This window comes from Mesorhizobium sp. WSM4817 (assembly GCF_055811135.1).
This window is the reverse complement of the sequence record NZ_JBVVQQ010000025.1, coordinates 57,541-115,211: the sequence shown is the minus strand read 5'-3', so window position 1 is coordinate 115,211 and position 57,671 is coordinate 57,541. Positions and strand designations below refer to the sequence as shown.

Annotated in this window: 49 protein-coding genes and 4 pseudogenes (2 of these 53 only partly in view); 24 read left to right on the top strand and 29 right to left on the bottom strand. The window is 59.3% G+C overall.

Annotated elements, in window-relative coordinates; translation table 11 throughout:
* The 3 genes from AC0L2K_RS27755 to AC0L2K_RS27745 all read left to right on the top strand — a co-directional run.
* Nucleotides 1-124, top strand: the 3' portion of a protein-coding gene (locus AC0L2K_RS27755; RefSeq protein ID WP_023800356.1) for an ATP phosphoribosyltransferase regulatory subunit. The gene continues 998 nt to the left of window position 1, outside the view; 124 of the gene's 1,122 nt are visible here — the last part of the coding sequence; its start codon lies off the left edge, out of view; the stop codon is at nt 122-124.
* Complete coding sequence (hisG, locus tag AC0L2K_RS27750) at nt 121-822, top strand: ATP phosphoribosyltransferase (RefSeq protein WP_023800357.1); 702 nt, start codon at nt 121-123, stop codon at nt 820-822. The genes AC0L2K_RS27755 and hisG overlap by 4 nt, the downstream gene beginning before the upstream one ends.
* A 198-nt stretch (nt 823-1,020) precedes the next feature.
* Complete coding sequence (locus AC0L2K_RS27745) at nt 1,021-2,793, top strand: AMP-binding protein (protein ID WP_473532894.1); 1,773 nt, start codon at nt 1,021-1,023, stop codon at nt 2,791-2,793.
* Nucleotides 2,794-2,951: 158 nt separating this feature from the next.
* On the opposite strand, the gene AC0L2K_RS27740 is transcribed toward AC0L2K_RS27745, so the two are convergent.
* Both AC0L2K_RS27740 and AC0L2K_RS27735 read right to left on the bottom strand, forming a co-directional pair.
* Nucleotides 2,952-6,101 (bottom strand): efflux RND transporter permease subunit, encoded by a 3,150-nt coding sequence (locus tag AC0L2K_RS27740; RefSeq protein ID WP_473532893.1) that lies wholly within the window; start codon nt 6,099-6,101, stop codon nt 2,952-2,954.
* Complete coding sequence (locus AC0L2K_RS27735; RefSeq protein ID WP_473532892.1) at nt 6,098-7,264, bottom strand: efflux RND transporter periplasmic adaptor subunit; 1,167 nt, start codon at nt 7,262-7,264, stop codon at nt 6,098-6,100. Before AC0L2K_RS27735 ends, AC0L2K_RS27740 begins: the two co-directional genes overlap by 4 nt.
* Nucleotides 7,265-7,343: 79 nt before the next feature.
* On the opposite strand from AC0L2K_RS27735, the gene AC0L2K_RS27730 reads away from it, so the two are divergent.
* The 4 genes and pseudogenes from AC0L2K_RS27730 (at nt 7,344) to AC0L2K_RS27715 (ending at nt 9,595) form a co-directional block, all read left to right on the top strand.
* Entirely contained in the window at nt 7,344-7,565 is a 222-nt protein-coding gene (locus AC0L2K_RS27730) for a hypothetical protein (RefSeq protein ID WP_023800361.1), read from the top strand.
* Between the two features lie 344 nt (nt 7,566-7,909).
* Nucleotides 7,910-8,383 carry a VOC family protein gene (locus AC0L2K_RS27725; protein WP_473532901.1) on the top strand — a complete coding sequence of 158 codons (474 nt, stop codon included), beginning with the start codon at nt 7,910-7,912 and terminating at the stop codon, nt 8,381-8,383.
* A 203-nt stretch (nt 8,384-8,586) separates the two neighbouring features.
* A pseudogene (locus AC0L2K_RS27720) lies at nt 8,587-8,709 on the top strand (hypothetical protein); the annotation flags it as partial.
* Between the two features lie 313 nt (nt 8,710-9,022).
* Nucleotides 9,023-9,595, top strand: coding sequence for an NAD(P)H-dependent flavin oxidoreductase (locus AC0L2K_RS27715; protein WP_245277712.1), 573 nt, complete (start codon nt 9,023-9,025; stop codon nt 9,593-9,595).
* A 378-nt stretch (nt 9,596-9,973) separates the two neighbouring features.
* Here AC0L2K_RS27715 and AC0L2K_RS27710 read toward each other — a convergent pair whose 3' ends face one another.
* From AC0L2K_RS27710 to AC0L2K_RS27690, 5 genes are all read right to left on the bottom strand, one after another.
* Nucleotides 9,974-10,498 carry a hypothetical protein gene (locus AC0L2K_RS27710; protein WP_027152426.1) on the bottom strand — a complete coding sequence of 175 codons (525 nt, stop codon included), beginning with the start codon at nt 10,496-10,498 and terminating at the stop codon, nt 9,974-9,976.
* 397 nt (nt 10,499-10,895) lie between these two features.
* Nucleotides 10,896-12,317, bottom strand: a complete 1,422-nt coding sequence (locus tag AC0L2K_RS27705; RefSeq protein ID WP_473532891.1) for a TRAP transporter large permease — start codon at nt 12,315-12,317, stop codon at nt 10,896-10,898.
* Nucleotides 12,314-12,961: a TRAP transporter small permease subunit gene (locus tag AC0L2K_RS27700; protein WP_023800366.1), complete on the bottom strand. Its 648-nt coding sequence runs from the start codon at nt 12,959-12,961 to the stop codon at nt 12,314-12,316. The genes AC0L2K_RS27705 and AC0L2K_RS27700 overlap by 4 nt, the downstream gene beginning before the upstream one ends.
* 70 nt (nt 12,962-13,031) lie before the next feature.
* Nucleotides 13,032-14,162, bottom strand: coding sequence for a TRAP transporter substrate-binding protein (locus AC0L2K_RS27695; protein WP_023800367.1), 1,131 nt, complete (start codon nt 14,160-14,162; stop codon nt 13,032-13,034).
* Between the two features lie 246 nt (nt 14,163-14,408).
* Complete coding sequence (locus AC0L2K_RS27690) at nt 14,409-15,317, bottom strand: hydrogen peroxide-inducible genes activator (protein ID WP_023800368.1); 909 nt, start codon at nt 15,315-15,317, stop codon at nt 14,409-14,411.
* A 180-nt stretch (nt 15,318-15,497) separates the two neighbouring features.
* Between AC0L2K_RS27690 and katG the strand changes: the two genes are divergently transcribed.
* A complete protein-coding gene (katG, locus tag AC0L2K_RS27685) occupies nt 15,498-17,693 on the top strand; it encodes a catalase/peroxidase HPI (RefSeq protein WP_473532890.1) in 2,196 nt (731 codons plus the stop codon).
* Nucleotides 17,694-17,799: 106 nt separating this feature from the next.
* Here katG and AC0L2K_RS27680 read toward each other — a convergent pair whose 3' ends face one another.
* The gene (locus AC0L2K_RS27680) at nt 17,800-18,477 is read right to left on the bottom strand and encodes an aquaporin (RefSeq protein ID WP_023800370.1); all 678 of its coding nucleotides are present in this window, start codon (nt 18,475-18,477) and stop codon (nt 17,800-17,802) included.
* 288 nt (nt 18,478-18,765) lie between these two features.
* Here AC0L2K_RS27680 and AC0L2K_RS27675 point away from each other — a divergent pair, with 288 nt between their 5' ends.
* The 5 genes from AC0L2K_RS27675 to AC0L2K_RS27655 all read left to right on the top strand — a co-directional run bounded on the left by AC0L2K_RS27675 (nt 18,766) and on the right by AC0L2K_RS27655 (nt 24,482).
* Nucleotides 18,766-20,055 (top strand): RsmB/NOP family class I SAM-dependent RNA methyltransferase, encoded by a 1,290-nt coding sequence (locus AC0L2K_RS27675; protein ID WP_473532889.1) that lies wholly within the window; start codon nt 18,766-18,768, stop codon nt 20,053-20,055.
* Nucleotides 20,056-20,152: 97 nt separating this feature from the next.
* The gene (locus AC0L2K_RS27670; RefSeq protein WP_023800372.1) at nt 20,153-20,611 is read left to right on the top strand and encodes a PaaI family thioesterase; all 459 of its coding nucleotides are present in this window, start codon (nt 20,153-20,155) and stop codon (nt 20,609-20,611) included.
* Nucleotides 20,612-20,615: 4 nt separating this feature from the next.
* On the top strand, nt 20,616-21,278 hold the full coding sequence (locus AC0L2K_RS27665; RefSeq protein ID WP_023800373.1) for a 5'-methylthioadenosine/S-adenosylhomocysteine nucleosidase: 663 nt from the start codon (nt 20,616-20,618) through the stop codon (nt 21,276-21,278).
* Nucleotides 21,279-21,334: 56 nt separating this feature from the next.
* The gene (gene guaA, locus AC0L2K_RS27660) at nt 21,335-22,912 is read left to right on the top strand and encodes a glutamine-hydrolyzing GMP synthase (RefSeq protein ID WP_287219789.1); all 1,578 of its coding nucleotides are present in this window, start codon (nt 21,335-21,337) and stop codon (nt 22,910-22,912) included.
* A 316-nt stretch (nt 22,913-23,228) separates the two neighbouring features.
* Entirely contained in the window at nt 23,229-24,482 is a 1,254-nt protein-coding gene (locus tag AC0L2K_RS27655; RefSeq protein WP_473532888.1) for a tyrosine-type recombinase/integrase, read from the top strand.
* Here the strand turns inward: AC0L2K_RS27655 and AC0L2K_RS27650 are convergent.
* The 5 genes from AC0L2K_RS27650 to AC0L2K_RS27630 all read right to left on the bottom strand — a co-directional run bounded on the left by AC0L2K_RS27650 (nt 24,463) and on the right by AC0L2K_RS27630 (nt 27,171).
* Entirely contained in the window at nt 24,463-24,813 is a 351-nt protein-coding gene (locus AC0L2K_RS27650; RefSeq protein WP_473532887.1) for a helix-turn-helix transcriptional regulator, read from the bottom strand. The two genes, AC0L2K_RS27655 and AC0L2K_RS27650, sit on opposite strands and share 20 nt — an antisense overlap.
* 427 nt (nt 24,814-25,240) lie before the next feature.
* The gene (locus AC0L2K_RS27645) at nt 25,241-25,483 is read right to left on the bottom strand and encodes a hypothetical protein (protein WP_473532886.1); all 243 of its coding nucleotides are present in this window, start codon (nt 25,481-25,483) and stop codon (nt 25,241-25,243) included.
* A 14-nt stretch (nt 25,484-25,497) separates the two neighbouring features.
* Nucleotides 25,498-25,848 carry a hypothetical protein gene (locus AC0L2K_RS27640; protein ID WP_254027320.1) on the bottom strand — a complete coding sequence of 117 codons (351 nt, stop codon included), beginning with the start codon at nt 25,846-25,848 and terminating at the stop codon, nt 25,498-25,500.
* Nucleotides 25,842-26,105 (bottom strand): hypothetical protein, encoded by a 264-nt coding sequence (locus AC0L2K_RS27635; RefSeq protein ID WP_473532885.1) that lies wholly within the window; start codon nt 26,103-26,105, stop codon nt 25,842-25,844. The genes AC0L2K_RS27640 and AC0L2K_RS27635 overlap by 7 nt, the downstream gene beginning before the upstream one ends.
* A gap of 310 nt (nt 26,106-26,415) precedes the next feature.
* On the bottom strand, nt 26,416-27,171 hold the full coding sequence (locus tag AC0L2K_RS27630; protein WP_473532884.1) for a thermonuclease family protein: 756 nt from the start codon (nt 27,169-27,171) through the stop codon (nt 26,416-26,418).
* Between the two features lie 912 nt (nt 27,172-28,083).
* On the opposite strand from AC0L2K_RS27630, the gene AC0L2K_RS27625 reads away from it, so the two are divergent.
* Nucleotides 28,084-28,596: a transposase gene (locus tag AC0L2K_RS27625; protein ID WP_473532883.1), complete on the top strand. Its 513-nt coding sequence runs from the start codon at nt 28,084-28,086 to the stop codon at nt 28,594-28,596.
* Nucleotides 28,597-29,494: 898 nt separating this feature from the next.
* A complete protein-coding gene (locus AC0L2K_RS27620; protein ID WP_473532882.1) occupies nt 29,495-31,612 on the top strand; it encodes a hypothetical protein in 2,118 nt (705 codons plus the stop codon).
* A gap of 138 nt (nt 31,613-31,750) precedes the next feature.
* Here AC0L2K_RS27620 and AC0L2K_RS27615 read toward each other — a convergent pair whose 3' ends face one another.
* From AC0L2K_RS27615 to AC0L2K_RS27600, 4 genes and pseudogenes are all read right to left on the bottom strand, one after another.
* Nucleotides 31,751-32,905, bottom strand: coding sequence for a hypothetical protein (locus tag AC0L2K_RS27615; RefSeq protein WP_254027326.1), 1,155 nt, complete (start codon nt 32,903-32,905; stop codon nt 31,751-31,753).
* A gap of 29 nt (nt 32,906-32,934) precedes the next feature.
* Nucleotides 32,935-33,990: a GNAT family N-acetyltransferase gene (locus tag AC0L2K_RS27610; protein ID WP_254027327.1), complete on the bottom strand. Its 1,056-nt coding sequence runs from the start codon at nt 33,988-33,990 to the stop codon at nt 32,935-32,937.
* Nucleotides 33,991-34,103: 113 nt separating this feature from the next.
* Nucleotides 34,104-34,745: a hypothetical protein gene (locus tag AC0L2K_RS27605; RefSeq protein WP_473532903.1), complete on the bottom strand. Its 642-nt coding sequence runs from the start codon at nt 34,743-34,745 to the stop codon at nt 34,104-34,106.
* 12 nt (nt 34,746-34,757) lie between these two features.
* Nucleotides 34,758-34,919: pseudogene (locus tag AC0L2K_RS27600) on the bottom strand (HNH endonuclease); the annotation flags it as partial.
* A 122-nt stretch (nt 34,920-35,041) separates the two neighbouring features.
* On the opposite strand from AC0L2K_RS27600, the gene AC0L2K_RS27595 reads away from it, so the two are divergent.
* From AC0L2K_RS27595 to AC0L2K_RS27580, 4 genes are all read left to right on the top strand, one after another.
* The gene (locus tag AC0L2K_RS27595; protein ID WP_473532881.1) at nt 35,042-35,833 is read left to right on the top strand and encodes a helix-turn-helix domain-containing protein; all 792 of its coding nucleotides are present in this window, start codon (nt 35,042-35,044) and stop codon (nt 35,831-35,833) included.
* A complete protein-coding gene (locus AC0L2K_RS27590; protein ID WP_254027330.1) occupies nt 35,808-37,346 on the top strand; it encodes a GNAT family N-acetyltransferase in 1,539 nt (512 codons plus the stop codon). The genes AC0L2K_RS27595 and AC0L2K_RS27590 overlap by 26 nt, the downstream gene beginning before the upstream one ends.
* Before the next feature lie 1,034 nt (nt 37,347-38,380).
* Nucleotides 38,381-39,898: a ComEC/Rec2 family competence protein gene (locus AC0L2K_RS27585; RefSeq protein WP_473532880.1), complete on the top strand. Its 1,518-nt coding sequence runs from the start codon at nt 38,381-38,383 to the stop codon at nt 39,896-39,898.
* Nucleotides 39,899-41,173: 1,275 nt separating this feature from the next.
* The gene (locus AC0L2K_RS27580) at nt 41,174-41,503 is read left to right on the top strand and encodes a hypothetical protein (protein ID WP_473532879.1); all 330 of its coding nucleotides are present in this window, start codon (nt 41,174-41,176) and stop codon (nt 41,501-41,503) included.
* Nucleotides 41,504-43,195: 1,692 nt separating this feature from the next.
* Here AC0L2K_RS27580 and AC0L2K_RS27575 read toward each other — a convergent pair.
* On the bottom strand, nt 43,196-43,780 hold the full coding sequence (locus tag AC0L2K_RS27575; protein WP_473532900.1) for a recombinase family protein: 585 nt from the start codon (nt 43,778-43,780) through the stop codon (nt 43,196-43,198).
* Entirely contained in the window at nt 43,781-43,960 is a 180-nt protein-coding gene (locus AC0L2K_RS27570; protein WP_128246358.1) for a recombinase family protein, read from the bottom strand.
* A 63-nt stretch (nt 43,961-44,023) separates the two neighbouring features.
* Here AC0L2K_RS27570 and AC0L2K_RS27565 point away from each other — a divergent pair, with 63 nt between their 5' ends.
* Nucleotides 44,024-44,221, top strand: a complete 198-nt coding sequence (locus tag AC0L2K_RS27565) for an nSTAND1 domain-containing NTPase (RefSeq protein ID WP_353685231.1) — start codon at nt 44,024-44,026, stop codon at nt 44,219-44,221.
* Here AC0L2K_RS27565 and AC0L2K_RS27560 read toward each other — a convergent pair.
* The 10 genes and pseudogenes from AC0L2K_RS27560 to AC0L2K_RS27515 all read right to left on the bottom strand — a co-directional run.
* Nucleotides 44,140-44,363: pseudogene (locus AC0L2K_RS27560) on the bottom strand (NAD-dependent epimerase/dehydratase family protein); the annotation flags it as partial. The gene AC0L2K_RS27565 and the pseudogene AC0L2K_RS27560 sit on opposite strands and share 82 nt — an antisense overlap.
* Before the next feature lie 15 nt (nt 44,364-44,378).
* Nucleotides 44,379-45,449 carry a GDP-mannose 4,6-dehydratase gene (gmd, locus tag AC0L2K_RS27555; RefSeq protein WP_287342005.1) on the bottom strand — a complete coding sequence of 357 codons (1,071 nt, stop codon included), beginning with the start codon at nt 45,447-45,449 and terminating at the stop codon, nt 44,379-44,381.
* Between the two features lie 378 nt (nt 45,450-45,827).
* The gene (locus AC0L2K_RS27550) at nt 45,828-46,400 is read right to left on the bottom strand and encodes an FkbM family methyltransferase (RefSeq protein ID WP_287237986.1); all 573 of its coding nucleotides are present in this window, start codon (nt 46,398-46,400) and stop codon (nt 45,828-45,830) included.
* Nucleotides 46,401-47,208: 808 nt separating this feature from the next.
* Nucleotides 47,209-47,997, bottom strand: coding sequence for a phosphatase PAP2 family protein (locus tag AC0L2K_RS27545; RefSeq protein WP_287395952.1), 789 nt, complete (start codon nt 47,995-47,997; stop codon nt 47,209-47,211).
* Nucleotides 47,998-48,038: 41 nt separating this feature from the next.
* A complete protein-coding gene (locus AC0L2K_RS27540) occupies nt 48,039-49,376 on the bottom strand; it encodes an NAD(P)H-dependent oxidoreductase (protein WP_287237984.1) in 1,338 nt (445 codons plus the stop codon).
* A gap of 46 nt (nt 49,377-49,422) precedes the next feature.
* Complete coding sequence (gene rfbC, locus AC0L2K_RS27535; RefSeq protein WP_287053154.1) at nt 49,423-49,956, bottom strand: dTDP-4-dehydrorhamnose 3,5-epimerase; 534 nt, start codon at nt 49,954-49,956, stop codon at nt 49,423-49,425.
* 105 nt (nt 49,957-50,061) lie between these two features.
* Nucleotides 50,062-51,144 carry a GHMP family kinase ATP-binding protein gene (locus AC0L2K_RS27530; protein WP_287237983.1) on the bottom strand — a complete coding sequence of 361 codons (1,083 nt, stop codon included), beginning with the start codon at nt 51,142-51,144 and terminating at the stop codon, nt 50,062-50,064.
* Between the two features lie 33 nt (nt 51,145-51,177).
* Entirely contained in the window at nt 51,178-52,233 is a 1,056-nt protein-coding gene (locus AC0L2K_RS27525; protein WP_287237982.1) for an NAD-dependent epimerase/dehydratase family protein, read from the bottom strand.
* Nucleotides 52,226-53,494, bottom strand: coding sequence for an HAD-IIIA family hydrolase (locus AC0L2K_RS27520; RefSeq protein ID WP_287237981.1), 1,269 nt, complete (start codon nt 53,492-53,494; stop codon nt 52,226-52,228). Before AC0L2K_RS27520 ends, AC0L2K_RS27525 begins: the two co-directional genes overlap by 8 nt.
* Nucleotides 53,491-54,096, bottom strand: a complete 606-nt coding sequence (locus tag AC0L2K_RS27515) for an SIS domain-containing protein (RefSeq protein WP_287237980.1) — start codon at nt 54,094-54,096, stop codon at nt 53,491-53,493. The genes AC0L2K_RS27520 and AC0L2K_RS27515 overlap by 4 nt, the downstream gene beginning before the upstream one ends.
* Nucleotides 54,097-54,274: 178 nt before the next feature.
* On the opposite strand from AC0L2K_RS27515, the pseudogene AC0L2K_RS27510 reads away from it, so the two are divergent.
* The 4 genes and pseudogenes from AC0L2K_RS27510 to AC0L2K_RS27495 form a co-directional block, all read left to right on the top strand.
* Nucleotides 54,275-54,397, top strand: a pseudogene (locus AC0L2K_RS27510) (bifunctional Delta(1)-pyrroline-2-carboxylate/Delta(1)-piperideine-2-carboxylate reductase); the annotation flags it as partial.
* Nucleotides 54,398-54,567: 170 nt separating this feature from the next.
* The gene (locus tag AC0L2K_RS27505; protein ID WP_287237979.1) at nt 54,568-55,374 is read left to right on the top strand and encodes a WecB/TagA/CpsF family glycosyltransferase; all 807 of its coding nucleotides are present in this window, start codon (nt 54,568-54,570) and stop codon (nt 55,372-55,374) included.
* 163 nt (nt 55,375-55,537) lie between these two features.
* Nucleotides 55,538-56,857: an oligosaccharide flippase family protein gene (locus tag AC0L2K_RS27500; RefSeq protein ID WP_287237978.1), complete on the top strand. Its 1,320-nt coding sequence runs from the start codon at nt 55,538-55,540 to the stop codon at nt 56,855-56,857.
* Nucleotides 56,858-56,868: 11 nt separating this feature from the next.
* On the top strand, nt 56,869-57,671 hold the 5' portion of the coding sequence (locus tag AC0L2K_RS27495; protein ID WP_287237977.1) for a Wzz/FepE/Etk N-terminal domain-containing protein. 967 nt of this gene lie beyond the right edge of the window; the window shows 803 of its 1,770 coding nt (coding positions 1-803); it begins with the start codon at nt 56,869-56,871; its stop codon lies beyond the right edge, outside the window.

Here is a 57,671-nt window from a genome sequence, read left to right as displayed (position 1 = left end):
GCTGGCCGGCGGCGGCCGCTATGACCGGCTGCTGACGTTGCTCGGCGCGAAAACGCCGATCCCCGGCGTCGGCTTTTCCGTCTGGCTCGACCGCATCGAAGCGTTGCGGGAGAAGGCGCAATGATCACGCTGGCGATTCCATCGAAGGGCCGGCTCAAGCAGCAGGCGCTGGAGGTGCTGGCCAAGGCCGGGCTTGCCGTCAGCCTGCCCGGCGACGAGCGCAAGTATCGCGCCCGCATCGAAGGCGTGGAAGCGGTCGAGGTGGCGTTCCTGTCGGCCTCGGAAATCGCAGGCGAAATCGGCCAGGGCTCGGTCGACCTCGGCATCACCGGCGAGGATCTGTTGCGCGAAAGCCTCGCCGATTGGGCGGCGCGCGCTGAGATCGTCGCCCGCCTCGGTTTCGGCAATGCCGATGTCGTGGTGGCGGTGCCCGACATCTGGCTCGACGTCGATACGATGGCCGACCTCGACGATGTCGCCGCCGATTTCCGCCAGCGCCACGGCAGGCGGCTCAGGATAGCCACAAAATACTGGCGGCTGACGCAGCAGTTTTTTTCGCAAAAGCACGGCATCCAGGTCTATCGCATCGTCGAGAGCCTCGGCGCCACCGAAGGCGCGCCGGCGGCGGGTTTGGCCGATGTCGTCGTCGACATCACCACGTCAGGCTCGACGCTGCGCGCCAATCACCTGAAGATTTTGGCGGACGGCGTCATCCTGCGCTCGCAGGCCTGCCTGGTTGCATCGCGGAAGCCGCGTGCGGCGGCCGACGAGGCTGTCATGCGCGGCATCGCGGCGAAGATGGGTGCCTTCCCTCCCCCTTGAGGGGAGGGTGGACAGCCGCCGAAGGCGGATGGACGGGTGGGGTCGTTGCGGCAGTGCTCGACGCGAGACGACCCCACCCGCCTCGCTTCGCGAGGCACTCTGCCCTCAAGGGGGAGGCATTGCGCTCCAGTACCCTCAACGGGATTTCCACCACCCCGGCAGGCTGATAGACTCGGGTCGCCTGCGGAGGAGACGGCGATGCCGATCAATCTCGACGAGTTGAAGAATGCCACCAGCCTGCGCGGCCGTCGCCCGGGCAATGGGGCCACGTTTGTCGCGCCGGTCGACGGCAGGGCGCATGTGTCGGGCGAGCGCACCGTGCCGCTGCTGCAGCAAACGATCCCGGCGCTGCTTTCGGACACAGTCAGCAAATACGGCACGCTCGATGCCGCCGTCTTCGTCGACCAGGACAAGCGCTTCACCTGGAGCGAACTTTCAGACACGGTGGACGCGCTGGCCGCAGGCTTCCTGGCTCTCGGCCTGGCAAAAGGCGACCGCGTCGGCATCTGGTCGCCGAACCGCTGGGAGTGGCTGGTGACGCAATTCGCCACCGCCCGCATCGGCCTGATCCTGGTCAACATCAACCCGGCTTATCGGCTGGCCGAACTCGACTATGCGCTGAACAAGGTCGCTTGCCGAGCGCTGGTCACGGCCGTCAAATTCAAGAGCTCCGACTATCTCGGCATGATCGAGACGCTGGCGCCGGAGATCGCGACGGCGACACCGGGCGAGCTCGATGCGAAAAAATTGCCGGCGCTTAAAATCGTCATCCGCATGGGCGAGGAGCATTCGCCCGGCATGCTCAATTTCACCGACGTGCTGGCGATGGGCGGGCGCGACGAGCATGATAGCCTCGACCGGATCTCCGAGGGGCTGAAACCCGGCGATGCCATCAACATCCAGTTCACCTCAGGCACGACAGGCGCGCCCAAGGGCGCGACGCTGACCCACAACAACATCGTCAACAACGGCAATTTCGTCACCTTGGCGATCAGGCTCACCGTCGAGGACCGGCTGTGCATCCCGGTGCCGCTCTATCACTGCTTCGGCATGTCGATGGGCACGATCGGCTGCGTCACCAAGGGCGCGACAATGGTTTTCCCGGGCGAGGGGTTTGATGCCGGCGCCACGCTGAGAGCGGTGGCGGGCGAGCACTGCACCGGCCTCTATGGCGTGCCGACCATGTTCGTCGGCCTGCTCGACCATCCGGATTTCGACACCTTCGATCTCACCAGCCTGCGCACCGGCATCATGGCCGGCTCGCCGTGCCCGATCGAGGTGATGAAGAAGGTAGTGTCACTGATGCACATGGCGGAGGTGACAATCGCCTATGGCATGACCGAGACCAGCCCGGTGTCGTTCCAGAGCAGCGTCGACGACCCGCTGGAAAAGCGCGTCTCGACCGTCGGCCGCGTCCACCCGCATGTTGAGGTCAAGGCGATCGATGCCGATGGCGCGACCGTTGCGGTCGGCGCGCCGGGCGAACTCTGCACGCGCGGCTATTCGGTGATGAAGGGCTATTGGGACGACGAGGAAAAAACCCGCGAGGCGATCGATCCCGACGGGTGGATGCACACCGGCGACCTCGCCACCATCGACGCCGAGGGTTATTGCAACATCGTCGGCCGGGTCAAGGATATGGTCATCCGCGGCGGCGAGAACGTTTATCCGCGCGAGGTCGAGGAGTTCCTCTATCGCCATCCCAAGGTCAAGGAAGTGCAGGTGTTCGGCATTCCCGACCCGAAATATGGCGAGGAGCTTTGCGCCTGGATTGTGCTCAAGCCGAGCCAGATCGCCACCGAGCAGGAGATCAAGGCCTTCTGCGCCGGCCAGATCGCCCATTACAAGATCCCGCGCCACATCCGCTTTCGCACCGAATTGCCAATGACGGTGACCGGCAAGCCGCAGAAGTTTTTGATGCGCGAGGCGATGGTTGACGAACTGGGGCTGGTGACGCCGAAGACCGCCTGAGCGGGCAACGGGCTCCCGTTCGTACTTACGCGTTTGAAGAACAGAGGCGTTGTCTCAATGTCGGGCACAATGACCCGGTCGAACGCGGCCTCCCCGCTGAGATCTGCGATGACGGACCCGAGCCAGCACCAGTGACAGACCGCGATAAGATCGTACTGCTACCCGGGAAGTGTAGGTGTGTACTCACGCCTCGTCTTTCGCGCGGCGCGCCATTCCTCGAACCGTTGCAGGATGACGAAGAAGGACGGTACGAAGAGAACGGCGAGACAGGTCGAGGCGATCATGCCGGAAAAGACCGTGATGCCGATCGACTTGCGCGCGCTGGCCCCGGCGCCTGTCGCCAACACCAGCGGCGCGACACCAAGGATAAACGCGAAGGACGTCATCAGGATGGGCCGGAAGCGCGCTCGTGCCGCCTCGATCGCCGCTTCGACTATCGGTCTGCCGGCGGCGCGCAATTCGCGCGCGACCTCGACGATCAGGATGGCGTTCTTGGCGGATAGCGCGATCAGCAGGATCAGGCCAATCTGCACGTAGAGATTGTTGTCGATGCCGAGGCCGTTGAGAACCAGGACCGGACCCACCAGCGACAGCGGCGCGGCGAGCAAGATCGAGATCGGGGCCAGCCAGCTCTCATATTGGCCTGCCAGCACCAGATAGACCAAGAGCAGCGCCATGCCGAACACCAAATAGATCTGGCTGCCGACAAGCTTTTCCTGGAAGGACAGCGCCGTCCAGTCGAAGCCGGTGCCGGGCGGCAATGTGTCGGCCGCAACCCCTTCCATCAGTTTGATCGCGTCGCCCGACGAGAAGCCATGTGCCTGCACACCGATGATCGATGCCGAGGGATAGAGGTTATAGAGGCTGATCAGTGATGGGCCGACGCTTGGCGTGACTGTCAGCAATGTCCCGAGCGGGATCATGTCGCCGCTCTGGTTGCGCACGCTCAGGCGGGCGATATTCTCGGGCGTCAGGCGAAATTGCGCATCGCCCTGCACATAGATCTGGAACACCCGCCCGAACTTGTTGAACTGACTGACATAAGTCGAGCCCAGATAACCGGCGAGCGTCTGGAAGACCTGGTCCGTGGTCAGCCCCAGGGTTTGCACCTTCTCGCGGTCGATTTCGACCGTGTATTGCGGGACGTTGGCCCGGAACGGCGCCGATACGCGCTGGATACCTGACTGCGTCTGAGCGGTCCTGGTTATTGCCTCGACTGCTCCTTGCAGCTTGGCGAGGTCGAAACTGCCGTCACGCAGCTCGACCTGCATGGTGAAGCCGGCGGCGTTGCCGATGCCCTGGATCGGCGGTGGAGGCAGCACCAGTACAGTTCCGTCACCCATGTCGGACAGATTCTTGTTGAGCGTTGCGTAGAGCGAGGCAAGATCCTCGCCCTTGCCGCGCAAGCTCCAGTCCTTGAGGATGATGTAGGCAACGCCGGCGTTTGCCAGCGTCGAGTTATTGTCGAGTGCCGAGATGCCCGCGATGGTCACGACCTGGTCGACGCCCGGCGTGGCCTTGGCGAGCTTCGAAACCTGTTGCAGCGTCTCCTGTGTACGGCCAAGTGCGGCGCCGTCGGGCAGTTGAACCGAAGCAAGCAGGTAGCCCTGGTCCTCGATCGGGATGAAGCCGGTGGCCACGCGCGATATGCCATAGCCTGCCGCCCCGATGATCAGCAGCGCGATGATGCCCATCACCGTGCTGTGACGCACCATGGCACCGATCAGGCCGGCATAACGGTTCTCCAGGCGCTGGTAGACCGCGTTGAAGCCGCGACAGAAGACATTGCGCTGGTCCGGCGGCACCGGCCGCCTTAGCCATGTCGCACACTGCGTCGGTTTGAGCGTTGCCGCGTTGATGGCGCTGATTATGGCAGTTGCCGCAATCACCAGTGCGAATTGCGCATACATTTGCCCCGTGAGGCCGGGCAGGAACGCAGCCGGGAGGAACACCGCCATCAGCACCAAGGTGATGCCGATGATCGGCCCGAAGAGGGCGTTCATGGCGGCAATGGCCGCGTCGTGGCCCGACATGCCGCGCTCCATATTGTGAGTGGCGCCCTCGACCACGACGATGGCGTCGTCGACGACGATGCCGATGGCAAGCACGATGGCGAACAGGGTCGACAGGTTGACCGAAAAGCCGAGCGCGGCCATCGCCGCGAACGCCCCGATGATCGTCACCGGAACGGTCGTTGCCGGCACCAGCATCGCCCGCCAGTCCTGCAGGAAAAGCAGGATGACGATGAGCACCAGGACGGCGGCTTCGATCAGCGTCTTGTAGACCTCGTGGATCGCCTGGCTGACGAAAATCGTGGTGTTGAAGGGGATCGAGTATGCCAGGCCTTGCGGAAACTCGCGTGACAGGTCCTTCATCCTGGCCTCGACCTTGCCGGCCACATCGAGCGCATTGGCGCCCGGCGACAGGAAAACGGCCATGCCCGCAGCCGGCTGGCCGTCGAGATTGAAGAACTGCCCATAGGTCTGGGCGCCGAGCTCGACTCGGCCGACGTCGCGCACGCGCGTCATGTCGCCATTGGCGCCGGTCTTGACGATCACGGTGCCGAACTGGCCGGGATCGTCAAGGCGGCTGGACACTTCGATCGTGTACTGGAAGGACTGGCCGTCGGGCGCCGGCGGCGCGCCGACCTGGCCTGCGGTGACCTGCTCGCTCTGCTGCCCCAGCGCCTGGACGACGTCCTGCGTGGTAAGGCCGCGCGCCTGCATCTTCTCGGGATCAAGCCAGACACGCATGGAATACTGGCCGGCGCCGAACACATTGACATTGCCGACCCCCGGTATTCGGGAGAGCTCATCCTTGAGCCGGATGGTCGCGTAGTTGGCGAGATAAAGGCTGTCATATTCCCCGTTCGGTGAAGTCAGCGTGACGATCTCGAGGATCGAGGTCGACTTCTGCTGAACGGTGACGCCTTGCACCTGCACCGCTTGCGGCAGCGTCGCCAGGGCTGAGGACACACGGTTCTGCACACGCACTTGCGCCTGGTCGAGATCGGTGCCGATCGCGAACGTGACGGTGAGATTGTAGGTGCCATCCGATGCAGCATAGGACTGCATGTAGATCATGCCCTCGACGCCGTTAACCTGCTGCTCGATCGGCAACGCCACCGTGTCGATCACCGCACGCGCGCTCGCTCCCGGATAGCGCGTCGTCACCGAAACGGTAGGCGGCACCACGTCGGGATACTGCGCCACCGGCAGGGCAAAGAGCGAGATGACGCCTATGACGACCATGAGGATGGCGATTACGTTCGCCAGGACCGGCCGCTCGATGAAGAATTTGGAGATCATTGCGCTGCGCCGTCCGTGGCGACTGCTTCCAGTTTCTTTTCTTGCGGTTCGATCTTCTGGCCAGGGACTGCCGTCAACAGGCCGGAGACCAGGACGCGGTCGTCCGCCCCGATACCCTTGGTGATCACACGCAACGCGCCGACCAGTTGGCCGATCTCAACCGGACGCTGTTCGACCACGTCGTCCTTTCCGGCGACGAGCACGTAGCGACCCTTCTGGTCGCTACCGATCGCCCGGTCGGGAACGAGCAGCATGTCCGGCTCTACGCCCAACGGCACGCGCACACGCACGAAATAGCCAGGCAGCAGTTCCCGGCCTTCATTGGGGAGCACTGCGCGGACCGCTAGCGTGCCGGTGGCAGCGGTAACCTCTGGCGCGGCGTAGTCCAGCGTTCCCGCGTGGGGATAACCCGTCTCGCTCTGCAAGCCGACCTCGACCGGTATTTTCTTGAGATCCTGCGCGGTCATTCCACGCTTCGCCATGGCGGTGCGAATGCGCAGCACATCCTGCTCCGAGATATTGAAATTGACGTAGATGGGTGCGGTCTGAACGATGGTCGCCAGGGTGGTGGCGCTGCCGGCGCCGACAAGCTGCCCCATCGATACCTGGCGGGAGGTGACGGTGCCCGCGAACGGCGCCTTGACCTCGGTGTAGCTCAGATTGAGTTGAGCCTGCTTGACGTCGACCGCGCTCTGCTTCTGCTTGGCGATGTCGACGTCTGCTGCCGCGGCGGCCTGGTCGGCGGTCGATTGCGAGATGATTTTCTGGGACAGCAGCTCCTGCTGCCGCTTTAGGTCAGCACCGGACTGCTTGGCGGCGGCATCGGATGAACCCTGCCCGGCCTCGGATTGCTCGAGCGCCAGCTGGTAGGAATCGGGCTCGATCAGGAACAGCCGGGCGCCGGCCTTGACCTCGTCGCCGTCCTTGTAATCGATTTCCTGGATGAAGCCCGAGACGCGCGCAACCAGGGGCGTCGTGTTCACCGCCGCGGCACTGCCGGTAGCCTCGAGATATGGGGTCACGCTCTGCTTCAATGGAAGCGCCACGTCGATCTTGGGCGGAGGGGGCGGTACGTATGTGTTTTCCTCGCTACAAGCGGACAATACTAGTGTCGCGGCGAACAAGCCTGCCGCCTGCGCAATTCTACCCGATAGTAAAAGCATTTCCCCCCTCTATATACTTCCCGGTGTATATCGCATTATATAAAAGTGAACTAATCTACATGTTTGAGGGGAGTTTGTCATGCGGATTGCGTTGAGCGTGCTTTTCTTGGCAACTCAGATGGCAACCACCGTGGCGCTGGCGCAGACGGCGGCCGAGCGTGAGGCCTGCCAGGCAGATTACCAGAAGATCTGCGAGGGCGTGTTGCCGGGCGGCGGCCACATCATCAAATGCCTGGCCGATCACATGAGTGAGCTGACGCCCGAATGCCAAAAGGTCGTCAAGGCGAACACGCCTGGATAGCACCACTGTGCCTTTCCGAGCCGCAGGTGAACATGACGTGTCGGACTGGAGCGCCGGTGGGCGAGGTCTGCGGGTGCCGGATCGTGGCCCTGTCGTCTGGTCGGAAAGTTGGTCTGCTTTGTGGATTTTCCAGACATTCGCGACGCATTTCAGGGGCGGGCCTTCGCTTATCGTCCGGAACCCGTGCCAAAGCGACAGCGACATTAGGGTAAGCTGCTCTTTGCGTTCGCGCGGGCGAGACGGACGCTTCCGGGGTGGAGAAAAGCGGTTGGCTACCTATTTCGGAAGAGAGCGGATGGGGAAACAAGGCCGAAATCTTGGCCTCAAGCGAAAGGAACCCGCAAATGGCAAAGAATACGATTTGCCTCTGGTACGATAAGGACGCCGAGGCTGCCGCCCGCTTCTACTCCGAGATCTTTCCCGACACCGTGGTGAGTGCCGTGCACCGTGCACCCAGTGACTACCCGGCCGGCAAAGAGGGCGACGTGTTGACGGTCGAATTCACAGTCGCGGGCCTTCCTTGTATCGGCCTCAACGGAGGTCCCGAGTTCAAGCACAACGAAGCCTTCTCGTTCCAGATCGCCACCGACGATCAGGAGGAGACCGACCGCTATTGGAATGCCATCGTCGGCAATGGCGGCCAGGAGAGCGTGTGCGGCTGGTGCAAAGACAAATGGGGGATTTCCTGGCAAATCACGCCGCGCGTGCTGACTGACGCGATGGCGGCTGGCGGCGACGAGGCAAAGCGCGCGTTTGATGCCATGATGACTATGAAGAAAATCGACGTCGCCGCGATCGAGGCGGCGCGACGCGGTTGATGCTCAATCGCGTCTTGCTGCCAAATTGCTGCCAGAGTGTGTCAGCTCGCCACCCAGTGCGGCCGTCCAGCCGCCAGCTTTGCGTTGCGGCGACCATCAGTCACTTACCACTAAAAACGGTCTGATTTCCCGGTTCGAGTCTCAAGCGGGACCACTATCCTGCTACAGTGCGTCGCGTTTGCTGCATCTTCGGTATCCCTTCGATGATTTGGCGAGCGCGAACCGTGCCACTCAAAACCCGACTGACCGAACGTTTTGCGATCAGGCATCCCATCCTCCTCGCTCCTATGGGCGTGATGGCAGGCGGACGGCTTGCAGCAGCGGTGTCGCATGCCGGCGGGCTCGGTTTGATCGGCGGCGGCTACGGCGACGAAGCCTGGCTGGACAAGGAGTTTGCCGCCGCAGTCAACGCCCGTGTCGGATGTGGGTTTATTACATGGTCGCTGGCAACCAGGCCGTATCTGCTCGACCGCGTGCTGGAGCGGCAACCCGCGGCGCTGATGCTTTCATTCGGCTCGCCAGCACCCTTCGCCGCGCATATCAGAGAAGCGCGAGTGCCTTTCATCTGCCAAGTCCAGTCGATGTTGCACGCCCGCGAGGCGCTCGACGTCGGCGCAGATGCAATTGTGGCGCAGGGCAATGAAGCCGGCGGCCCACAGCGGTCCCCGCTCGACCTTCACACTCGTTCCCGAGATTGCCGATCTTCTCGCGAAACAGGCGCCTCAGACGCTTCTCGTGGCGGCGGGTGGCGTTGGCGACGGTCGAGCGCTTGCCGCGGCATTGATGCTCGGCGCCGACGGCGTCCTGGTCGGCACGCGGTTCATGGCGACTGCAGAGTCCGCTGCGCCGCGCGGATTCCAGGAGGCTATCATCGCCGCCGATGGCGATGCGACGATCAAGACCACAACTGTCGACATCGCCCGCAACTATCGTTGGCCGACAGACGAATTCGTCGCGCGCGTGCTGAGGACTCGATTTGTCGCCGCCTGGCATGGCCGCGAAGGTCAGCTGACTGAAGCGCCGACGCTGGCCATCCAGAGCAGCGACTATTGGGACGCCTTTTACGCTGGCGATGCCGAGAACACCGGCGTTTTGATGGGGGAAGTGGCCGGAGTGATCCGAAGCGTGGAGTCGGCTGGACGCGTGATCGACGACATGATCGGACAAGCCGAGCGTCTGCTCACGGACGGCCCGCGACGTATCGTCGATTGACTGCTCAGTTTCTCTTCTACTCTACCTGATTAATTGCACACCACCTCAGCCATTGCGCGGATGATCTTGCCACTTCGACGTATTCGTCGTGCCGCATCTTCTTGCGCCGCCAGACGAGGCAGATGGCGCTGCGGCATCGGTTCCTGGAGTGGGCACGATCTCCAGATCGCGCAATGGCGCTGGCTGGTCCTGCCGCTATTTCCGGGATGAGCGTGACGCCCGAGCCCATGCGCCACCATCTGCAGCAGCGTCGGGTCGCGGGCGATCAAAGCGACCTTCGCACACTCGTGCGAAGCGCACGCCCGATGCCAAGAAGCGCCGGTGATCACCGCTGTCTTTCCGCTTCAATCCGACTGTGCCAGGTCGGTGCTGGCAAGGCTAAACCGCCGGTCCTTCGAGCCCGCTTCTCTCGTGCGACTTCCACAGGTACCAGCCGAGGACGGTACCGAAGAAGAATGTGTGGGCAATGAACTGCACGACCGGGCTTGCTTGCAGGAACCAGGGGAATGCGATCGGCGCGATCACATAGAAATTGACGAGCCACAAGGCGAGTCCAAAGATGCTGCCGAGACCGATGAAGGCTGCTCGCCCTCGCAGCATTGCGGCAATCTCCCCGAACACGATCCCATAGGCGATGGCCAGGATCAAATGCACGACCACGCCGGCGATGCTGGCCGTCAAGAGCGGGTAGCCGGGATCGAGGGCTTCCGGTCCAAGCGCGATGGCGCCGATCATGCGCAGGGGCATGAAGAACGCTTCCGCCCCCATCATGAACGCACTCGCCGCCATTTCGAACGCCGCAAAGACGATGCCTGCGACAATACCCGCGACGGCCCCCTGCTGGAGTCCCCATCGGATGTCACGTGGCGTCACCGGCGTATGGATATAATCACGGTAAGCCATAACACTGCTCCCTGTTCTGGACGCAGATTCCTCCGCAAAATCAATGCCGGGAACGCGTCTGCGGTTCCGGGCGTCCGGTACAATTCACGAGGATTTGATTGAATTGATGTTTCTCAGGCCGAGCGGACGGTTCGGCTCATTGCCCGCATCGAAGCTGCAGCCTTGCAGCTTTCCCGCGACCGCCCAAAGCCCGGCTGTTACCTCGCGCGAGACCTCAACTGGCTCCATAGATCGTAGCCCGCAAGTAGGACGCCAATGCCGACCGCAACGCCTAGATCGGGATGCGGGACGAACCGGATTACGACGCCAAAAAACGCCAGAAAGACAACAAACGCCAAGACGGCCAGGAAGCGGCTCAAATTCATCTATTGTCCTCCACTCGCCGCGGCATCGCGCCTCAGCCCCCGTAGATCAGGTTGGGCAGCCCGTACACGATCTGCGGGAAGACGTAGATGATGACCATGCACAGGATAACGATCAGCATATAGGGCATCATTCCGCGGAAAATATCCGAAAGCTGAACATGCGGCGGCGAAATGCCCTTGAGGTAGTAGGCCGACATCGCCATGGGCGGCGACAAAAAGGCCGTCTGAAGGTTGACTGCGACGAGCACGCCGAAAAACAGCGGATCGATCTCGAAATGCGCCAATAGCGGCAGGAAGATCGGAACGAAGATCACGATAATCTCCGTCCATTCCAGCGGCCAGCCCAGGATGAAGATGATGATCTGGGCGACGATCAAAAACATCAGCGGCGACATGTCGAGGCCGGTGACGAAATCGCTGATCAGTTGCTGGCCTCCCAGATAGGCAAAGACCGAGGCGAAGGTCGCGGAGCCGACGAACAGCCAGCACACCATCGCGGTCGTTCGCGCCGTCAAATAGACGGACTCCTTCAGGCGTTGCCACGTCAGCGCCCGGTAGGCGGCGGCCAGCACGACGCCGCCGAGCGCGCCGATGGCGGCAGCCTCCGAAGGCGTGGCAAGGCCGAACAGGATAGCGCCGAGCACCGCAAGGATCAGGACCGCCAGAGGGACGAAGGAGGTCAGCAGCATCCAGCTGATTTGCAGGACCGAATAGTGGCCTACCTCGTCTCGGGTCGGCTTCGGCGCCAGCTGCGGCTGCAGCACCGCCTTCGCCACCACATAGATCAGATAAAGGCCGGCAAGCAGCAGTCCCGGAAGCAGGGCTGCCGCATACATGCGGACCACCGACACACCCGCCGTCGCGCCATAGACGATGAGCAGAATCGACGGCGGAATGAGGATGCCGAGGGTTCCGCCGGCGCAGATCACTCCCGAGGCATAGCTGATGTCGTAACGCGCCTTCAGCATGGCGGGAAACGCCAGCAGACCCATCAGTGTCACGACCGCGCCGACAATGCCTGTGGCCGTTGCGAAAAGGGTGCAGGTGATGAGGGCGGCGACCGCCATGGAGCCGGGAACGCGCCGGGTGGCGATATAGAGGGTGCCGAAAAGACGCTCGATGATATTGGACCGCTCGACGATGTAGCCCATGAACAGGAAAAGCGGGATGGCGGTCAGCACGTCGTTCGAGATCACAGAATAGGTCTGATTCACGAACAGATCGAAAATGCGGTTGTTGAAGAAGCCGCCGATCCAATGCTCCGTAAGCGTCCAGCCGTCGGCGCCATCCTCAACCGCCCGTTCGTAGGCGCGCCACATCCGTCCCGGATTTAAATAAGCGTAGTAGCCAAAGGCGACCCCGAGCGCCATCAAAGTGAACGCAACCGGGAAGCCAAGGAAGATCGCCAGAAGCAGAATGAGCAGCATCGCGACGGCGACCTGAGGATCGCTCATCTGTCTTCTCCGTCGCGGTCGGGTTGATTGTCGGGATGGAGGAACGGGAGGTCGACTGCCTCCGAACCGTGATGCAGAACATCGAGCGTCTTGGCTTCCATCAGCACCTTCTCGGTCTCTTCCACGTCTTCAGCCGCGCGCGGCCATGTTCCGGTTCGCAGACAGACGACGCAGCGGAACACCTGAGCAATCCCCTGCACGAAGAGCAGGATGCCTGCCGCCACGATGACGGCCTTGAACTGAAAGATCGGAATCCCGGCCGGGCTGTTCGAGCTTACTTCGAGATAGCGAAAGCTGCGTGCGGCATACTTCCAGCCGGCCAGAATCAGCGCCGTGACGCCTGGGAAGAAGAAAATGAAGTAGAGGACAAGTTCGACCGCCGCTTGCACGCGCGGCCGCCACAGCCGGTAGATGAAATCGCCGCGCACATGCCCGTCTCGCGACAAGGTGTAAGCGCCGGCCATCATGAACATGGTGCCGTAGAGCATGTAGCTGAGGTCGAATGCCCACGCAGTCGGCGCGCTGAACAGGTATCGCACGACGACCTCATAGCTCACGCCGAGCGTCATAACGACGACGCTCCAGGCGAACACCTTTCCAAACCATGCCGAAAGTTCATCGGCGAACGCAATGTAACGGAGCATTTACTGGGTTCCGTCAGATACAATCCGGCGGTCCGCAAAACCGCCGGATTTGCCGAAGCGGAGACGCGAATTAGAGCTTCAGCTTGCCGGGGAAGTAATGTTCGTATGCCAGTGTCAGGTCGGCTGAATTCATAAGCTCGTAGTAGACGACGCGTTCGACCCATTGGCGCTGGCTATCGAGCACCCGCTTCATGAACGCATCCGCCTCCAGCGTCGGGATGATCTTGTCCCAGGCCTGGAGTTGTGCGTCGAGAATCTCCTTGGAGGTGCGGTGCACGGTGACACCGTGCTCGGTCTGCAGTTTCTGCAGGTCGGCCGAATAGTTGTCGAGGGCGACTGCCGTGGTCGCGGTGCTGGCCGCCTCCACGCCATATTCGAGAATGGCCTTCAAATCGTCGTCGAGGTCGTCGAATACGTCCTTGTTGAACAGGAATTCGAATGACTCGCTAGCCTGATGATAGGACGACAAGATATAGTTCTTGGCGACGTCCTGCGAACCGAAGCGAAGGTCGGATGACGGATTGTTGAATTCGAAGGCGTCGATAACCCCGCGCTCCATGGCCGGCACGATTTCACCGCCGGGCAACTGCGCCACGCTGAGGCCGAGGTTCTGCATGAGATCTGCGGCAAGACCCACCGTCCGATACTTGAATCCCTGCAGTTCGGCGGGGGTCGTGACAGGATTCTTGAACCAGCCGAACGGCTGCGCCGGCATCGGGAAGCCATAGAAGCCGACCACGTTGAGGCCCATGATGTCCTGCGTCAGCTCGCGGTAGAGATCCTTGCCGCCGCCCTGGTGGAACCAGGCAAGCATGGTGGTGGCGCTGCCGCCGAACACAGGGCCAGTTCCGAAAAGCGACGCGGCCTTGTGCTTGCCGTACCAATAGACGGGGACGGTGTGCGCAGCGTCGATGACGCCGTCATTGACGCCATCCAGCACCTGGAACGCGCCGACGACCGCACCCGCGGGCAGGAGCTCGAACTTCAGCCGGCCGCCCGACATCTTTTCGACGCGCTCTATGTATAGCCGCGCGAAATCCATCCAGATGTCGGAAGCAGGCCAGGAGGTCTGCATCTTGATGGTCACCGGCGCCTGCGCCAGTACGGCCGGGGCCGAGAGCGTCGTCGCTGCAGCCGCACCGGCGGTGATGGCGGTGGACTTTTCCAGGAACCCGCGACGCGAGATTTTATTGTCGGACATTTACTCCTCCCATTGTTGTAAACGCTTCTGCCACAACCAGAATATGCGAACTCGCCCCTTGCGCAACCAGTTTCGCTGCCGGTGACATCGGGGCATCGGGCGCTCGGTCGGGCACAAGCGCCAATATGTTTCCGCATTCGACGATTTTTTAGTCGGCGCTTATCCTTGTTCTGGCCTCCATAACGAATGTAGCACTGCTGCGCGGCATGCCAAGGCGGTCGGACCCTCTGGCCGACATTCCCACCCTCACGCCGCCAACACCGCCTCGTCCAGGCCGCGGATGATCTTGGCCAGTTCGACGCATTCGTCATGCCGGACCTTGTTGCGTCGCCAGGCGAGGCAGATCGTGCGCTGCGGCATCGGCTCCTGGAACGGCACGATCTTCAAATCGCGCATGGCGCTGGCCGGCCCTGCCGCCATTTCCGGGATAAGGGTGACGCCGAGCCCGTGCGCCACCATCTGCAGCAGCGTCGTCAGGCTCGTCGCGCCATAGCTCGCCATTGCCACCGGCCGCACGCTGCCGCAGACGGCAAGCGCCTGTTCACGCAGGCAGTGGCCTTCCTCCAGCAGCATCAGCCTTTCCAATGCCGGGCTTTCCGGCGGCACCGGCGGCGAGGCGAAGGCTGGATCGCCGGCCGGCACGGCAAGGAAGAACCGGTCGGAGAAAAGCGGCTCGGTGATCAGTCCGGGCTGATCGAGGGGAAGGGCCGCAATGAAGGCGTCGAGCTTTCCCAGGGCGGTGTCCTCGACCAGCGAGGCGGTCACCGCTTCACGCAATTCGAGCTGCAAGGCCGGGAAATGCCGTTTTAGTTCCGGCAGCACATGCGGCAGCAGATAGGGCGCCACCGTCGGGATGATGCCGAGCCGGAAGCGCCCTTCCATGGCGGGGCGGCCACGCCGGGCCGTGGTCTCGATTTCGCGGATGTCGGCAAGAATGCGCTCGATACGTGGCAGCATGGCCAGTGCCTCGTCGGTCATCCGAACCGATTTGCCGCCGCGCTCGAACAGCCGGCAATTCAGCCGCAGCTCCATCTCCGCGATCTGCGACGACAGCGCCGGCTGGCTGACGCCGGCCAGTTTCGCGGCGCGGCCGAAATGCAGCGTCTGTGCCAGTGCTTCGAAATATTGCATCTGCCGGACGGTGAGACCAATCATAAGGAAAACCTATCGCAACAAACTGGAAAGGCAATTTGTTTTTATCGGCAATGCGGCCTAGTCTGGAACCGTTCCAGAGTGGCGTGGCTCAGGGCCCGTCCGGAAAATCATCAAATCCCCGGAAGATCGACAATCCCGGAAAACGACAAATCCCGGAAAATTCAGAAATTGGAGAGAACGATGGACGCAAAGACCGATGACACCAGCGCCGGAAAATGCCCGGTCGTGCACACAACTATCGCCAGGGCCAACCGTGACTGGTGGCCGAACCAGCTGAATGTGCAGGTACTTCACCAGCAGTCCGCACTGTCCGATCCGATGGGCGAGGCATTCGATTACGCCAAGGAGTTCAAAAGTCTCGACCTGAACGCCGTGATCAAGGACTTGCATGCCTTGATGACGGACTCGCAGGAGTGGTGGCCGGCCGACTTTGGCCATTACGGGCCGCTGTTCATCCGCATGGCCTGGCACAGCGCCGGCACCTACCGCATCGGCGACGGCCGTGGCGGCGCCGGAGCCGGCCAGCAGCGCTTCGCGCCGCTCAACAGCTGGCCGGACAACGTCAATCTCGACAAGGCTCGCCGGCTGCTGTGGCCGATCAAGCAGAAATACGGCCGCAAGATCTCCTGGGCCGACCTGATGATTCTCACCGGCAACGTCGCCCTGGAATCGATGGGCTTCAAGACCTTCGGTTTTGCCGGCGGGCGCGCCGATGTCTGGGAGCCCGAACAGGACATCTACTGGGGCCCTGAAGGCAAGTGGCTGGCCGACGAGCGCTACAGCGGCGAACGCGATCTCCAGAACCCTCTTGCCGCCGTGCAGATGGGTCTGATCTACGTCAACCCGGAAGGGCCGAACGGCAATCCGGACCCGTTGGCCGCGGCGCGCGATATCCGCGAGACCTTTGCGCGCATGGCCATGAACGATGAGGAGACCGTCGCGCTCATCGCCGGCGGCCACACCTTCGGCAAGACCCACGGCGCCGGCGATGCGACGCTGGTTGGCCCCGAGCCGGAAGCAGCCGGCATCGAAGAGCAGGGCCTCGGCTGGGCGAGCACGTTTGGCACCGGCAAAGGCGGTGACGCGATCGGCAGCGGCCTGGAAGTGACGTGGACGACGACGCCGACGAAATGGGGCAACAACTTCTTCGACAATTTGTTCGGCTTCGAATGGGAGTTGATCAAGAGCCCGGCCGGCGCGCACCAGTGGACGCCGAAGGGCGGCGCCGGCGCCGGCACTGTGCCCGATGCCCACAACCCGGCAAAGCGTCACGCGCCTTCGATGCTGACCACCGACCTCGCTCTGCGGTTCGATCCTGCCTACGAAAAGATCTCGCGGCGCTTCCATCAGAATCCGGACCAGTTCGCCGATGCCTTCGCCCGCGCATGGTACAAGCTGACCCACCGCGACATGGGCCCGCTCGTGCGCTATCTCGGCCCGCTCGTGCCCAAGGAAGAGCTGCCGTGGCAGGATCCTATGCCTGCCGTCGATCATGTGCTGGTCGATGAGCTGGACGTGGCCGCCCTGAAGTCAAAAATCCTCGCCTCCGGCCTTTCGGTGCCGCAGCTGGTCTCGACGGCCTGGGCGTCCGCCTTGACCTTCCGTGGTTCCGACAAGCGCGGTGGCGCCAACGGCGCGCGCATTCGCCTGGCGCCGCAGAAGGACTGGGACGTCAACCAGCCGGCTCAGCTGGCGAAGGTGCTGGAGAAGCTCGAAGCGATCCGCAAGGAGTTCAATGCTTCGCAGTCCGGCGACAAGAAAGTCTCGCTTGCCGACCTGATCGTCATTGGCGGCGGCGCCGCAATCGAAAAGGCCGCGAAGGACGCCGGCAACGAGGTGAAGGTTCCGTTCACGCCGGGTCGCATGGATGCCTCCCAGGAGCAGACCGACGTCGACTCCTTCGCCCCGCTCGAACCGACCGCCGACGGTTTCCGCAACTATCTCAGCGGCCCGCAGCGTTTGTCGCCCGAGGAGGCGCTGGTCGACCGGGCGCAATTGCTGACGCTGACGGCGCCGGAGATGGCAGTCCTCGTCGGCGGCCTGCGCGTGCTCGGCGCAAATGCCGAGCAGTCAACGCACGGCGTCTTCACCAAGCGGCCTGAGACGCTGACCAACGACTTCTTCGTCAACCTGCTCGACATGGGAACGGTGTGGAAGTCGACATCGGAGGCCAAGGAATTGTTCGAAGGACGCGATCGGACGACAGGCGAGCTCAAGTGGAGCGGCACCCGCGTTGACCTCATCTTCGGTTCGCATGCCCAGCTGCGCGCGTTGGCGGAAGTCTATGCGACCGCGGACGCGGAGGAGAAATTTGCCAACGACTTCGTGGCGGCGTGGAACAAGGTGATGAACGCCGATCGCTTCGAACTTGCCTGATCGGCCAAGGCCCGGAGCGGGTAGCGTCCCGCCTGGATAAGTTTTTCGAACCTCAAACAAAAAGGCGCGGGCCGGGTCCCGCGCCTTTTTGTCAGACCAAAGCCTGTCAGTCCTTCTCGAAGATACGGGTCTTGGCGACCACGCCGGCGATGGCGCCGCCGATCAGCGGTGCGACGATGAACAGCCAGAGCTGGCCGATCGCCGCACCTCCCGAAAACAGCGCCGGGCCGATCGAGCGGGCCGGATTGAGCGATGTGCCGGTCACCGGAATGATGGCGAAGTGCAGTCCTGCCAGCGTCAGGCCGATGACGAGGCCGGCAAAGGCCGTCGCGTGGCTGCCGCTGGTGACGCCGAGGATGACCGTGACAAAGGTGAAGGTTCCGATCAGTTCCCACAGGAACGCCGAGCTGAGACCCCACTTCGTCGCATCCCAGCCATTGGCGCCGAAGCCGCCGGTATGGCCGCCGACCTGCCCGGAGACGATGATCCACAGCGCCAGCGACGCAATGATGGCGCCGATGACCTGCGCGATCCAGTAGGGGATGACGTTCTTGGCCTCCATTCGGCCGGCGAGGAACACGCCGAGCGTCACCGCCGGGTTGAGATGTGCACCCGAGATCGGGCCGATCGCATAAGCCGCCGCGATCAGGCCGATGCCGAATGCCAGACCGATGCCTTCCTGGCCGAGCGGCAGCGCGCCGCCGAAGCCGCCCGTCACCACCGAAGCCGTGCCGATGAACACCAGTAGAAATGTGCCTAGAACTTCCGCCAGGTAAGTCTTCATTGCCCTCTCCACGTAATTTCCCGCCGATCCGCTTGCAGTTCTTGGCGAATCACGCAGCGGAAGACTATCGCAACTTCAAAAGTTTAAAAGCATAGCAATGCGAGGGTCGCTGATATCAAGAGAGCTGCCTTTGATCTGGCGTTCTCACGGGGAGAGGGTCAGGGTGAGGGGCAGCGCAAACCTGAAGCGAGCGCCCTCTGCCTCCAGGACTCTCCCCGCTTGTGTGCGCCGGTCGCGCGCTTTAGAGCAAGACCCCGGAATTGATTTGCTGAGTAACGGAATAACAAGATGCGACTGGGCGGACGGCTGGCAGCAGCCATCGAAGTGCTGGAGGATATCGGCCGGCGGCACCGGCCGGTCGCCGATGCGCTGAAGGATTGGGGCCTGTCGCACCGCTTCGCCGGCGGCGGCGATCGCGCCGCGATCGGCAACATCGTCTACGACGCGCTGCGGCGAAAGCGCTCGGCCGGCTGGCTGTTGGGCGAAGATACGCCGCGCGCCATCGGTTTTGGCGCGCTGCTGCTCGAATGGAACCAGACGGCGCAGTCGTTGAACGAAGCGCTCGACGGTGACAAGTTTGCGCCGCCGCTGTTGAACGACGATGAACTGAAGGCCATCGCTGACCGCCGGCTCGACGATGCGCCGCCGGCGGTGCGCGCCGATATTCCGGATTGGTGCGAACCGCTTTTCGAGCAGGCCTTCGGCGCCTGCTGGGTCGATGAAGGTGCGGCGCTGGCGACCCGCCCGCCGCTCGACCTCAGGGTCAACACGCTGAAGGCCGATCGCAACAAGGTGCTCGCCGAACTGGCCGAGACCAGCGCCAAGGCTGCACGAATTGCGCCGCACGGCATCCGCATCCCGCCGATCGCGGGCGACGGCAGGCACCCGAACGTGCAGGCCGAACCGGCCTTCCAGAAAGGCTGGTTCGAGGTTCAGGACGAAGGCTCGCAGATCGCCGCCACGCTGGCTGGCGCCGAGGCCGGGATGCAGGTTCTCGACTTTTGCGCCGGAGCCGGCGGCAAGACGCTGGCCCTGTCGGCGGCGATGGACAATCGCGGCCAGGTGTTTGCCCATGATTCCGATAAAGCGCGGCTGGCGCCGATCTTCGACCGCATCCGCCGCTCGGAAAACCGCAACGTCCAAATCGTCACCAAGCCGACGGAACTCACCCCCCTCGCGGGCCACATCGACATCGTCGTGGTCGACGCGCCCTGCACCGGCAGCGGCACCTGGCGGCGCCGGCCCGATGCCAAATGGCGGCTGACGCAGAAGCAGCTCGATGCGCGCAAGGGCGAGCAATCGGCGATCCTCGATGTCGCCAAAACCTTCGTCAAACCGGGCGGGCTGCTAGTCTACATCACCTGCTCGGTGTTCGATGAGGAGAATGGCGAGCAGGTAGCTGCCTTCAGGGATCGTAACAGCGGCTTTGTCCCGGTCGATCACCGCCAGCTTTGGGACAGCCGCTTTCCGGGCCACGAGGCGGCCCCCCGTATCGGCGCAGCAGGCGGCATTTCGCTGTCGCCGGCGCTGAGCGGTACCGATGGGTTTTATGTCTGTGCGCTGCGCAGGGGTGGCTGAACCTTGCCGGCGGGCCTGATTGCTGCAGTGCAGCAATAGCGATTGCCTGCCGCTCATGCCTCTGCAATAAGCTTTTCTGACAGGAGCGTGACAAGCCATGGCAGCAGAGATCGTACCCGCCCCCAATTATGAGGATCGCGTCAGGACGTCCTTCGCGCGCCAGAACGCCATGATGACGATCGGCGCCGAGCTGACGTTGGTTACGCCGGGCATCATCGAGATCGAGATGCCCTATTCGGCGGCGCTGACTCAGCAGCATGGCTTCCTCCATGCCGGCGTCATTTCGACGGCGCTGGACTCGGCCTGCGGCTATGCCGCGTTCTCGCTGATGCCGGAAAGCTCCAGTGTGCTGACCATCGAGTTCAAGGTCAATCTGCTGGCGCCGGGCCGGGGCGAGCGTTTTCTGTTCCGCGGCTCGGTGACGAAGCCCGGCCGCACCATCATCGTTGCCGACGGCCAGGCCTATGCCTTCGCCGTCGACGGCGAGGCCAAGCTGATCGCCACCATGACTGGAACGATGATGACGGTGGTCGGTCGCGATGGCATCGAAGGCTGATCCGATGCGCAAGGCCGTCAGAATTGCCGGCAGGGACGTCCTCTTCGTGATGGCGGCGCAGGCCGAATACGGGCCGCATCTGCAGCGGCTGTTCACGCCTGTCATGACAGGGGTGGGGCCGGTCGAAGCGGGTGTCAGGCTGGGCGCGGAACTGTCATGGCTCAAATCTGAAAAGGCGCTGCCGGATCTCGTCGTCTCGCTCGGTTCGGCCGGCAGCCGGACACTGGAACAAACGGAAATCTACCAGGCCGTTTCGGTCGCCTACCGCGACATCGACGCCTCGCCATTGGGCTTCGAGAAGGGCGCGACGCCGTTTCTCGACCTGCCCGTGACGGTGCCGCTGCCGTTTAGGATTCCAGGCATAGGCGAGGCGACGCTGTCGACCGGCGCGGCGATCATTTCCGGCAGCGCCTATGATGCGATTGCCGAGGACATGGTCGATATGGAGACCTTCGCCTGCCTGCGAGCCTGCCAACTGTTCGGCGTGCCGCTCGTCGGCCTGCGCGGCATTTCCGACGGGGCTGCCGATCTCAGGCATGTCGGGGACTGGAAGGAGTATCTCCATGTCATCGACGAGAAGCTGGCGGATGCGGTGACGCGGCTGGAACAGGCGATCGGCTCCGATGCGCTGCAGTTTGGACCATCGCATGACGCGGAAACGGAGTGAGGGAGACGCCTTCGCAACCCATTGCGCCGACTCGTTTCTTTCTCTAAACGCTCGCCATGAAGATAGCCAATCGTCCCGACACCGTCCTGCCCGACACCGTCCTGATTGTCGATTTCGGCAGCCAGTTCACGCAGCTCATCGCCAGGCGCATCCGCGAGGCCGGCGTCTTTTCCGAGATCGTGCCGTTCCAGTCGGCCGAAGCGGCGTTCAGGCGCATCAATCCGAAGGCGGTGATCCTCTCCGGCGGCCCGGCCTCGACCGGGGACATCGGCAGCCCGCGCGCGCCGCAGATTGTCTTCGACGCGGGCGTGCCGGTGCTCGGCATCTGCTATGGCCAGATGGCCATGTGCGTGCAGATGGGCGGCGTCGCCGAAAGCTCCGACCATCGCGAATTCGGCCGTGCCTTCGTCGAGATCCAGAAGGACAGCCCGCTGTTCGAGGGCCTGTGGGCGCCCGGTCAGCGCCATCAGGTGTGGATGAGCCATGGCGACCGCGTCATCTCGCTGCCCAAGGGATTCGAGGTGTTCGGCAAATCGGAAGGCTCGCCCTTCGCCATCTTCGGCAATGTCGAGCGCAAGATGTACGGCATCATGTTCCACCCCGAAGTGGTGCACACGCCGGACGGCGCCCGGCTGCTGCAAAACTTCGTCCACAAGATCGCCGGCATCGAAGGCGACTGGACGATGCGCGCCTACCGCGAGCACGCGGTCGAGACGATCCGCAAGCAGGTCGGCAAGGGCAAGGTCATCTGCGCGCTTTCGGGCGGCGTCGATTCCTCGGTCGCAGCACTGCTGATCCACGAGGCGGTCGGCGACCAGCTCACCTGCATCCTTGTCGACCACGGGCTGATGCGCAAGGACGAGGCATCAGGCGTGGTGGAGATGTTTCGCCAGCACTACAATCTGCCGCTCATCCTGGTCGACGCCTCGGACCGCTTTATCGGCGCGCTCGAGGGCGAGTCGGATCCGGAAAAGAAGCGCAAGACCATTGGCCGGCTGTTCATCGAGGTGTTCGAGGAAGAGGCCGAGAAACTCGGCGGCGCCGATTTCCTGGCGCAGGGCACGCTCTATCCCGACGTCATCGAAAGCGTCTCCTTCACCGGCGGCCCGTCGGTGACGATCAAGTCGCACCACAATGTCGGCGGCCTGCCCGAGCGCATGAACATGCAACTGGTCGAGCCGCTGCGCGAATTGTTCAAGGACGAGGTTAGGGTGCTCGGCAAGGAGCTCGGCCTGCCCGACAGCTTCGTCGGCCGGCACCCGTTTCCCGGACCCGGTCTTGCCATCCGCTGCCCGGGCGGCATCACCCGCGAAAAGCTGGAGATCCTGCGCGAGGCCGATGCCATCTATCTCGACGAGATCCGCAAGGCCGGCCTCTATGACGCCATCTGGCAGGCCTTCGCCGTGCTGCTGCCGGTGCAGACCGTCGGCGTGATGGGTGATGGCCGCACCTATGAATTCGTCTGCGCGCTGCGCGCCGTCACCTCGGTCGACGGCATGACGGCGGATTTCTACCACTACGACATGGCGTTCCTCGGCGCCGCCGCCACCCGCATCATCAACGAGGTGCGCGGCATCAACCGCGTCGTCTACGACGTGACGAGCAAGCCGCCGGGCACAATCGAGTGGGAATAAAGCTCGGTCGTTCGCCAGCATTTGGTGGCTATCGGCTGCATACAGTTAACTCATTGAATTAGAATCGTTTTACTCTCTTTGCCTATCGCTGACTATCGCCCACAAGCGGAATCATTTGGCGGTAAGCCTGACGGCATCCCTTCTCTCATCATCCTCCCTTGAAGCTAGTACCGTCACGACCTCGCTTCCTAGTACTTTAGTTAATCTTCAGGTAAGCCATTGAATTTTCGACGATATGGTCGGGCCTTGACGGTAAAATCGATGACGGTAAAATCCGGCGCTGGATATGTGGAAACGCACTTAGTTTGTCCTCGCCATGCTCACTGACATTGCACTTAAGAAGCTGAAACCAAAAGACAAAATTTACAAGGTCGCTGATCGTGACGGTATGTACGCCACGGTGTCCCCCGCAGGACAGATCTCGTTCCGATACGACTACCGAATGAATGGTCGGCGAGAGACAGTCACGCTGGGCCGCTATGGTGATGGTGGCATCTCGCTAGCAGAGGCGCGCGACCGCTGCATTGCCGCTCGGAAAATGGTGGCAGCCGGACAATCGCCGGCGCATGAAAAGCAGCGTGAAAAGCGGCGCCTGTCTGCAATGGCCACCTTCGGCGATGCCGGCCGGGGCTGGTTTAAGGAGGCCAAGATGGCGGATAGCACGCGCTCAATGCGCAAAGCCATCTTCGATCGAGACATCTTGTCCATATGGGACAAAAGGCTCCTCACAGAAATAACAGCTGACGACTTGCGGGCGCTCTGCGCAAAGGTGCGCGACCGCGGCGCGCCGGCAACAGCCATCCATGTCCGGGAGATTGTTAAGCAGATCTATGGTCATGCCATTCTGCACGGCGGGAAGATTCCCAATCCAGCGGACGAGGTAGGGCCGGCCTCGATTGCCACGTTCGAGGCAAAAGACCGAGCATTGTCCCCCGCAGAAATCCGAATCATGCTGAACGAGTTGGAAAATGTGCCAACGTTGCCGACGATACGGCTCGGCCTAAAGCTGATCCTGCTCACGATGGTTCGAAAAGGTGAGCTGCTGGACGCGACGTGGGACGAGGTCGATTTTGAGAACGCTGTTTGGAGCATTCCCAAAGAGCGAATGAAACGGAAAAAGCCGCATAACGTCTACCTGTCCCGCCAATCCCTCGATATCCTGATTGCGCTCAAGACTTGCGCAGCGAACTCGCGATACGTGCTGCCATCTCGCTATGACGCCGACGAACCCATGTCGCGCGCCACCTTCAATCGGGTCACCATGGCCATTGTCGACCGCGCAAAAAAACAAGTATTGCCGCTTGCGCCCTTTACAGTGCACGACCTACGGCGGACCGGCTCGACACTCCTAAACGAGATCGGATTCAATCGCGACTGGATCGAAAAATGCCTTGCCCACGAAGACAGCCGTACCTCGCGCGGTGTTTATAACAAGGCTGAATATGAGCCGCAGCGTCGTCATATACTGCAGGAATGGGCGGACATGGTTGAGGCATGGGCGGCGGGCAAGAAGCACACGCCCGTACTCCAGCCGGCTGCCGGGGCGGCGATCATCCTCGATCCGATTTGACAGGTCTCGTCTTTCGCGACCGCACGTCTGGACCTGGGGCAATTTCGATCGTGCCGGCAGTCGACGCGTTTCGCCTTGCCTGAACCCAGGCCTCGACCTCTGCTAGATCCCAAACAACACAGCGAGGGGTTAGATTGAAGCGTCGTGGGAACTCGCCACGTTGCTCCATCTCGTAAATGGTCGTGTCCGATAAAGGGACAATTTCTCGCAGCTGTGACCGGCGAACAGTTCGCACGACCCGACGCGACCCAATGCGTGGCAGAACCGCCAATGGGCTAGGCTGCTCAATTTTGAATTTATCCACCTCTGGAGACTGCTGCGGTTTGACCATTTCGTACCCGGGAGGGTTGCCTTGCTGGCCAAACTTCGCGCAACTTTCCGGGATCGCGTACAGCCATCACTTGCGACCACATCTCCTCACCTACGAACGAGGGAAACTCAAAGGCGCGCCCCATTAGAGATAGTGTCTGGAACGACTGGAAATCGGTTGTATGCGTCAAGTTCTTGTGTGGATGCCAGCCGTTTTGCAAGGAAGAACCTGAAGCATTGGGCATGTGATCGAGTGCGGTCATGTGTCAGGCCTTGATTTGCGGCCGTTCCATATGCCGCGGGCCGGTATGGTGATGCGCGGATCAAGTCCAAATCAGCAAAGCGAGCTTGCGTGGGCTCTCAACTTGACTCTGGTTTTCCTGACCCCGATCTGATCGATCATTTGCCCATGCAGTTCATGCCTTCCTCACATCGCCGACGTCCCGGTCTCAGGTGCGTTGTTGCAAATCACGCAGGCACCTCGCCGGATCCCGGTAGTCCTCTGTTTCGTCAGCATGGCCCAGATGCCACGCGCCATCTTGTTGGCCCAGCGCGATTGCTACCAGCATACGCGGTTTCTTCAACATCAAGCGGTCACGCCAGGAACCGTCGGACGCGCGCCTTCGAGATGCCCATCGAACCACGGCCATGGCGCCGATGATGAGCAACCGCCGAATATCGCGCTGGCCCATCTTCGATAGCTTCCCTAGTCGTTGCTTGCCGCCGCTCGGAAATCGCGACCGCACTTGAAGGCCTCCATCGGCGGCGCAAAGGTTTCAACGGCAAGGGCAGCGATAGGGCCGACACCGGGCATGGTTTGCAAGCGCCGAGATGTTGCAGCTTGCTTGGACAGCGTGTCGATCGTCTTCTTCAATGCCGCGAGCCGACTGCTCAACTGTTCGATCTGGTCAAGGAGAGCGCTGCAAATGTAGCGGACCAGATCCGGCAGGTCTGCGCTCTCGTCCTCGACGATCTCTGCCAGACGTGGCAGGTGGCCGATGCCTTGGGGAGCAACATAACCGAACTCATAGAGGTGCGCGCGCAACGCATTCACCAATTCGGTTCTCTGATCACGAACTGCTCTCTAGTGCGAAACACGATAGCCCGGGACTGCTGCTCCTTGGTCTTCGGTTCGACAAAGCGCATTGTCGGTCGTTGCGCTGCTTCGACGATCGCCTCCGCATCTGCGACGTTGTTCTTCTGCCGCTTGACGAACGGTTTGACATAGGCGGGGGCAATCAGTCTTGGCTCATGGCCAAGCCGAGCCATCTGACGGGCCCAGTAGTGGGAGCAGCCGCACGCTTCCATCGCCACGACACATGCCGGTTGTCGTCCAGATCGAAGGATCGAGCTATCGGCTCCGCCAGCACGCCGAGCTCATGCCCGAACACCTGCGATCAAAAGCCTCCATCACGCCGCCGACGCTAAATCCACCATCGCGGCCGCGCGGCCGGCCACCGAAAAATGGACACCCCTCCGCGATAGCCTGAGCGGCGAAACTGGGAGAATTTTACTTCGGCACTTTTGGGGAAAATTCAAGCGGCATTGACACGATACTCACTGGCGAGCCGCAAAAGGTCGCTAGCTTTGGCATTTTCTCCTGGGTACGATGCATCCATGGTCGTTACCGTTTTGATCGTCGCCAGCCGGCCGCGCGCGCCTCGGCCTCGCTGCAGAACCAGCGCTCGCCTTTGCTCGGCGTGATCACTGTCTCGTCGTAATACTCTTGGCCCGGCAGATGGTAGATATTCTCACCCGAGTTCACGCTGATGTTGCCTTTGACTTTGCAACCGGAGCCGAGAAGACCGAAGCCGGTCGATTGCTCGCTGACGGTCTCGACTCTGTCGGGGTTCGCAGCCCGCCAGTCCCACGGAAGATCGAATCTACCTTGCCACACGCCGCGATGCGCGACCTTGGCTGAGACTTGCTCAGCGGCGAATGCCCCGTTCGAATAGCGAGGCCAATCTAGAGCGAGGCCTACTTCAACGAGCCATTTCTGAACGCTTCGGCCGTCGGCGCGATTGCAGTTCCCGACAAGACGCCCGTACCGATCACGATCGACAAAACTGCAATGCAGTGGTCGCGAAGCTGCCAGGAACTCGTCCAAGGCTTGGGCAGCGCGGCGCCCGCATGAATAATCGAAGCCCTTCGCGTCGTCGCAGTATTGCCGGCTCTCTGGCGCATCGATGCCATTGAAGCGAATGCGCTGGCCTGCAATCTCTACCGTGTCGCCATCGATCACGGAGGCGTGGCCTTCCATCGAACCAGGCAGCGGCTCTGTCCAGTTTGTTACCCTGGTCTGGAGGCTTGCGGTGCTCCGTATTACGAATTGGGTGACTGCGGCGGCAAGCGTGGCGACGCCGAGGAAGATCAGCCCCAAGAGCGGTCGCGGCAGCTTCCGTGACGGCATTCTATTGCCGACGCGCCTTCGCCACCGGTCAGCCTGATTGGCACCCTGATATCGGTGGCCTTTGCCCACGCCCCTTCTCCCGAAAGAAAGAATGCTTCCATTGCGGGAGAGAGTCCAGCCTGCGCGGGGGCTTTACCGCAGAGGCTCGGTCGTCAATGGCAGTGGACGCTACCGGCGCTGTTGTCCATATGGCAGCACTGGCCAGGCGGAGAACTTTTCCGGCAGCCTCCGCCATGCGCGTAAGAGAATACCGCTCCCGCCAGAATGGCGAGCGCAACAACGCAGATGGTTGTGAACGTTTTCATGGCCCCTCCCCAGGTGACGCCTAAACAAAGCACTTCTCAGGCGCTTTGAATAGGGGCATCTCATGAATGCTCCTAAGCGCCCTGAAGCGTGCCTCGGGGCGGCGGGTGATCTGGAGAGACGAATCATAGACCGCGCCAACATTTGCCGTCGAGCGTTCGCAATGGGGGCGGAATATCAGAACTTCGTGCAGTTCACCGTGTTGCCGAAGCGGTTGCAAGTCGTTCTTTTCGGCTGACTGTTTTGCATGTTGGCTAAAGCGGCATTCGTTCTGGCAGAAGCTCTGCCGCGAGAGGTAACGGACTCGTGCTGAATGCATTGGGCCATGGCTGGGGTTCCTGGCTCAAAGCCGTAAGAGACGCATCGGTTCCGGAAATAGGTTGCCTGTTCCGCCTGCGGTGTCGTGGCAAACCAGGCCGGCGAACCCGGCATCCCAAGGCCCGAACCGGAGCAGCCGCTGAAAAAGAGGATCGCGGTCCCCGCCGTCGCGAACATCTACGCATCGTGCTTTCCGAAAATCGATTCCGATTTTCGGGCCTGTAAATCCTCGGCACAAGACCAAATTCCCAAAATCAACAGGTGCAAAGCAGGGGGCTGGCCGCCAGCGCAGATCGTGTCGCTTATCCTGCGGATAAGCTGAGAGAGGGTAAACGGCGTTTTGACCGCACTTCACCTTCCGGATCAGTGGGTTATTGCAACCCAAACGAGGGCTTGGACAGATGTCGATTTCGCAGCTTACGCATAAAGTCCAGCGATGAACGGCCGGTGCGTCTGCTCGAGGTTTTCACGGGCAGCGGCCGACGGCGTGAGTGGAGCGACGAGCGTAAGGCTGAGATCGCCGCTGAGAGTTACGAGTCAGGCGAAGCGGTCTACGCTGTCGCGCCGCGTCACGAATTGACTCCGCAGCAATTATTCACTTGGCGTCGGCTTGTTCGCGAGCCGGGGTTGCGGGAGATAACGGGAGGGAGGTTTCGCGCGTGGGGGATTCTCTCGGTGCCAAATTGCCAGTCTACGAGCCCACGAAAACAGGCGCAGTGGGATGGCTTGAGAGGAAGGGACAGTCTCCATTCGCCACAGCAAGTTCTTCGATGAGCAGGATACCGGCCACCGCAGTTCAAAGTGGTTGCGAAGCTGGCGAGTGGGCATCTAAGAAAAAGGGGCCGATCCCGTCTGTTGTTGAATTCAAGCGATGTTATGGTCGGCCAAAATTGGAGAGCGAAAGCCAAGAATGCCTGTCTCGATCAGCGACTTCATCCACAAGGCAAAACCTGCAGGTCCAGACATGCATTTAATGCACTGCACAACCGCATTGTCCACGATGAAGGCGCTCGAGGAGCGAACTCTTGGGACAACCCAGTGCCCTATCTACAAAACGGATCTCCTTTACATGTTTTACGGTCGGCCCGCCTATAAGCCGGCAACCGGGATCGGTCCCAGTGGAATGATTGAGTTGGCCCCTGTGTGTCTTATACTGGAGCCCTCGCTGTTAGCTTCAGCTGCTCGGGTGCTTCCTTTTGACAGTGGAGGATTCGACCGCTACAGGCCGCTGCTCGGACCGGGTTTGAAGCTAGACGAGTTTGAGTTGGGCAGCTCGGCACTCGCACCTATGCAACTCGTTGGCGCATTCTATGATAAATCGAAACTACTATGAGCAGCAACCCACGCTGAACGAGCGTAGCATTCCAATAACGAGGGTCACTTCGCGAGCCTACGCGAGATTGATCGCGGATCCGTCGATCCGATCTGTTGATGACCGCTGCGGAACTATTGAGTTGCAGTTTTCGAAAGGGGTGTCTTTGAAGACGGCTCTCAAGGCAATAGTCGGGCCGTCCGCGCTCTTAAGCGATCCAGAGATCCAGGAAGCGTTGCAAGACTGCTCTAATGCGGTCCCTTTGCCGTACAAGACATACGGACGAAGTGACCCGTTGTCGTTTGCCCAGGCATTATATGAGCGTGTCGAGACATTTTTGACCGATCAAGGACAGTTCGCATGATCGACTTGATCAACGATTGCGAACTAGTTGGTGTCGCTGATCCGCTGGGAAAGAAGACGGGCTTCTTGATTCCGGTCTTCTTCAGTCCGGCTTCAAACGCTCTGTTGGTTGAAGAGCGATCAAGCAATGGCCGTGTTGCTGGATATAGTCCTTTGCATCCGCAAGAGACCGAGATCTTGCCGACATTAAGAGGGCAGAGCCGTGTCGGGGATCGGCCGCATTGGGCATTTGGGCTCGGAGATGGTGTTCTGGTAGGACGAGGAACACAGCGGCGCGAAGAGTTGAAAAATGCCTTAAGGGGACCCTTCCTAATGGCGAGGCCGATGCTTGCCCTCGAGGTCACTGACTTCCTTGGCCTGAAAGAGGACCGGAACAATCTCGCCGCGAAGATTTTTGCAGATCTGAGGCGGAAGAACGCTGAAGTTGCTCGACGATGGCGAGATATCGCAATCCTCATCCCAGATATAAAGGCAGCATGGTTGAACCAACAATCGGATCTCACGGCGGGACGCAAGCGCGGTGCGATACCAACCTTGGCCGCTCAGGTTAGAGAGCCGGAAGTTGCCATACGATTTAGCTCTTCGGCGAACTTTAGTGGGGGGACTTTTCGGGTCCATTTGGAAAGGATCGTCCGGAATTGTTTGGCAGAGCTTCCGGATCTGTACGAAGAGCCGAACGGCGATTGGATATTTCGCTTTCAAGAAGCTCGCGACACCCGCGACGCGCTGGACGCATCGCCACAAGCCCGCGCACTCATTTATTTAGCGGACGACGCGCTTCCATTCTCCGAGCCTAATCGATCTGGCGGGTATGATTCTATTGGAATTTATCCGCAAGATAAATCGCGCGAATTCATTGGCGACGTTTTGGCATCAGAGACTCCTTCGTACGTCACCTTTTTGCTTGATGATGCATATGGTGCTATCCTCGATGGCGCTCCGGAGCTTCACCACAGGCGACCGTTAGGATTGGGCGTTAGAGCAGGACGTTCGAAGGATCTTTCACGCTCAGAGGTGCAGGCTCTTTCACGTTACCCGCATCCCACCGTCGTTATCACACAACAAAGTCCGCCGGGCTTTCTCCGCGACACGTTTTCGGGAGAACTCCGGGACGCCGTAAACCTAATGTCTCCGAGTTGGTACGGAGACAGCCAATGGATTTTCCCATCCAGAGCCTGCGCATTCATGCGTGCGCGAGGCCTCGGTCCCCAGAAAATGCTTGATGCCTTAGCCCAACTTTACGAACGTTGCCGGCAGCTGAAATTAGACACTACTGTTGGAGTAGCGTTTCTTGCCATGGAAACAGCCCCCTCAATGAGGGCTTATGAATATGCCAGGGTGCTCTTTCCACAACTCGATTGGAAAGATCTACCTAAGGAGCCTCGGGTGAAGCAGCCGATCGACGCCGCTTTGCTTGCGGCGATCGATAGTAACGTCGACGATGAATACCGCTGGCAGTCCCATTGCAAAATTATCGAAACTATCTTGCGTAAACGTGGATGGGAAACTGTGGTTGCAGTCGAAACCAACCATGAAAAACGTCTCAACTTGCATGCGTCAGCAATGGATGTGGAGCTGAAGATCCTCCGTGACAAACCACGTGGCGGACGGACTTCCTATAATCAGCCTCTGGACCTCAATATTGAAAACATCGACAAGCTGGCACTTGTCGAGGATGCAAATGCCGGGATGGTGCTTTCACGACTTGAACGGTACGGCGATCTTTTGGTCACACCCCGAGACCTGTGCTGTTTCGACCCGGCCGCTGATTCCGTCTGGTCGCTTCACGCGTTACAACTGAAACGCATGTCGCATTGGATGGTCAGCAAAAGTCGAACACTGCACGTCGCACTCATCTGCCGCGTCGCTATGGAAAGGGGCATGGCGGAGGTGGATGACGCCGAACGCCTGTTTACTGCATTGAAGGATCCGGGATTAGGGCAGATTGCCTTTCTGGCGAGCTCAAGATTGAAAACCTCTGAGCTGGGGTGTGAGCTAAAACTCAGGTTAGTTTCGAGAGGATCTAACATTCCGCTTCCTGATCAATTCAGCAAACTTGGATCGTTTATCTTAAGGGTTGATCAAAATGGGCCAGCGATGTTCTCGGAAGAATAATTAAACTTCTTGAAATCCTAAGTGAGGAGTTGTCGCTGAGGTAGCCGGCACGGCTTCAAGCAGATGGTTGCATATCCGCAAGATACACTTTGGAATTAAGTAGTACTATTAAAAGAAATAAGGCAGGGCGCTTGATCCTTATTGCATTAGGCGTTTTGCCGATTTAGTGCAAATCCGCCAAAGCCAACTGGCTCGTCCTTCAAGCCATCCCCAAACACCGCTTCGTGCAACTAACCATAGCAGAGCCAGCCCTCCGCACCAATATGGTAGACTTGTTACCGTAACACCCCAATAGATTTTGCCCCAGTCATTTAGCGCACTTCCGATTGCACCGAGAAAGATGACCCCTATCATATAAAAAAGGAGGCCCGGGGCGCTTGCCTGGAAACTTGCGAATGCTGTGAAGTCCTGAATTGGCTCCTCTTTCGAGCCTTCTCGCCAATGATAAATTATCAGCCGAGAAAGAAGCCGCTCCTCTTCGGCTGCGTCTCGGGCGGCAATCTCGCGACCGCGCAGGTAAGAGGCCCATAGTTTTGCTTCAAGCCTGCGCACCTTTCGGAGTGGGGCATGCTGCGTAACAAGTGCATGGCCGAGCTCACGTATAAGGAAATAATGCACACGGGCGATCTTAAATGGATTGGCAGAGGCCCGCTTGGCGATCGAATGCGGGAAGCTACGCTGTTCGTTCAGTCTGAGTTCCGTCAACTCCAGTCGTTGTGACGAACTGACAAATATCTTTTCTTGCCCAACGATCTCCTGGGTGAATAGCGATGTGGATTTACCTGTTAGGTGTAGCCGGAGCCGGATATACTGTGACCTGGACCCAGCCGCCCGCAGGCGCTTGCACATATTCTCGGTGAGTGTGATGGTGGAACCAGGCCCTTTTAAGCCGTCTTCGACTGGCGTAAGTATAAGATCGTCCCCGACCTTCACTTTGTGAACGGTCACGAACGGTTCGCCATTGGTTGTCGTCTCGTACCGCAGATCAGTCTTGCTCCCGACCTCGACGACCATGTTGAAAACCGCGTCCAGCGTCTGCCCGTAGGCCATGACATCGCTCAGATCTTGAAACTGTTCGATTTGAAGCGCTACAGGAAAATACAGGTAGATGCGTTTGACCAAATCGATATCCGATAACCGAAGGCCGATGTCGAGAAAATTGGTCTTTGAAGGGTTGTCTCGCCAGAGATTGAAGTGAATCTCTAGGTTTGGGGGCTGTGGCTCGGCATCAATTAGCGGGGAGGAATTACCATTCTCATCCGGTTCGTACCAAATCGCCAAAGTGCCGTTCATCTCGCATCAGACCTTTTATAGCGCAGAGCTCAATTGACGATGAGACCTTCTTCGACCTTGCCCAAATCTAGTATGCTTGAAAATTGAGCGTCGGTAAGCGCCCGCAGATCCCACTTGGGCTGGGTGGTGATACCTACAATATCCAGCAGAGCCGCACGATTTGGGCGTTTCACGAAAGCGGCGTTGTAGGTAAGCTTCGCAACATACAACGGCTTCCCATTAGCATATCGGTCTCTGAGCTGTTGTTCGCTGAACACACTATGGTCCTTCGCGAATGCCACGAATGCATCTGCGTCCTTGAAATGTTTGCGTGAGTAGGTTTCCTCGACCACGCACACGGACGTTGCTACAGACCGGTAATATGCCTTCCCTTGGATATCAGTGGTTCGATAAATGACGACGAGGTCGCCTCGCTTCATACGGTTGAGAGAGAGGCCGGCGATATAAACTTTGTGAATCGAGTTGGTATGAGGAACATCAGCTTCCGAAGCTGGATCTTCTGTCTTTAGGATCGAGTCCGGCAGTAGATCAGTATGGAATTCGGGTTTTATGGCCAGCAACCATTTCGATTTTCCGGCCGTCTGCATGAGGGGATAATCTTTGACGATGTCGTTCGCCAAGGTGTCGAATGAGCGGAGTAGAACGAGCTCTTCCCCATTGGGCGTGGCTTTTACGCCCCTTTGTTCAAAACCGAATCGCTTGAAAAGGTTGATAAGAGAGACGTGAGTATCGAAAACGGTCACGTAAACCTCAGACACCTCTTCGAGGATGGCGTGATCAAAGATGCGCTTAATAATCCTTTCACCAAGCTTCGTACCCTTGGCGTTTACTTTAAGAGTTCCAACTTTGAGTCGGCGCTTGGCAGGCAGAGACGGTTGAACGTCTGTGATCTCCCCCGTCTCGACCTTGATATAGAGGAAACCCCGAACTCCCTGTCCGCCGTCACCGTCAATGACATACACCGGTTCAGCAGCTTTTCTAATGAACCAGTCTGAAAATTCCTTATATTGCGCTTTCAAACTGTCGAAGAACTTGTCGTTCAGATCCACGTCTTTGAATTTCGTCGGGCGTAAAGTCTGCCCCATGCGCCTTCCCCCGAATCGTACGAAATAGAGCATACCAACGCAGCGAATAAATCAGTACGCGGACACAATTTGAAGTGGAGAATAATATTCTCAAAGGGAGCGGAAGCCTCCACCTATCTATTGGGGCAAACCGGGTAGAGAGGGCTCACTCCGTTTTGCTCTTGCAGATAGGTCTCATAGGACTGTATCTCAGGGTTGCCCATGTCAATCGCAAACTCTTCGCCAAATATTGCCATCACAAAAAACAGTAGCTTTTTGTCAGTATAGACGAAGTCATACTCATGTAGCGTTTCGAAGACATTCGTTCCATCACGAAACCGCTGATCAAAGCGATAGACGTTACGGCGGCAGAATTGCCACTCTTTGGGCTTCTCTCCGACGCGAACGAATCTTCTCAAAGGCTCTAAGCCTTCGTTCGAGAGCAATTCCTCACGCCACCCTTCGACGTGCATGACTCTTAGCGCAAGGGCTTCGATCGCAACTTTTCCGATGAAGCGGGACATGAGATGCGGCTCAAGCTGCGTCTTTTCCGGAAAGGGTACGAACAAAGTGCCTTGGGGGCGTTCAAGCAGAGAACGCACAAACTCACCCGCGCGACCGCTATCCTTCGGCTCGACGAAAATCGCGGATGTGTCCATCCATACGTTCACTGGCATCTTCAAATGGGATACAAAACCGCTCATTGGCGGGATACGGCCGCGCTTATTCCCGATCGCCATCACGCTACGCAGATGACGGAAATGTTCCGTCTCCAAGAGCGGACCTTCGATCTTACGTGCAAAGTAATTATTGCAGCGGTCACATACGATGCCAGGTGGCAGCGTGTGGTCAATGTTACCAAGTGATTCGGGGATTATGTGCTCGACCGAGCGGGAATTCGTCGCATCCCCACGACAAAATAGACATTGGATGAAGTTAGTTACCCCCATAAAGTGACACGAAGTTCTCACGAAATCGCAGCCTAAATCCAATTGGCAGAGCGTGCAACGAGAATATTCCTTGCAAGGAATATCTGTTCGAGCTAGCACTCCGCAACACGGAGTAGCATGGTATGGACAAACTAGCAGGAAAAATTATCGAAGCCTCGGCCGCGACCGAACCGCGCCAAGAGCCTGCTGGCGGTGTCGATCTGCGTCGACTTCGCCTTCTATCGGGATTGACGCAGGCCGAAATGGCTGCCCGCATGAACGTCCAGCAAGCTGCCATTTCAAAACTGGAAAAAGGTGGCGAGATGTACTTGTCCACGGTCCAACGCTACGTGGAAGCTCTCGGCGCGTCGTTGCGCGTAGATGCCGTTTTTCCTGCAGACGCTCGCCTCGTTCTACGCGTAAAAGAGACTTTTGACATTGAATACGGTAACGACGACCAACTCGTCTTTCCGCTACTGGCAGATGAGCCGTTTCGCCCGCAACGAGATGTTGTGCTTTCCATTCGTCCGCAATATTCGGACAAAATTATGGAAGGACGCAAAACTGTCGAGCTTCGCCGGCGATTCCCGGTTTCGGCGCCCGGTGGGACCGTGGCCTATATTTATTCCACGTCGCCAGTTAGAGCGATGGTCGGAATTGCAGAGATTAAGGATGTCTTGAAACTGCCCGTACAGCAAATCTGGTCCGAGTTTGAAGACACTGCATTTATCGAGCGAAGTGATTTCGATAACTATTTTCAGGGCTTAGAGTTTGGATTCGCTCTGCTTTTTGAAGGTGTTAGGCCGTTCTCCCGCTCCGTTCCACTGACCGAGCTGCGTGAGAAATTTGGTTTCGAGCCACCACAGTCATTCCTGTACGCGAGCCGCAATCTGCGAAAGGCCCTGAGAGATGAGGCAACAGTCGTATCTCATTGATACGAACATTCTGATCGGTCTGGAAGACTACCGCGCTGTCGAAGCCGCATACGCTAAATTCTCAAGTCTTGCTGCGGCCCACAAGATCACGATTTTCGTCCACGAGGCCGCCCGCGACGACATTTCCCGCGACAAGAATGTGGAACGTCGCCGAATCTCCCTTAGCAAAATCTCAAAATACCGGGTCTTGGGCAAGCAACGCGGCCTGAGCCAAGCCAATCTTGAAGTTGAATTCGGCCCTTTGAAGCGGCCCAGTGACATAGTCGACGCCACCCTCCTCCATGCTTTGAAAAGTGACGCGGTCGATTTTCTTGTCACGCAGGACAAAGGCCTTCACGAGCGCGCATTCAAACATTCGGCCGAGCTTGGCCGACGTGTCCTGTTTGTTGGGGACGCGGTCGATCTTCTCACTCAGACATACGAGCCTAAGCAGGTCCCTATCAGGCATGTTGCGGAGGTCGAAGCTCACACCATCAACCACAAAGACAGGTTCTTCGATAGCCTCCGTGAGGGATATCCGGAGTTCGACGATTGGTGGCGCGAGAAGTGTGTTCGCCAGCACCGCCCTTGTTGGGTCGTTTACGATGATGACGAATTGGCAGGCCTGATTGTCCGAAAGGACGAGAGCGCGACGGATACCGATGCGGTGACGAAAGCCAATAAAATTTTGAAAGTTTGCACCTTCAAAGTGGCGCCCGACAAGCGCGGTGTCAAACTCGGTGAGCTGCTCTTGAAGCAGGTCCTTTGGTACGCTCAGTGCAATAGATATGACTTGGCGTATCTGACGACATTCGAAGACCAGGCGGCTCTGATGAACCTCTTGGAGTTCTACGGCTTTATCCATGCCGGCACGAAAGACAACGGTGAACTCATTTACGAGCGGGCATTTTCGTCCGCAAAGCTAGTTGATGATCCCTCGATGTCGGTTTTCGAAGCCGCCAGGAGAAATTACCCCCGCTTTCTTGTGACGGATCAAGTTCGCGGCTTCGGAATTCCTATCAAGGAAGACTATCACGACACCTTATACCCTGATCTATGGAAGCCTAAGCAGCCGGACTTTTTCGTCGGCGCTTCTCGGGCCGACCGTCCGACGCGGCCGGGGAACACGATCCGGAAAGTCTACCTGTGCCGAGCACCATCAAACCTCGGCGATGCGGGCTCCCTGCTGTTCTTCTACAAGGGGGCGTCAAAGGAACGTCCTTCGCAAGCCATGACGACGTTAGGCATTTTGGAGAGCGTCACATTCGCGAGCTCTACCAGAGAGTTGATGCAATTGACGGGCGGTCGATCCGTCTACAGTGAGCAGCAACTTGAGCAGTGGCAGGCTACGACGGCAAAGCCGGTAAAGGTCATAAACTATCTTTTGGCCGCCTACATAGATCCCGTGGTCGGGCTGGATGAATTACGAGATTTGGGTATAGTGAACAGTAACCCGCAACAGTCGATCTATGAAATTCGGTCTGACGTCCTCCCGCGGCTTCTCAATCGTGCCAATTTGGAGTTCGAGGTATGAAGCAGCGGATGATCGCGTTCGTTGGCATCTCTGGGGTCGGCTGCACGGTGCAGACGAGAAGGAGGTTTCGCTCATCCAAGCGCGGAGTTCGAATCCCTCGCTCTCCGCCAAATAACTGTCGTTGTGCACTTTTCGGAAGAGCCTTCCGGCTGGCTGCACCATTGGCTGCATCTTTAGGCGGCTCCTTCGGGCAAGCACCCGCCTCGGCCGCCATCTGTTGAGCCGCCATTAGCCATCAAGAAACTCAGCACTGAGACTGCCCTGATAGGCTTCCAGCCACGCCTTGGACGCCTCGAAATCGGGCACGACAGTCCGGAGGAAATCCCAGAACGCAGGTCCGTGCGAGGGGCCTGGTCTGGAAGGTTTTCCGCATCGCAACACCTCCGTTCCGTCCACCTGTCTCGGCCACCGCACTCTCATCTTGCGCGTGACCGTTGGTTGGCCCGTTTGCAACGATACTTAGCGCATCCACTTCAAAGCCGAAATGCCTATGACACGCGCGTGCGGCAAAGGCGTGCAGCGGGGTGCTAACAGGACGGTTTCCTCCGGATCCTCGGCCCGCGGGCATTGCGGCCTTCTAACCCGATCCCGTCAAGAACCTCCGGCATGGCCGGGTCTGAGGCCTGGAATGGCGAGGATCGCCTATTCCGATCACGGGCATGTAGGCAGCTGGGAACGGACTTTCGACACCTCATACCTTTCGATGTCGCATTTTCTTTGCAGAGGGCTGCTTTCATCTGAAGCTGTCATCGGAAGGCCCATTATGGGCCGAATGTACATGTTCGTGGAGCTAACCGACTAAATACTAGTTGCGTACAATGAGCGGTCTTCCTGTCGTAGAGCTGTTGGCTACCTTCTAACCCGTAATCTGACTTCGTTGGCGCGGTTCAAGCGCCACTAGCTCGAAAGGAATCCGATCCAGGAGGTCGCTCCAAAATGTTCATGAATATTTGCGAAAAATACTCGTTGAGATCATTTACATCGACCCGGTTTTTGGGGTGTGATGCTATTACTTTGATGGTGGAGCGTATCCAATGGTTGACGTGAATTTCGACCGGTTCATCGGCGCGAACTCTACGCCGCTGTATGTTGAGTCGTCAGGTGAGAAGACCAAGGGCTTCTTGCTTTGGGGCGATGGCGTGCATCTTCTTGGTCAGCAGGAAGGTGGACGCCTACCTGTTCGGGCGAGAGGCCGCGAGCGAAACGGTTGGATCGATGCTGAAGCCCTTGAGGGTGGAAAATCTCTGCTCGAGGTCTATTTTATCGATGTTGGGCAAGGGGATGGAATGCTGATTAAGACTCCCGACTTTCGACATATCATGATCGACGGCGGCCACCCAAGAGGTTCCCAGAACACTGGAAAGAGCGCCGCCGATTTCGTTGATTGGAAATTCTTCGAGGATTATGGCCTCGACCATGTCCGACTCGACGCTATGATATCCTCTCACAATGACTTCGATCACTACGGAGGCCTGGCTGACCTTCTGGACGCAGAGCAAGAGGACGAGCTTGATGTAGCGGGAACGACCGTAGAGGCGTTCTATCATGCCGGCATCTCGTGGTGGACGAAACCAGATGGTTCCGATCGTACCCTTGGCGAGACCGAACGAGAGAATGGCCGGACTTTCCATGTCGACCTTCTCGACGACCGCGGGTCCGCCGAACACGGGATTGACCCGGCTAGCCGCCCGAAACTTCAGGGCGCCTGGGGGAACTTCATTGCAAAGGTGGTTTCGACCAGAAGGGCTGACGGAGAACCGACACCCGTCACTCGCCTGAGCGATCGTTCTGAGTATTTGCCAACCTTTGGGCCGGGTTCCGATGTGAGAATTCACATTCTGGGCCCGGTTGAATTTTCGGTTGGTGAAAGGCCCGGCCTGCTAAAGCTAGGCGCAGATTCCAGGACAACCAACGGAAACAGTGTGCTCGCCCGTCTGGATTATGGGCGAGCCCGCATCCTTCTCACCGGTGACCTCAACAAAGCGAGCCAGCAGGCCTTGCTAGATGCCTACGAGGGGCGGCGACTGGAGTTTCAGTGCGATGTTGCCAAGGCCTGCCACCACGGCAGCGAAGACGTATCGTACACATTCCTGCAGGCGATGAAGCCAGCTGTGACGGTCATCAGTTCCGGGGACGCGGAAGGCCATGATCATCCAAAACCCCGTATCGTTGCCGCCAGCGGCGCGACCGGGTATCTGACGATCGAAGAGGATGAGATTGTTACGCCACTCGTCTATTCGACCGAACTCGCGCGGTCGATATCTCTCGGGCATCCGCGGACATTAGAGATTGACCGCCAGATAACCGGCACTCCCGAAAACCTGCAAGTCGACCCTGAACAGCTGCAGAATGTCACTATCACATATCATGAAACTAAACCCGGAGGTCTTAGACCCGCCGAGAAAAGCAAGCGCCTCTCGCAGATACGGCTTGTCGGCGGGCTGATCTATGGCCTCGTCAATGTTCGAACGGACGGCGACAAGATCTTAACTGCGACGATGAACGAGGGGGATGGGTCCTGGACTGTCAAGACATTCCGATCTCGCTTTTGACCCGACGCCTTCCCGGTGTTCCTGCTTCTTTGGCTGGCTGGTTCATTACCGTCTCACCTGGGTCACTGGGGGGCAATGGGTCGCGATCGCAGCTGATTCATAGCGGCGGTAGTGTTCGTGGCTGAGGCGGGGACTACTTTTAGCTTTTTACATCAGATTTCTGCGTGGCTTGCGGCCGCGGTCTTGGAGCAGTTGGTCTCAGCTTCAGTTTTGTTTACATGCAAACGCGACGATAAAGCGGGCGTTTCGTTGCAAGTGTGAACAATGCAGTCTTCGCGAAGAGGAGCTACAGGGCGGGTGGAAGAATAAGAATTATTGGCATCGCTACCGATGCTTAATTTTTGGGATAGTGGCGGGTCCATATTGATCCGACAAGGAAGTGCCGGTGAAATCGAAGCGGTCGATGTACCAACGAAATGACATCTGTCGTATCGGCGATAGACGCGCTTTTGTCTGAAGATCACCCAAATTACAAAATTTTGTTAGAACCCTTATGGAAAGATTCCCCAGAGGTAAGTGCGATATCGATGTCATTCGCGCGACTGCGAAGAGTTCCGGGTATTTTCGTTTCGGTAAAACTTAGGTAACGTCGGGCATTTCATATATCCAAATAGAGATTTTGTTGCATACTATCTTTATTGAAGATAAGTGAAGTCTTTCTTTGACAGTATCTACGCCATGCTGAAGAAGACGGTGGAGGACTACGAGTGACTGACGCGATCTATGTGACATATGGATTCATCCCTGGCAAGTATTCCGGGTATCATCTCGCCGTGCACTACGTCACTGGAGTGGGCACCCCTGGAGCCATTGACCATATCTTTCAGGCAGGCCTGCCAATGGACAACGATAAGAGGCCGGCCGCCGCATCTGGTCGGCGACACCGAGTTCGAGGCGGCATGGAACAAGAGCGATTCGCCAAGGGCAACGACTATTTCTCTGTCAAGCTAAATAACCCCTCGTCCCGGCCCCGATCTACGCGAGTCTGATCGAGAGCGACGGCGAGGATCTGAAGCTGATCTTGTGGCGCGGCAGCATTCCCGAGTAAGACCAGCCGGCGGGGCCCGCGAATGTGGAGCTTGGCATGGTAATGTGCGCCTTTGTTGCCTCGACGTCTTTGATCGGCGACGATGGGATTCTCATCGCACCTCGCGGGGTGCCTCTTACGCAAGGCAATATTCATGAAAATGAAGTCGATATTCGCTACTGGCCGTAGTTGTAAGACGCGGAATGCGACGCATCTAAGGCTATAAGTCGGCAGCGGAGTACTACTCGATGAGCCATCAGATTATCTGGCTATCCTTTGATCTCGGCATTCGGGGTGACTACGAAGGTCTATACGCTTGGCTTGACGATCACAATGCCAAGGAATGTGGTGACGCATTGGCGGCTATTAGCTACGAACACGATGGGGATACCCTGCCGAACAAGCTAAAGGCCGACCTCAAAAAAAGGGTCAAGTTCGACAAGCGCTCTCGGATATACGTGATTTACCGTCATCCAAATACGGGGCTGAACAAAGGTCGATTTGTGGTTGGCACACGCAAGGCAGCACCGTGGACGGGCTACTCACCGGACGGCGATGTAACCGACGAAGAAGAGTAATGCCGAACACCATTGTTGATACGTGCATCTGGCTTGCGTTTGCGGACGATCGAGAGGCACACGATCGTCGTGGTGACGTGGACGCGATCTATAACCTCATCCACGACCATTCTATAGTCATGCCTTGGCCGGTCGCATACGAGACAATCCGAACGAGACTAGCGAGGCGTCACATTGCTCTATCGCGAGTTGAGATCGAACTTAAATCTCCGCGCATTGGCTGGATCGATGACGCACCCTATCGGCAGCGGGCGCTAGAATTGGCCTTTCGGGCTGGGGTTCGAGAACATCGGCCCCTAAGCATGGTCGATTGCCTCATACGGCTAATGTTGGACGACCGCAATCTCAAGATCAACTATCTCGCAACATGGAACGAAGGCGACTTCGATGACGTCTGCCGAAAAAGGCGCATCGAGATTATCGGGTAGCGCCCAAATCAACGCTCAGACGAATCCTATGGACCGTACGCGTCGCTCAGGCTGCACCGTTTTTGTTCTAAGCCGCTGCGATTCACCGGTTAATCCTGGGGACCAAGGGAGCTTGCGGCGTCGCATGCTTAACGACGGCCAGGATCACGATACCGATCATCGACGGTGTGGGATCTCGTAGGCCTGTAACTCGGGGCTCTTCGTTGCGGTCCTCAGCAAATTTGCACACCGCGCGGGCCAGCTAGCTTGAACCGCAGACAGCAAAAACACCGCGGCTATCTTGGCGAGCAGCCACCGCCCTACAACGCAAATCGTGGGCCTAGCTGGCGCAACACAGATCTGGCTCGAAGCGCAGCTTTCGCCGCTGTCGGGGACGCAGTACGCTTGTCGATAGTTGGTTTCGAACGGCTACACCAGGATGCAGGCCAGTGCGCGGGCAATTGACCGCCAACGTCCCACTTCAACTGCGTGGAGTTCGCCGATCTGGCAAGTCTTCCATCGCGATTGGCACGTTGGTAGCCCGCGCCACTTCATAGAACTTGCGGCGGGTGTGCGCGCAACAGGAGCGAGAGCGATGTTCCCCTCGCGGTGAGATGCTCGAAGCCGGCATAGCCAGCGACAGGCAGGACGCCTTTGAAGTGGTCGACATGCGAGGCCGGGCGTTCCGCTCTGCGGTCCGGTCGCGGCGGGTGATAATCGCGGAACCATACGGAATGATACGGGACGATTTTTGATTTGAGCCCACGAAAAAGCCAATAAAATCAAACGTTATCATGCGCCCTCCGGGCCCACCATTCAGTCAGCCGGATTTCCGGGTTTTTCGCCCGTCTCAAAATAGCTACGACATTTCCGGGTTAGCGCCGAGTAGCAGCCAACACTTGGCTGAGACTCCGCAGTGAGCGTCCAAAACACCTGTCTTTTGGCCGTCCGTCTCTGTCGGGCGAATTCCGTAGCCAAGTGTTTGCCAAAGCGATGGTTGGCTGATCAGCCAGATGCACGCCGGATTGTGTCAGAAGCCGAGGAGTGTGGCCTGGGTACTCCAGGCGTGCGGCAGGTCAGAGACCCGCGAGGGCTTGTGCGCCGTCAGTTCGACAGTTGATCACCCGCAACGATGCTTGCAGCAATTTTCGGGGCGAGGAACGCGAAGGGCAGGAGGCGGCTCACCTCAGATGCAACGGTGCCGTTGAGGATGGCAACGTCGGTGAGGCTTCGGTTAGCTCCGTCCGTAAGTTGTTTTAGGTACAATTGGTCTCGACGCAGAAGGTCAATCAAAGCGCCATCGGGTTCTCGGTCGCTGTGGGATCCGTCTGTAAGCACGATCCGCGTTTCGATTCAGGCGATGCTCAACTGCCGATTCACAGCCTGCGCAGGAAGGCGCCAGCCCTCGGACTCGTTTCGCCGTCGGTCGACGAATTGCTTCGAGACATAGTAGCGGTAGCGGACACCTTGCTTGTTGGCATGAACCGATCGCAATTTCTCGCCAGCTTCGTGATAGAGCAAACCTGTCAGCAGATGAGGTTGCGAGACATTGGAATCGCCGCCGTGGCGCTTGCGAGGCGAGCAGTGCCTGGGCCTCTTGGAACATTGCCGCCGTGACGATCGGCTCGCGCTCACCATCGTAAACTTGATCCTGGTGCCTGATCTTGCCGATGTAGATCTGGTTCGAAAGAAGGTGGTAGAGATTGCCGCGACCAAACGGCATGGTGACGGTAACTGATCCGTCCTTGCGTTGTCGCAGCCGTGTCGAGAGCCCCTCACTCGCACCCTCATCGACAAGATCCCGAACCGACTTCAGGGTGAGATAGCGGTCGAACAGGTGCCTGACTGTTTGTGCTTCGGTCTCGTCAATTTACCAGCTTGCGATTGTCGACGCGACGCGATAGCCCAGCGGCACCACGCCGCCCATCCACATACCCTTCTTCTTCGCCGCAGCGACGTTGTCGCGAATGCGCTCGGCTGTGACCTCTCGCCCGAACTGGGCAAAGGACAAAAGCACGTTGAGGGTGAGCCCGCCGAGATTGACGAGCAAGTTGAAGGTTTTATCCAGGCCACCGGCGCGCGCATCGAGAGCGGCGGCAGCCGTGCATGTTATGTGCGCGATGCCGGCGCCGAGCGGGCGCTCGTGGTTCTCGGCGCTTCAGGAGCTGGCAAGTCGTCGTTCCTGCGAGCGGGGTTGTGGCCGCGCCTGCGCCGGATGACATTCGCTTCGAGAATCCCGCCGACCTTTGCTGCTGCAAGGACCACGGCGTCGGGCGTGGTTTCTGTCATCCAGCGATGCACGGCGTCCTGATTTCGAAGGTCGAGAACGTCGCGCGGAGCCATTAGGACCTTGCAGTTTTCTTCTCCCATCGCCGCGCCACAGCCGAGCCGACCATGCCGCGGTGGCCAGCCACGAATACGCGTTTTGCGTCGAGCCGATAAGTGTAGTCCATGACCGGTGGCCCACTCTAGACGCTACTGTCCATGTGCCAGGTCTCTCGCTCCAGACGTTTCAGATCGGCGGCCACCATTTCCGCCACGAGGTCGCTGAACGTCGTCTTAGGCGACCAGCCGAGCTTTGAGCGGGCTTTCGCCGGATTTCCCATCAGGAGATCGACGTCCGTCGGACGGAAATGCCGTGGGTCGACTCGGACGAGGATCTCTCCTGTCTTGCCATCCCGGCCGATCTCGTCCACCCCCTTACCTTCCCAGACGATGGCGCGGCCGACTGCCCGAAAGGCACGTTCCACGAACTCGCGCACCGAATGGATTTCGCCCGTGGCGAGGACGAAGTCGTCAGGCTCGGCGTGCAGAAGAATCCGCCACATGCCCTCCACATAGTCGCGAGCATGCCCCCAGTCGCGTTTCGCGTCCAGATTTCCAAGATAGAGGGTGGACTGAAAGCCTCTCTCGACACCTGCAACCGCACGTGTGATCTTGCGGGTCACAAACGTCTCGCCGCGCGTGGGGCCTTCATGATTAAACAGTATGCCATTGGAAGCGAACATTCCGTACGCTTCACGGTAATTGATCGTGATCCAATAGGCATAGAGTTTGGCCGCCGCATAGGGAGAGCGCGGGTAGAACGGCGTTTTCTCCGTCTGGGGCACCTCCTGGACTTTGCCGAACAGCTCGGAGGTTGACGCTTGATAAAAGCGCACCCGCTCTTCCATCTTCAGGATGCGTATGGCTTCAAGCAGCCTGAGTGTGCCAAGGGCATCGGCGTTGCCGGTATATTCCGGCGTCTCGAAGCTTACCTGGACATGGCTTTGGGCCGCAAGATTGTAGATTTCGGTAGGGCGCGTCTCCTGAATGATACGAATGAGATTGGTCGCATCGGTCAGGTCGGCGTAGTGGAGAAAGAAGCGTGCGTCCGGTTCGTGCGGATCGACGTAGATGTCGTCGATGCGTTCGGTATTGAAGGAGGAGGATCTGCGTTTCAGTCCGTGGACAGTATAGCCGTTCTCCAGCAGCAGTCTGGCAAGATAGGCACCGTCCTGACCGGTCACACCAGTTATGAGCGCAATGCGATCTGTCATCGTGTCCCATCCAATCGTTGAGGGCTGTGGTGGCGACCTCGACCGACGGTCCGCCCCCACACTCCTCAAATGAAAGGCGAAAGCGCTTTGTTCGACTAGAGTGTCATTGTGGGAGGCACACCAGCAAACGGAGGTAATCCCATCGCTCAATGCCCGTCACAGCTACTTCCCGTCTCCGCGAGCTGCTTGCCGCCCATGCTGCCGTCGGCAATGCCGAACATGTGGGTCGTCTGATCAGTGCGGCGCGGGCCATGCCGGCTGAGAAATGTTCGCGTCCAGCCTGCATCTCGGGTCACCTGGCAAGCGTGGCGTCGGGGCGCTTGTTGCCGACGATCCCCGCCACCGACGGCGGGTTGTCGAAAGTTCTCGTAAGGCTTGTTATCGCGTCAGCAAAAATGACAATTCGTGGCCCGCAGGAGAAACATGGAACAGGGTGTACCCCTGGCCCTTTATCGCTTCTACTGTTCGGTACGTTTGCTCCACCGGAGTGCGGTGCCACCAGTGGTGAAACTCGACGAGAATCTGTCTCGGTAAGACATCAGATCCAAGCACCTGTGGAAGGATGTCGTGCTCTGCCCCCTCAACGTCGAGTTTCAGCACATCGATAGTTGCCAGTCCGAGCATATCCAGGATAGTAGAGTAACGCCTCACGTTGCAGATAATGCTCTTGCCTGTAACCATCTTCGTGGAAAAATTGCTGCGTGTATCGTCTTCGGACACAGCAAACGTCTGCTCCCCGTCGAAATTAGATATTCCCAGCGGGTAGATCCGCACAGTGGGGGGTAATTCCTGAGCGGCAATCCAGTCAAGACTGGCCGGAGTCGGATCAAACCCAAAGACCTTTGCGCCGAATACTTTGCTGATTTCCTGATCAAATGAAATGTCGTCCCCTAAGCCAAAGGAAAGAACAATAGGGGTGGGAGTTCCTAGAAGAGGCTCGACCGCAACCACCCAACCTCCATATACGGAGCCGAGTTTTTGTGTAGGAACAAAGCATTCGGGCCGGAGAAGATGATCGAAGCCTAAGGCCGCTCTTACAACGCGCTTACAATACCGGAGCCAATCTGGATTGTACATCAATAGTGCCTTTGGCTTATTCGTAGTAGCTGTTCCGCTTGACTGCGCCGTCCTCACCATGTCCAAAATGGACAAGAGCGCCAGATGGGTTCAGTCTGGCCTAACGCGGAGGGGCTATCGCCCTGTGAATTTTACATCAATTCCCTCCCGCGAGCAGAGTGTCATTGTGGCAGGCACTCCAGCAAAAGGAGGTAATCCCCATCGCTCGGCGTTCGTAACAGATGCTGCGGGAGCGTCGCCTTGGGCTCGGCCAACGTCTTCGCCCCGCTGCATAGGAAGTAGCCGCCCCGCTGCGATCGCCGGCTCACGAGTCCCTACGCCGATGCCCCTGTCCGAGGGCTGCGTGCCGGCTACTTGTGGGGCCGAAGAAGTGGTGATCCTGTTCGTTGCGGAGCTGAACGCAGGGGAGGGCGGGCCTTCGCGGTTCGAACGAAATTGACCCTGGGCTTCGCCGAGCGGAGCGATCGGGCTTTTTTGAACAGCGGCCGCGCGACGTAGTGGGTACTCGAAATGGCAGAGGTAATAGGGGCCAGTGGAAGCCGTATGGGGAGCCTTATCCAGCTGCCGGATGCATATTTCTTGATCCGTTGCATTGTGGTAATTCGCCGCTGTTGCGAACCATTCAGCATGATTGTTGTTGCTTGGCCAAGATGACGTTTCCTGGCCGCCTTCACACCAGTTCCTACTGGAGAAGCCTTTTGGCAAGTTCGCGCAAGTCCTGAAACGTAATAACAAGGTATGAGACCAGAAAGCTGCACAGATAGAAGCTTGGTGCGGCGCCGCGCTCCCACCGGAGAAACAAGGCGCCGAGTTCAAGGCTCGGGCGCGTTTGTGCTAGCCATGCCAGGGTCGCGGCCAAGGCGAGGCTACCCAGAGCATTGGTCGGGTAATGCAGCCCCAAGTAGACTCGCGCAAGCTCTATCACCAAGGTGCAGGCCAGGGCGAGGAGTCCGAGTTCGAAGCGAACGAGAAGAATGGCGATCGCTAAACCCGCGAACAGAACCGCTCGCTCACTGGGGAACCCGGGGCTGCCGGCGAACGGCGCTGAGCGCAGAACGGCAGCGTCGCCCAGAACCTCCGGGATATGAAGCCCAAGTGCGGCGTCAAAAATCGGCTTTGGCGTCGTCGGCAGAGTGCCCTGCAGGAAATGCGCGACGAGCGCCGCGAGGACAGCTGCGCAGACGCCGCTCACCAGCCTTGCCCTCGATTCCGGCCTGTCATGGGCGAACCAGCAATACCAAAGCAAGGACACAACTATAGCGCCCTCGGTTGTTGGGTAGACGGCACCGAAAGCGAGCCGGCTGGCGAAGGGCTGATTGCTCGCTACGGTGTTAATGGCCTTTACGAGGGGCCTGTCGATCCAATCCGGGTTAAGGGCCAGGAAAGTCGTACCCACAAAGAGGAGGCAAAGCGCGGCGGCATGCTTCAGGTAATGGAAGTCGGATAGCGTTCGCGCCATCGGTTCGGCCATCTCGAACCTCCTCGGGCTCGGTCTGCACAACATCCCGCTAACTAAGCGGTTGTAAGAACCTCGCGCTGCGGTGACGCGGCAGAGCTGCCGAAGAAGATAAGATCCTGCGCCCGGCGCAGTCCGTCGCACAGCCGCCCTATCGGAAGCTCGATGTCGTCATAGCCGAGCACCTCGTCGCGCTTGACGTCGCGCAGCAGTCGGCAGCCCTCGGCGAGCCCGATCGGCACAAGCCGCTCGGCGTGCACCGTCGGCGCGTTCTCGCAGAGGCCATAGGTCATGTAATGTCCGAGGCCATCGAGGATCTCTCCGGCACTAAGGTCCCGCTTGGCGGCGGCCACAACGTCAACGGTCGGCGCGCCCAGGGGCGCAATCGCAGCATCGCGGAAGATCGCGGCCCTCGCCACCGTGAAGGGGACCTCGAAATGACACAGATGATAAGGCCAATAGAAACAGTAGAGCGGCCCGGGGCCCATCTTGTAGAGCGACAGATAGTGTTTCTCGACGGCATTCTCTGTGGTGCCAAGAACGAAGACGCCGGGGTTAGGCATGGCGCCGACACAATAATCAACTATCCCCGGCCCCTCGAGGAGCTGATTGAGCGGATACCAGCCGACCGCCTCTTGGATCGGGGTCCCGGGCTCGACCACAGGCCCGTACATGCCGCGCTTGGCCACCAGCATGCCTGTGGCGTTGGCGACGATGGCGTTCTCGAATGAGATCTTCGTGCCGTCCGCGAAGGAGGTGACCATCGGGGCCTTCATCCCCCACTTCTTGGCAAATCCCTCCTGGGTCGTCGGATTTCGGTAGGGATCGTGCAGGCCCTTGATGTTCCCGCAAAGCACGGGACGTATGCCCAGGCCCCTGACCCAACGGTAGAGGTTCATGATGACGCCCGGCTGATCCCCCTCCACATTGGTGAGGACCACGCCTGCCTGGTCGGCATACACTTTCAGGATTGGGCCGATCGTGCCGTCGAGTTCGGCATTCATCAGGGCGAGATGCTTGCCGTGCCGGATCGCGCACATTGTGACTTGGGCAGCGAACTCGATCGCGCCTGTCGCCTCGACGACGATGTCGATGCCTTCGGCCTCGCAAATGTGCATCGGGTCCGCCGTGATCGCGCGGCGGCCGCGGGCCACGAGATCCTCAAGCGCTTTGGTGCTGGTCGCCTCCGTCACATCGTCCGCGCCTGCAGCGGCATAGGCCTCTCGCGCCTTTTCCACGTGTCTGTTGGAAATGGCTACGAGTTCCATGCCCGGAACATATCGCAGCATCTGCATCGCGATACCTCGGGCCATGAAACCGGCCCCCACCATACCCACGCGAATTGGACGCCCCTCAGCCTGGAGCAACTCCAACTCCCTGTCGACGATGAACATTTGCGTCTCCTCTGTAGCGCTCCCGCAAGTTCGTCGCCGAGAAAGGTCATTCGGCGTAGTCTGGCCAAGTCCGGTCCTTATCTGAGATCACCGCCGGCTCATCCACTGGCCACTTCACGGCGAAAGCAGAATCGTTCCAACGAACACCGCGTTCGGCTGCCGGTGCATAGAATTCGGAGACGAGATACGTGGCCTCGGTGTGGTCCTCAATGGTGAGAAAGGCGTTCGCGCAGCCCTTCGGTATCACCAGCATCCGTTGGTTCGCCGCGGAAAGTTCCACAGTGAGGTGCTGCTTATAGGTGGGTGACTCGGGCCGCAGGTCGATCAGCACGTCGTACAGGCTGCCCCGGATGCAGCGAAGCATCTTGTCCTCACCATGGGGAGCCAGCTGGTAGTGGAAGCCGCGCAGTGTATGCTTGTGCCTGTTGTATGAAATATTCATCTGCACGACATGATCCGGAAGTCCCTGCTCGGCAAATTCCCGCGAACACCAGCCGCGCGCGAAAAAGCCCCGCTCGTCTTCGAATTTCTGCAGTTCCACCAGGGTGGCGCCGGGAATATCGGTCTTTGTGAAAACCATCGTAGATCCATTGATCAAATGAATGTCACGTCGGGTCGCATCTCCGACGCTCTCCTTGATGGTTGCTCGCGCCGGCGATCCGCTTGTGCGATCGCGGGACGGCATTTAGACTTGCGCCGGATGCAAGAGCCGCGAGCCATGGACTTCATAGCCGATAGGCACATAGGCTAGGTGTGAAAGTGCGCGTCTTACGCTTTCCCGGCGTTCCGGCTTGACCGCGAACATAAGGAACCCGCCGCCGCCGGCGCCGCACAGCTTGCCGCCTTCCGCACCTGCGTCCCTGGCGAGGTCGTAGTGCCCATTGATCGCCGCGTTACTCACGCGGGACGCCAAACTCCGCTTCATCTCCCACCCTGCGTGAAGGACGGCACCGAAGCGTTCTATGTCGATGACGGGCTCCGAAAAGATCTCCTGAAGCATGAAGGCGTCGTCCCGCATCCGCCTGAGCGTATCGAGATTGCTTGACGTGTTCGCCTTCTGCTCTGCCAGCACGGAGCTGGCCGGTCGCTGATGCGATGTCCAGAACATCATCAGGTTGCTGAAGAGATGTTCGACGGCGCCATTGCGCACCCGCTGCGGCTCGACCGTTACCGCGCCGCCAGGCTGGAAGCGGAACAGGTTCATGCCCCCGAACGCGGCGGCATACTGGTCCTGCTTGCCAATCGGCTCCTTGAGGATGTGCATCTCGATGTGACATGCCTCTTCGGCGAGTTGGCCAGGGGTGACACGTTCTCCCCGGAATGCATGCAGGGCGTTGAGCAGTCCCACCGTGAACGAGCTCGACCCCCCCATGCCCGTCGAGGCCGGCATGTCTCCGACCGTCGAGATGTAAATCGGCGGTTCGATCTCCAGGAAATGCAGGCATTCGCGAGCTATGTTGTTCTTGATCTCCCCAATGGTGTTTACCTGCTCTGTCTGTGAATAGTTCAAGCGGATGGGTTCATTAAAGATCTCGCTGTGACGCTTGACGGTGACATAGATGTACTTGTCCACTGCCGCGCTGAAGACCGCGCCGCAATCGCGATTGTAGAAATCGGGCAGGTCGGTACCGCCGCCAGCAAAACTGACGCGCAAAGGAGTGCGCGTCAGGACGAGAGACGGTAGACGCTGTGCAGCGCGGTCGATGATGGTCGGAAGGTCCAGTCCTGAGCGGCGCCCCACGGCTTTGGTATCGTCTAGCTGTTCCATATTTTGCCCTCACGAAAATCAACGGAATGAAAATTAGGCAACACGCGGCTGTGCGGTTCGCCAGCGCAGTTGATCATCGAGCATCCCCGCCTTGAGCAAATGATCGAGCCAGCGCAGCCGCGTGAAGCGCTTGTCCGTAAAGTCTTCAAATCTAAGTGCGATCGATCGGAACGCCTCGTAAAGCTCCTGCGCTCCCTTTCGCGCCGTCGACTGAAACTCGAAATCCGGGAAAGTCCGTGAGAACTTGCTGAAGTCCGCCTTGTAGGTCCTTTGGTCCGCGCCCCGCTTCGGTGTCATTGTGAGCTGCGCGCCGGGGACGGCCTCAACGGCGATCTCTGCTATCTCGCGCACCTGAAGATTGAGGCTTTCAACACCCATGTTGAACGCCTCATTGTGGATGTCCTGTAGCGGCGCCTCCAGCATCAATTTGAAATAGCGCGCGACATCCTGGACATGAACCACGGGCCGCCATGGCGTGCCATCGCTATGGACTTCGACACGTCCAGTTGTGAAGGCGCTGCCCATGAAATTGTTCAGCACGGTGTCGAAGCGCATTCGCGGCGAGAGACCATAGACGGTGCCGTTGCGGCAATAGACGGGCGAGAACCGGTCGTCCGCCAGTGCGCGCAGCGCTTCTTCGGCAACAGCCTTCGATCTTGCGTACTCTGTTTGCGGCGCCAGCGGGGCGGTTTCGTCGACGACGGCGGCTTTCGACATGCCATACATGATGCAGGAGGAGGAAAATAGGAACCGCCGAATGCCGGCCGCTTTGGCCATCGTGGCCAGACGAACTGTCCCTTGCGCATTGATCTGTCTCGTCCAATCCGCGTTGAGATTTCCGATCGGGTCGTTCGAGAGTGCCGCCAGATGGATCAGTGCGTCAAAGCCCTGGAGATCCGGGGGTTCGATGGCGCGCAGATCCTTTGTGATCTCGGGCACACTGGTATTGTCGGCTCCCAGGGTGCACGCATGAAAATATCCCATGTCCAGCCCGACCACCTCATAGCCCGCCGTCTGCAACACGGGCACCATGACAGAACCGAGATATCCATTGTGTCCGGTGACGAGAACGCGTGTTGGTTCATTCATGTCTGCCCTGCTCCGCTTTCGAAAGGAGTTGACGGGTGAGGTCCAGAAGCGAGCATTGCTCGCTTACTTGCGCATATAGGCAGTCCGCGGCTTCGGCCGCTTGACGGTCACGATCGTCATCGCCGACAAAGAGTGTGCGTGTGAGGTCGAGATCAAAGTCGCGCTGTGCCTGATACAGCATGCCGGGTTTGGGTTTGCGGCAGTCGCAGCCGTCGTCCCAGCCGTGTGGGCAGTGGTAGATCTCCGCGATCTTGCCGCCGACGGCTTCGGACTCGGCGCACATGCGCTGGTGAAGCGCCTCGAGATCAGCGGCGGTCATCGCTCCGCGCGCTATCCCTGCCTGGTTCGAGATGACGACTATGCGGTAGCCGGCCTCGTTCAGAAGGGCCAACGCCTGCTTTGCACCCGGAACCCACTCCCACTGGTCCCATGAACACACATATTGAGCCCGTGGCGGTCTGCAGTTGAGTACGCCGTCCCTATCTACAAGCATGGTTTTTTCGCGCCTCATAAAGCGCTCCGTCGCGGGTAGACGCTCGATCGAGCCCACGCTGTAATAGCGGTGCTCGCTTACGAAGCCGGCGAGGCGATGCTGCGTCGCGAGCGGCGTGTAGATGGCCTCCTCGAAGAGGGTGTCCTCGTCGGGCAGGAGTTCGAGGGCGAGATCGGTCAGTATGGCATAGCTGATCTCGACTCCCTGCAGCCCGGGCGTGGAGCGGAGCCGGTCGAAGACGGTCACATTGTCGTCCGCATCAAGGATCACGCTGCCGCGTGAATAGCCGTCCTTGTTGCTGTAGACCGTGATCATTCCAGGCTTGCCGGCCGCACAGAAGCGTTGCCACAGCCGCTCCATGCGCATGGGCCAGTAATTGTCACAATACAGCAGCAGGAAGCAGGGATCTATGAGGTGACGGGCATTTGATACCCGGCTGCTGGTGAGGTCGTCGGGACGGGTGACGGCATATTCGATACTGAGGCCCAACCTGCTGCCGTCGCCGAAGTGGTCCATCACCACATGGGGCAAATACCCGAGTAGAAGAAGAACTCTTTCGAACCCCTCCTGCCGCAGCTGTTCGATCTGGTATTCCAAAAAAGGGCGGCCGAGCACCGGCACCATTGGTTTCGGGCGGTCGAGTGTGATCGGCCGCATGCGCGTGCCACGCCCGCCGGCCAGGATGACCGCCTGGCGCGGCCGGCTGTAGGTGCGGCCCTCGACATCTGCCTTTTGCAGGCAGGGAGAGCTCGGCAGGACAATATTCATTGACCGCGCTCCGGTCGGTCGGCGACGAGGTATCGCGTGATGGCATGACAGATCGCGGCGTGGGCGTCCTCGACGAGTTCGTAGGTGCCTTTTTCAGACCGCACCCATACTGACTGATCGACGAGCTCTTTAAGCGTGCCGCCGTCAAAACCGACAATGCCGATCGTGGCTACCTTCCTTTCGCGAGCGAGTTCGACTGCCCGCACGAGATTAAGCGAGTTCCCGCTGGCTGAAATCACTATGAGCACGTCACCCGGCTTGGCGAAGTTCTCCATCTGGCCGGCAAAGATACGCTCGTAGCCTTCGTCATTGCCGAGCGCCGTCATCCAGGAGACGTTGTCTGTCAGGCCCATGACCCGGATTGGCTGCCTTCCCGAGCGCTTCGTGGCCTTGCCGAGGTCATTGACCCAGTGGGAGGCGGTCGCTGCGCTGCCGCCGTTGCCGGCGACGAAGACTGTGCCGCCCGCATCGCGTACGGCGCGCAGCATCTGTATCGCCTCCTGCACGGCATCCGTATCGATCTGCGCCAATGCGATGCACAGCGATGCCAGATAATCCTGCGTGAATTCCTTAGGCTGCAACCAGAGGGCATCCGCGAACATTTGCAACATCCCACCACTCCCTGATCGATCGCGAGCTCTGTCACCTCGATTGGCTGCAATAGGTGAGCCATCATCACAGCGTGCGAGCACTTCGAGTTCAATTGCTATTCCGAACGGGAAGCTGGTGGGCGGCGCCCATCGGACGTACCTAAAAGGAATATCCCTTGTTCTCTCCGTTGCGGCCGGCACGTGGGCAGGCGGCCATATCGGCGTCAAGATCGTCACGGTGTCGCCCGACAACAATGCCGTAGGCAAGCCCGCGGTGATGGGGCTTTACCTCCTGCTTGACGGCGCGACGGGCTGCGCATTTCATGCGCTCTTTCGGCACCACGGAGAGAACAAAGGATATTCCTTTTAGCTACCTCCGGTGAGCGCGCCGCCCGCCAGCTTCCCGTTCGGAATAGCAATTGAACTCGAAGTGCTCGCACGCTGTGATGATGGCTCACCTATTGCAGCAATCGAGGCTGTGGCATGACAGAGCTCGCGATTGATCAGGGACACGCGATCGATCAGGGACAGTTGCGCGAGCAAGTGCTTGGGGTACCCGTGCACGCCCTGGGTTTGGCGCAGGCAGTCCACTGTGTCTTCGACTGGGCCCTACGGCGGGAGAGCCGAACGGTTTTCCTGTGCAATGTCCACAGTGTCGTCACCGCCCGCCGCAATCGCGCCCATGCCGAAGCGATGGATAGCGCCGACCTTGTCGCGCCGGATGGAGCGCCGGTGGCGTGGATGCTGAGGCGGCAGGGACACGCGGATCAGCCGCGCATCAGCGGACCGGACCTGATGTGGATTTGTTGCCGGAGGGCATCGGAACTCGGCACGGCAATGTTCCTGTACGGCGGCAGCCCGGGCACCCTCCAGCGTCTCGGAGGGTGCATTCGAACCGAGTTCGCCGGCATAAACATCGTGGGATCTTACTCACCTCCGCGCCGCCCTCTGTCGGCCGAGGAGGATGAGGCAGTGGTCAGAATGATCAATCAGTCCGGTGCGAGGATCGTGTGGGTGGGGCTCGGATGTCCCAAGCAGGAAAGCTGGATGCAGGCGCATCGCGGCCGGATCAATGCGGTCATGTTGGGGGTAGGAGCAGCTTTCGATTTCCACGCCGGAGACGTCAAGCGGGCGCCGCAATGGATGCAGAAGAGCGGGCTGGAATGGCTGCACCGGCTCTTCCAGGATCCCCGCCGCCTGGCGAGCAGGTATCTCGTGACGAACAGCCTGTTCATCCTGGCTTTGCTGCAGGCGTCTCTGCTTCCCAAGCACAGACTTCGTGACGGTTAGAGGGAGGCGGAACCAGTGAACACACTCGGACCGCCGTATTGCTGATCTGCCCCAACTCCTTCACGGGCGGCTGTTCTTCGGCGCTGCTGCTGGGAGGCGGCGTTGCCCATATCTGGACGGTGTGGTTTGCATTGCCTCGACAGGCACCTGACTGGAGGCTACCATGACTCTGAGCAAACAGGCCGCCAGTCTGGCTGTCCTGCATGTCACCGACGTCCTGCAGCCGCTGATCATCTTGCCCTATGCCGGGCGTGTCCTCGGACCCATGAGTTTCGGGCAGTACGCGTATGCGCTCGCCATCGGTCAACTCGCTGCCTCCGTCGTAGCCTATGGATTTCATTGGACCGCGCAGCGCAGGGTTGCTTCCCTTCGTTACGAGCCGGCGGAGATCGCGTCACTCGTTGCTCAGGTCATGGCCACCAAGGCAGTGCTGTTCGTTGCCGTATGCCTGGTTGGCCTTGTGCTGGCCGGCGACGTCCTGGCGCTCAGTAGGCCGACATTCCTGTGCGCGATGCTCTCGGCCGCCGGCAGCATTATTTTTCCGGCCTGGCTCTTCGTCGGCCTGGAACGCGCCTGGCAGGCGGCCGTCGCGGTGGTTGTTGCTCGCGTTCTGGCGCTCGTCTGTTTCGTCGCCATGGTCGCATCACCTGACCAGGTCGCGCTCGCCGTTGCCATCCAGAGCGCAGTTCCCGTCGTCAGTGGCGTCATCTGCTTACCTTTCATCCTGCCGATTGGGTTCGGCGGCTTCAGGTCCGTGACGCTTTCGACGATTGGAATGCAGCTGCGCAATGGCTGGAGGGGATGCCTCTTCTTAGCCGTGGAGACTGCCCTCTTCACCCTCCCCGTCGCCCTTGTCGGGCATTTCGAAGGTTATGTCGCAGCCGGACAATATTCTGTCGCCGAAAAATTCCTATTAGCCGCGCGGGTATTTTTCAAGTTGCTTATGGATACCTTCATACCGAGGGTTTCATACTACGCTCACGTCGACCCGGCTGCCGGGATACGACTGATAAGGATATCACTATTCACCGTAGCAGGCGGAGCGGCGATGAGTATTGGAATGTACTTTGTTGCCCCGTATATAATATTGATCCTCTTCGGAGATGAATTTTCAGGGGCGATACCTATCGTGCGCGCAATGGCAATTATACCACTACTGATGAACATAAATACATTCACAGCAAATATATTCATGTTTAGTTACGGCTATGAAAATGAATGGGCCGTCCTTAACGTATCCGGTCTGCTAGTATTCCTGGTGGCCACATATTTTTTCTCTTTCGTCGTGGCGGAGCAAGCCATTGTTTATGCGCTGGTGGCGAAGGAAGTCGTCGTGCTGGTGGTTTCAGCCGGCTTCTTCCTCATTGGCGGAGCGGCCGCCCTTTGCACGGCGGCGGCTTGCGACGCAGGCCGGGTGCGAGGATATCCGCCGGCGTCCCAATCCGCGCCGTTGGAGCACGACGCGGATCGTTTCCGGTCGTAGGAGAGCATAGTATGTTCGCCACTGATCACTTTGTCCTTCAGCCGTCGGGGTCGCCTCATCAGCCGATCCCCCCTAAGGATCGCGACGAGCTGACCGCGAAAGACATCTTGAGATTTGTTCGAAGCAGTTGGCGCCTTTGCCTCCTCTGGATAGTTGTGAGCCTTGGTGTCGGCGGCGCCTATGCGGTCCTTTCGCCTGGATATTACACCGCCTATGCGACAATCCTCCTTTCATCTCCGCCCGCTTCGCAACCGGGCGAAGCTGAGGCAGATGAGCGGGTCTATGTAGAGAGCCAGATACAGGTCATTCAGTCGGACGAGGTCGTCGGACGCGTTGTTGACCACACTGGCTTAGCGGAAGACGAAGAGTTTGTGATGGATGACAGCCTGCGCGCGCGGATCTCCAGCTATGTGCGGAGCCAATTGGCGTCTCTCTTCGGCACCGAACTGCCGACGGCGGAGCCAAATATTCGGCATGAGGCGATGGTCCTTGTGAGGCGCGCGTTTTCCGTTCATCAGCTAGGTTCCTCCCGCGCCGTCGAGATCGGGGTCACCTCTTCCGATCCTCAGTTCTCGGCCATGCTCGCGAACGCGATCGCAGGCGGTTACATCGGAAGTCAGCGCGAACGCCGGCAGGCGGCTCGCGCGGAAGAAGCATCTGATCTGCACAAGCGGCTGGCGGAACTTCGGGAAAAGGCTTTTGTAACTGAATCACCGAAGAAACTCCCATCGGACCCTGAATCTGCGGAGAGCGCAAGAGTCCTTTTCCGCGAGCAGCAGAGCGCGGCCGAGGTTTATCGCTCGCTTTACAATGC

Excerpts from the sequence above, each read along its gene's own strand:
- AC0L2K_RS27665 (WP_023800373.1), top strand. The coding sequence starts at position 20,616 with ATGCGCAAGGCCGTCAGAATTGCCGGCAGGGACGTCCTCTTCGTGATG.
- AC0L2K_RS27655 (WP_473532888.1), top strand. The coding sequence starts at position 23,229 with ATGCTCACTGACATTGCACTTAAGAAGCTGAAACCAAAAGACAAAATT.
- AC0L2K_RS27520 (WP_287237981.1), bottom strand. The coding sequence starts at position 53,494 with ATGAATATTGTCCTGCCGAGCTCTCCCTGCCTGCAAAAGGCAGATGTC.
- AC0L2K_RS27710 (WP_027152426.1), bottom strand. The coding sequence starts at position 10,498 with ATGGCTTACCGTGATTATATCCATACGCCGGTGACGCCACGTGACATC.
- guaA (WP_287219789.1), top strand. The coding sequence starts at position 21,335 with ATGAAGATAGCCAATCGTCCCGACACCGTCCTGCCCGACACCGTCCTG.
- gmd (WP_287342005.1), bottom strand. The coding sequence starts at position 45,449 with ATGACAGATCGCATTGCGCTCATAACTGGTGTGACCGGTCAGGACGGT.
- AC0L2K_RS27730 (WP_023800361.1), top strand. The coding sequence starts at position 7,344 with ATGCGGATTGCGTTGAGCGTGCTTTTCTTGGCAACTCAGATGGCAACC.
- AC0L2K_RS27610 (WP_254027327.1), bottom strand. The coding sequence starts at position 33,990 with ATGGGGCAGACTTTACGCCCGACGAAATTCAAAGACGTGGATCTGAAC.
- AC0L2K_RS27680 (WP_023800370.1), bottom strand. The coding sequence starts at position 18,477 with ATGAAGACTTACCTGGCGGAAGTTCTAGGCACATTTCTACTGGTGTTC.
- AC0L2K_RS27705 (WP_473532891.1), bottom strand. The coding sequence starts at position 12,317 with ATGAGCGATCCTCAGGTCGCCGTCGCGATGCTGCTCATTCTGCTTCTG.
- AC0L2K_RS27695 (WP_023800367.1), bottom strand. The coding sequence starts at position 14,162 with ATGTCCGACAATAAAATCTCGCGTCGCGGGTTCCTGGAAAAGTCCACC.
- AC0L2K_RS27580 (WP_473532879.1), top strand. The coding sequence starts at position 41,174 with ATGAGCCATCAGATTATCTGGCTATCCTTTGATCTCGGCATTCGGGGT.
- AC0L2K_RS27735 (WP_473532892.1), bottom strand. The coding sequence starts at position 7,264 with ATGCTTTTACTATCGGGTAGAATTGCGCAGGCGGCAGGCTTGTTCGCC.
- AC0L2K_RS27650 (WP_473532887.1), bottom strand. The coding sequence starts at position 24,813 with ATGGTCAAACCGCAGCAGTCTCCAGAGGTGGATAAATTCAAAATTGAG.
- katG (WP_473532890.1), top strand. The coding sequence starts at position 15,498 with ATGGACGCAAAGACCGATGACACCAGCGCCGGAAAATGCCCGGTCGTG.
- AC0L2K_RS27725 (WP_473532901.1), top strand. The coding sequence starts at position 7,910 with ATGGCAAAGAATACGATTTGCCTCTGGTACGATAAGGACGCCGAGGCT.
- AC0L2K_RS27525 (WP_287237982.1), bottom strand. The coding sequence starts at position 52,233 with ATGAATGAACCAACACGCGTTCTCGTCACCGGACACAATGGATATCTC.
- AC0L2K_RS27585 (WP_473532880.1), top strand. The coding sequence starts at position 38,381 with ATGGTTGACGTGAATTTCGACCGGTTCATCGGCGCGAACTCTACGCCG.
- AC0L2K_RS27590 (WP_254027330.1), top strand. The coding sequence starts at position 35,808 with ATGAGGCAACAGTCGTATCTCATTGATACGAACATTCTGATCGGTCTG.
- AC0L2K_RS27515 (WP_287237980.1), bottom strand. The coding sequence starts at position 54,096 with ATGTTCGCGGATGCCCTCTGGTTGCAGCCTAAGGAATTCACGCAGGAT.
- AC0L2K_RS27530 (WP_287237983.1), bottom strand. The coding sequence starts at position 51,144 with ATGGAACAGCTAGACGATACCAAAGCCGTGGGGCGCCGCTCAGGACTG.
- AC0L2K_RS27500 (WP_287237978.1), top strand. The coding sequence starts at position 55,538 with ATGACTCTGAGCAAACAGGCCGCCAGTCTGGCTGTCCTGCATGTCACC.
- AC0L2K_RS27595 (WP_473532881.1), top strand. The coding sequence starts at position 35,042 with ATGGACAAACTAGCAGGAAAAATTATCGAAGCCTCGGCCGCGACCGAA.
- AC0L2K_RS27670 (WP_023800372.1), top strand. The coding sequence starts at position 20,153 with ATGGCAGCAGAGATCGTACCCGCCCCCAATTATGAGGATCGCGTCAGG.
- AC0L2K_RS27675 (WP_473532889.1), top strand. The coding sequence starts at position 18,766 with ATGCGACTGGGCGGACGGCTGGCAGCAGCCATCGAAGTGCTGGAGGAT.
- AC0L2K_RS27690 (WP_023800368.1), bottom strand. The coding sequence starts at position 15,317 with ATGATTGGTCTCACCGTCCGGCAGATGCAATATTTCGAAGCACTGGCA.
- hisG (WP_023800357.1), top strand. The coding sequence starts at position 121 with ATGATCACGCTGGCGATTCCATCGAAGGGCCGGCTCAAGCAGCAGGCG.
- AC0L2K_RS27740 (WP_473532893.1), bottom strand. The coding sequence starts at position 6,101 with ATGATCTCCAAATTCTTCATCGAGCGGCCGGTCCTGGCGAACGTAATC.
- AC0L2K_RS27505 (WP_287237979.1), top strand. The coding sequence starts at position 54,568 with ATGACAGAGCTCGCGATTGATCAGGGACACGCGATCGATCAGGGACAG.
- rfbC (WP_287053154.1), bottom strand. The coding sequence starts at position 49,956 with ATGGTTTTCACAAAGACCGATATTCCCGGCGCCACCCTGGTGGAACTG.
- AC0L2K_RS27700 (WP_023800366.1), bottom strand. The coding sequence starts at position 12,961 with ATGCTCCGTTACATTGCGTTCGCCGATGAACTTTCGGCATGGTTTGGA.
- AC0L2K_RS27715 (WP_245277712.1), top strand. The coding sequence starts at position 9,023 with ATGAAGCCGGCGGCCCACAGCGGTCCCCGCTCGACCTTCACACTCGTT.
- AC0L2K_RS27540 (WP_287237984.1), bottom strand. The coding sequence starts at position 49,376 with ATGTTCATCGTCGACAGGGAGTTGGAGTTGCTCCAGGCTGAGGGGCGT.
- AC0L2K_RS27615 (WP_254027326.1), bottom strand. The coding sequence starts at position 32,905 with ATGAACGGCACTTTGGCGATTTGGTACGAACCGGATGAGAATGGTAAT.
- AC0L2K_RS27745 (WP_473532894.1), top strand. The coding sequence starts at position 1,021 with ATGCCGATCAATCTCGACGAGTTGAAGAATGCCACCAGCCTGCGCGGC.
- AC0L2K_RS27545 (WP_287395952.1), bottom strand. The coding sequence starts at position 47,997 with ATGGCCGAACCGATGGCGCGAACGCTATCCGACTTCCATTACCTGAAG.
- AC0L2K_RS27645 (WP_473532886.1), bottom strand. The coding sequence starts at position 25,483 with ATGGGCCAGCGCGATATTCGGCGGTTGCTCATCATCGGCGCCATGGCC.
- AC0L2K_RS27620 (WP_473532882.1), top strand. The coding sequence starts at position 29,495 with ATGATCGACTTGATCAACGATTGCGAACTAGTTGGTGTCGCTGATCCG.